The organism is Actinokineospora sp. NPDC051303, from assembly GCF_055586285.1.
Genome location: NZ_JBVJIN010000018.1, coordinates 57,590 through 114,229, shown reverse-complemented (window position 1 = coordinate 114,229; position 56,640 = coordinate 57,590). Strand labels below are relative to the sequence as shown.

At 70.0% G+C, this 56,640-nt stretch carries 49 protein-coding genes, 1 tRNA gene and 3 pseudogenes (1 of these 53 running past the window's edge); 32 read left to right on the top strand and 21 right to left on the bottom strand.

Annotated features, from left to right (window positions below):
- Positions 1 to 218, top strand: the 3' portion of a protein-coding gene (gene mihF / locus ACZ6SD_RS16425) for an integration host factor, actinobacterial type (RefSeq protein WP_175482930.1). 94 nt of this gene lie to the left of the window's left edge; only the last 218 of its 312 coding nucleotides appear in the window; its start codon lies off the left edge, out of view; it ends in the stop codon at positions 216 to 218.
- A 144-nt stretch (positions 219 to 362) separates the two neighbouring features.
- Complete coding sequence (locus ACZ6SD_RS16420; protein WP_465317763.1) at positions 363 to 1,508, top strand: isochorismate synthase; 1,146 nt, start codon at positions 363 to 365, stop codon at positions 1,506 to 1,508.
- On the opposite strand, the gene ACZ6SD_RS16415 is transcribed toward ACZ6SD_RS16420, so the two are convergent.
- Entirely contained in the window at positions 1,505 to 2,191 is a 687-nt protein-coding gene (locus ACZ6SD_RS16415) for a 4'-phosphopantetheinyl transferase family protein (RefSeq protein WP_465317762.1), read from the bottom strand. The genes ACZ6SD_RS16420 and ACZ6SD_RS16415 overlap by 4 nt on opposite strands.
- Before the next feature lie 55 nt (positions 2,192 to 2,246).
- Between ACZ6SD_RS16415 and ACZ6SD_RS16410 the strand changes: the two genes are divergently transcribed.
- Positions 2,247 to 3,377 carry a PucR family transcriptional regulator gene (locus ACZ6SD_RS16410; RefSeq protein WP_465317761.1) on the top strand — a complete coding sequence of 377 codons (1,131 nt, stop codon included), beginning with the start codon at positions 2,247 to 2,249 and terminating at the stop codon, positions 3,375 to 3,377.
- Positions 3,378 to 3,474: 97 nt separating this feature from the next.
- Here ACZ6SD_RS16410 and ACZ6SD_RS16405 read toward each other — a convergent pair whose 3' ends face one another.
- From ACZ6SD_RS16405 to ACZ6SD_RS16370, 8 genes and pseudogenes are all read right to left on the bottom strand, one after another.
- Entirely contained in the window at positions 3,475 to 5,274 is a 1,800-nt protein-coding gene (locus ACZ6SD_RS16405; RefSeq protein WP_465317760.1) for an AMP-dependent synthetase/ligase, read from the bottom strand.
- Positions 5,275 to 5,485: 211 nt separating this feature from the next.
- Positions 5,486 to 5,761 (bottom strand): proprotein convertase P-domain-containing protein, encoded by a 276-nt coding sequence (locus ACZ6SD_RS16400; protein ID WP_465317791.1) that lies wholly within the window; start codon positions 5,759 to 5,761, stop codon positions 5,486 to 5,488.
- Positions 5,762 to 5,851: 90 nt separating this feature from the next.
- A pseudogene (locus ACZ6SD_RS16395) lies at positions 5,852 to 6,655 on the bottom strand (S1 family peptidase); the annotation flags it as partial.
- 110 nt (positions 6,656 to 6,765) lie between these two features.
- Positions 6,766 to 7,032, bottom strand: a complete 267-nt coding sequence (locus ACZ6SD_RS16390) for a proprotein convertase P-domain-containing protein (protein ID WP_465317790.1) — start codon at positions 7,030 to 7,032, stop codon at positions 6,766 to 6,768.
- 135 nt (positions 7,033 to 7,167) lie between these two features.
- Positions 7,168 to 8,361, bottom strand: a pseudogene (locus tag ACZ6SD_RS16385) (M14 family metallopeptidase); the annotation flags it as partial.
- A 279-nt stretch (positions 8,362 to 8,640) separates the two neighbouring features.
- A complete protein-coding gene (locus ACZ6SD_RS16380) occupies positions 8,641 to 9,714 on the bottom strand; it encodes a phosphotransferase family protein (RefSeq protein ID WP_465317759.1) in 1,074 nt (357 codons plus the stop codon).
- Complete coding sequence (locus ACZ6SD_RS16375) at positions 9,711 to 10,508, bottom strand: SDR family oxidoreductase (protein WP_465317758.1); 798 nt, start codon at positions 10,506 to 10,508, stop codon at positions 9,711 to 9,713. Before ACZ6SD_RS16375 ends, ACZ6SD_RS16380 begins: the two co-directional genes overlap by 4 nt.
- 61 nt (positions 10,509 to 10,569) lie before the next feature.
- A complete protein-coding gene (locus ACZ6SD_RS16370; protein ID WP_465317757.1) occupies positions 10,570 to 11,781 on the bottom strand; it encodes an acyl-CoA dehydrogenase family protein in 1,212 nt (403 codons plus the stop codon).
- A 77-nt stretch (positions 11,782 to 11,858) separates the two neighbouring features.
- On the opposite strand from ACZ6SD_RS16370, the gene ACZ6SD_RS16365 reads away from it, so the two are divergent.
- From ACZ6SD_RS16365 to ACZ6SD_RS16355, 3 genes are all read left to right on the top strand, one after another.
- Positions 11,859 to 12,470: a TetR/AcrR family transcriptional regulator gene (locus ACZ6SD_RS16365; RefSeq protein ID WP_465317756.1), complete on the top strand. Its 612-nt coding sequence runs from the start codon at positions 11,859 to 11,861 to the stop codon at positions 12,468 to 12,470.
- A gap of 13 nt (positions 12,471 to 12,483) precedes the next feature.
- Entirely contained in the window at positions 12,484 to 12,900 is a 417-nt protein-coding gene (locus ACZ6SD_RS16360) for a very short patch repair endonuclease (protein WP_465317755.1), read from the top strand.
- Positions 12,901 to 13,307: 407 nt separating this feature from the next.
- Entirely contained in the window at positions 13,308 to 14,423 is a 1,116-nt protein-coding gene (locus ACZ6SD_RS16355) for a DNA cytosine methyltransferase (RefSeq protein WP_465317754.1), read from the top strand.
- A 700-nt stretch (positions 14,424 to 15,123) separates the two neighbouring features.
- On the opposite strand, the gene ACZ6SD_RS16350 is transcribed toward ACZ6SD_RS16355, so the two are convergent.
- Positions 15,124 to 15,753: a maleylpyruvate isomerase family mycothiol-dependent enzyme gene (locus ACZ6SD_RS16350; RefSeq protein ID WP_465317753.1), complete on the bottom strand. Its 630-nt coding sequence runs from the start codon at positions 15,751 to 15,753 to the stop codon at positions 15,124 to 15,126.
- Between the two features lie 64 nt (positions 15,754 to 15,817).
- On the opposite strand from ACZ6SD_RS16350, the gene ACZ6SD_RS16345 reads away from it, so the two are divergent.
- The 3 genes from ACZ6SD_RS16345 to ACZ6SD_RS16335 are packed head-to-tail and all read left to right on the top strand — an operon-like array spanning position 15,818 to position 18,891.
- Positions 15,818 to 16,273, top strand: a complete 456-nt coding sequence (locus tag ACZ6SD_RS16345; protein WP_465317752.1) for a MarR family winged helix-turn-helix transcriptional regulator — start codon at positions 15,818 to 15,820, stop codon at positions 16,271 to 16,273.
- Positions 16,274 to 16,324: 51 nt separating this feature from the next.
- The gene (locus tag ACZ6SD_RS16340; RefSeq protein WP_465317751.1) at positions 16,325 to 16,873 is read left to right on the top strand and encodes a PadR family transcriptional regulator; all 549 of its coding nucleotides are present in this window, start codon (positions 16,325 to 16,327) and stop codon (positions 16,871 to 16,873) included.
- Complete coding sequence (locus tag ACZ6SD_RS16335; protein ID WP_465317750.1) at positions 16,870 to 18,891, top strand: FAD-dependent oxidoreductase; 2,022 nt, start codon at positions 16,870 to 16,872, stop codon at positions 18,889 to 18,891. The genes ACZ6SD_RS16340 and ACZ6SD_RS16335 overlap by 4 nt, the downstream gene beginning before the upstream one ends.
- 1 nt (position 18,892) lies before the next feature.
- On the opposite strand, the gene ACZ6SD_RS16330 is transcribed toward ACZ6SD_RS16335, so the two are convergent.
- Positions 18,893 to 19,627 (bottom strand): alpha/beta fold hydrolase, encoded by a 735-nt coding sequence (locus ACZ6SD_RS16330; RefSeq protein WP_465317749.1) that lies wholly within the window; start codon positions 19,625 to 19,627, stop codon positions 18,893 to 18,895.
- Between the two features lie 74 nt (positions 19,628 to 19,701).
- Between ACZ6SD_RS16330 and ACZ6SD_RS16325 the strand changes: the two genes are divergently transcribed.
- From ACZ6SD_RS16325 to ACZ6SD_RS16285, 9 genes are all read left to right on the top strand, one after another.
- Positions 19,702 to 21,024, top strand: a complete 1,323-nt coding sequence (locus tag ACZ6SD_RS16325; RefSeq protein ID WP_465317748.1) for an aminotransferase-like domain-containing protein — start codon at positions 19,702 to 19,704, stop codon at positions 21,022 to 21,024.
- Positions 21,025 to 21,170: 146 nt separating this feature from the next.
- Positions 21,171 to 24,731 carry an urea carboxylase gene (gene uca, locus ACZ6SD_RS16320; protein WP_465317747.1) on the top strand — a complete coding sequence of 1,187 codons (3,561 nt, stop codon included), beginning with the start codon at positions 21,171 to 21,173 and terminating at the stop codon, positions 24,729 to 24,731.
- Positions 24,728 to 26,419, top strand: coding sequence for an allophanate hydrolase (atzF, locus tag ACZ6SD_RS16315; protein WP_465317746.1), 1,692 nt, complete (start codon positions 24,728 to 24,730; stop codon positions 26,417 to 26,419). Before uca ends, atzF begins: the two co-directional genes overlap by 4 nt.
- A gap of 34 nt (positions 26,420 to 26,453) precedes the next feature.
- Positions 26,454 to 27,707, top strand: a complete 1,254-nt coding sequence (gene urtA, locus ACZ6SD_RS16310) for an urea ABC transporter substrate-binding protein (protein WP_465317745.1) — start codon at positions 26,454 to 26,456, stop codon at positions 27,705 to 27,707.
- A gap of 66 nt (positions 27,708 to 27,773) precedes the next feature.
- The gene (gene urtB / locus ACZ6SD_RS16305; RefSeq protein ID WP_465317744.1) at positions 27,774 to 28,658 is read left to right on the top strand and encodes an urea ABC transporter permease subunit UrtB; all 885 of its coding nucleotides are present in this window, start codon (positions 27,774 to 27,776) and stop codon (positions 28,656 to 28,658) included.
- The gene (gene urtC, locus ACZ6SD_RS16300) at positions 28,655 to 29,689 is read left to right on the top strand and encodes an urea ABC transporter permease subunit UrtC (RefSeq protein WP_465317743.1); all 1,035 of its coding nucleotides are present in this window, start codon (positions 28,655 to 28,657) and stop codon (positions 29,687 to 29,689) included. The genes urtB and urtC overlap by 4 nt, the downstream gene beginning before the upstream one ends.
- Complete coding sequence (urtD, locus tag ACZ6SD_RS16295) at positions 29,686 to 30,420, top strand: urea ABC transporter ATP-binding protein UrtD (protein ID WP_465317742.1); 735 nt, start codon at positions 29,686 to 29,688, stop codon at positions 30,418 to 30,420. The genes urtC and urtD overlap by 4 nt, the downstream gene beginning before the upstream one ends.
- Complete coding sequence (gene urtE, locus ACZ6SD_RS16290; protein ID WP_465317789.1) at positions 30,420 to 31,112, top strand: urea ABC transporter ATP-binding subunit UrtE; 693 nt, start codon at positions 30,420 to 30,422, stop codon at positions 31,110 to 31,112. Before urtD ends, urtE begins: the two co-directional genes overlap by 1 nt.
- Before the next feature lie 10 nt (positions 31,113 to 31,122).
- Positions 31,123 to 31,800 (top strand): GntR family transcriptional regulator, encoded by a 678-nt coding sequence (locus tag ACZ6SD_RS16285; RefSeq protein ID WP_465317741.1) that lies wholly within the window; start codon positions 31,123 to 31,125, stop codon positions 31,798 to 31,800.
- On the opposite strand, the gene ACZ6SD_RS16280 is transcribed toward ACZ6SD_RS16285, so the two are convergent.
- Entirely contained in the window at positions 31,788 to 32,561 is a 774-nt protein-coding gene (locus ACZ6SD_RS16280; protein ID WP_465317740.1) for a type VII secretion system-associated protein, read from the bottom strand. The genes ACZ6SD_RS16285 and ACZ6SD_RS16280 overlap by 13 nt on opposite strands.
- Before the next feature lie 516 nt (positions 32,562 to 33,077).
- Between ACZ6SD_RS16280 and ACZ6SD_RS16275 the strand changes: the two genes are divergently transcribed.
- From ACZ6SD_RS16275 to ACZ6SD_RS16265, 3 genes are all read left to right on the top strand, one after another.
- Positions 33,078 to 33,440: a hypothetical protein gene (locus ACZ6SD_RS16275; protein WP_465317739.1), complete on the top strand. Its 363-nt coding sequence runs from the start codon at positions 33,078 to 33,080 to the stop codon at positions 33,438 to 33,440.
- Between the two features lie 9 nt (positions 33,441 to 33,449).
- A complete protein-coding gene (locus ACZ6SD_RS16270; protein ID WP_465317738.1) occupies positions 33,450 to 33,584 on the top strand; it encodes a hypothetical protein in 135 nt (44 codons plus the stop codon).
- Between the two features lie 289 nt (positions 33,585 to 33,873).
- Positions 33,874 to 34,377 (top strand): helix-turn-helix domain-containing protein, encoded by a 504-nt coding sequence (locus tag ACZ6SD_RS16265; RefSeq protein ID WP_465317737.1) that lies wholly within the window; start codon positions 33,874 to 33,876, stop codon positions 34,375 to 34,377.
- 325 nt (positions 34,378 to 34,702) lie between these two features.
- Here the strand turns inward: ACZ6SD_RS16265 and ACZ6SD_RS16260 are convergent, their stop codons facing one another.
- Entirely contained in the window at positions 34,703 to 34,954 is a 252-nt protein-coding gene (locus tag ACZ6SD_RS16260) for a hypothetical protein (RefSeq protein WP_465317736.1), read from the bottom strand.
- 624 nt (positions 34,955 to 35,578) lie between these two features.
- Between ACZ6SD_RS16260 and ACZ6SD_RS16255 the strand changes: the two genes are divergently transcribed.
- Positions 35,579 to 36,064, top strand: coding sequence for a helix-turn-helix domain-containing protein (locus tag ACZ6SD_RS16255; protein WP_465317735.1), 486 nt, complete (start codon positions 35,579 to 35,581; stop codon positions 36,062 to 36,064).
- A 456-nt stretch (positions 36,065 to 36,520) separates the two neighbouring features.
- Here ACZ6SD_RS16255 and ACZ6SD_RS16250 read toward each other — a convergent pair whose 3' ends face one another.
- Complete coding sequence (locus ACZ6SD_RS16250) at positions 36,521 to 39,511, bottom strand: AfsR/SARP family transcriptional regulator (protein WP_465317734.1); 2,991 nt, start codon at positions 39,509 to 39,511, stop codon at positions 36,521 to 36,523.
- A gap of 328 nt (positions 39,512 to 39,839) precedes the next feature.
- Between ACZ6SD_RS16250 and ACZ6SD_RS16245 the strand changes: the two genes are divergently transcribed.
- Both ACZ6SD_RS16245 and ACZ6SD_RS16240 read left to right on the top strand, forming a co-directional pair.
- Entirely contained in the window at positions 39,840 to 41,048 is a 1,209-nt protein-coding gene (locus ACZ6SD_RS16245; protein ID WP_465317733.1) for a hypothetical protein, read from the top strand.
- An 11-nt stretch (positions 41,049 to 41,059) separates the two neighbouring features.
- A complete protein-coding gene (locus tag ACZ6SD_RS16240) occupies positions 41,060 to 41,326 on the top strand; it encodes a hypothetical protein (RefSeq protein ID WP_465317732.1) in 267 nt (88 codons plus the stop codon).
- Here the strand turns inward: ACZ6SD_RS16240 and ACZ6SD_RS16235 are convergent.
- From ACZ6SD_RS16235 to ACZ6SD_RS16215, 5 genes are all read right to left on the bottom strand, one after another.
- A complete protein-coding gene (locus tag ACZ6SD_RS16235; RefSeq protein WP_465317731.1) occupies positions 41,309 to 43,405 on the bottom strand; it encodes a tetratricopeptide repeat protein in 2,097 nt (698 codons plus the stop codon). The two genes, ACZ6SD_RS16240 and ACZ6SD_RS16235, sit on opposite strands and share 18 nt — an antisense overlap.
- Positions 43,406 to 43,633: 228 nt before the next feature.
- Entirely contained in the window at positions 43,634 to 44,872 is a 1,239-nt protein-coding gene (locus ACZ6SD_RS16230; RefSeq protein ID WP_465317730.1) for an MFS transporter, read from the bottom strand.
- Between the two features lie 48 nt (positions 44,873 to 44,920).
- Positions 44,921 to 45,997 carry a hypothetical protein gene (locus ACZ6SD_RS16225; RefSeq protein ID WP_465317729.1) on the bottom strand — a complete coding sequence of 359 codons (1,077 nt, stop codon included), beginning with the start codon at positions 45,995 to 45,997 and terminating at the stop codon, positions 44,921 to 44,923.
- Positions 45,994 to 47,982 (bottom strand): hypothetical protein, encoded by a 1,989-nt coding sequence (locus tag ACZ6SD_RS16220; RefSeq protein WP_465317728.1) that lies wholly within the window; start codon positions 47,980 to 47,982, stop codon positions 45,994 to 45,996. Before ACZ6SD_RS16220 ends, ACZ6SD_RS16225 begins: the two co-directional genes overlap by 4 nt.
- Positions 47,983 to 48,262: 280 nt before the next feature.
- Positions 48,263 to 48,338 (bottom strand) — tRNA-Arg (locus ACZ6SD_RS16215).
- 153 nt (positions 48,339 to 48,491) lie between these two features.
- Between ACZ6SD_RS16215 and ACZ6SD_RS16210 the strand changes: the two genes are divergently transcribed.
- Positions 48,492 to 49,403 carry an ABC transporter ATP-binding protein gene (locus tag ACZ6SD_RS16210; protein ID WP_465317727.1) on the top strand — a complete coding sequence of 304 codons (912 nt, stop codon included), beginning with the start codon at positions 48,492 to 48,494 and terminating at the stop codon, positions 49,401 to 49,403.
- A 20-nt stretch (positions 49,404 to 49,423) separates the two neighbouring features.
- The gene (locus ACZ6SD_RS16205) at positions 49,424 to 50,608 is read left to right on the top strand and encodes an ABC transporter permease (protein ID WP_465317788.1); all 1,185 of its coding nucleotides are present in this window, start codon (positions 49,424 to 49,426) and stop codon (positions 50,606 to 50,608) included.
- Positions 50,609 to 50,615: 7 nt separating this feature from the next.
- Here the strand turns inward: ACZ6SD_RS16205 and ACZ6SD_RS16200 are convergent, their stop codons facing one another.
- Positions 50,616 to 53,786, bottom strand: a complete 3,171-nt coding sequence (locus ACZ6SD_RS16200; RefSeq protein ID WP_465317726.1) for a penicillin acylase family protein — start codon at positions 53,784 to 53,786, stop codon at positions 50,616 to 50,618.
- 283 nt (positions 53,787 to 54,069) lie between these two features.
- Between ACZ6SD_RS16200 and ACZ6SD_RS16195 the strand changes: the two genes are divergently transcribed.
- Complete coding sequence (locus ACZ6SD_RS16195) at positions 54,070 to 54,717, top strand: response regulator (RefSeq protein ID WP_465317725.1); 648 nt, start codon at positions 54,070 to 54,072, stop codon at positions 54,715 to 54,717.
- Positions 54,718 to 54,763: 46 nt separating this feature from the next.
- Here ACZ6SD_RS16195 and ACZ6SD_RS16190 read toward each other — a convergent pair whose 3' ends face one another.
- Complete coding sequence (locus ACZ6SD_RS16190) at positions 54,764 to 55,078, bottom strand: hypothetical protein (protein WP_465317724.1); 315 nt, start codon at positions 55,076 to 55,078, stop codon at positions 54,764 to 54,766.
- 127 nt (positions 55,079 to 55,205) lie between these two features.
- Between ACZ6SD_RS16190 and ACZ6SD_RS16185 the strand changes: the two are divergent.
- From ACZ6SD_RS16185 to ACZ6SD_RS16165, 5 genes and pseudogenes are all read left to right on the top strand, one after another.
- Positions 55,206 to 55,760: pseudogene (locus ACZ6SD_RS16185) on the top strand (Scr1 family TA system antitoxin-like transcriptional regulator); the annotation flags it as partial.
- A gap of 44 nt (positions 55,761 to 55,804) precedes the next feature.
- On the top strand, positions 55,805 to 55,972 hold the full coding sequence (locus ACZ6SD_RS16180; protein WP_465317723.1) for a Scr1 family TA system antitoxin-like transcriptional regulator: 168 nt from the start codon (positions 55,805 to 55,807) through the stop codon (positions 55,970 to 55,972).
- Positions 55,966 to 56,136, top strand: a complete 171-nt coding sequence (locus tag ACZ6SD_RS16175; RefSeq protein WP_465317722.1) for a DUF397 domain-containing protein — start codon at positions 55,966 to 55,968, stop codon at positions 56,134 to 56,136. Before ACZ6SD_RS16180 ends, ACZ6SD_RS16175 begins: the two co-directional genes overlap by 7 nt.
- A 168-nt stretch (positions 56,137 to 56,304) precedes the next feature.
- A complete protein-coding gene (locus tag ACZ6SD_RS16170; protein WP_465317721.1) occupies positions 56,305 to 56,466 on the top strand; it encodes a DUF397 domain-containing protein in 162 nt (53 codons plus the stop codon).
- A 14-nt stretch (positions 56,467 to 56,480) separates the two neighbouring features.
- On the top strand, positions 56,481 to 56,640 hold a 160-nt coding region (locus tag ACZ6SD_RS16165; RefSeq protein ID WP_465317786.1), incomplete at its 3' end, for a DUF397 domain-containing protein.

Here is a 56,640-nt window from a genome sequence, read left to right as displayed (position 1 = left end):
TTAAGTCCGGTGAGCGGACCATCGCGTCGGTGCTCGATAAGGCCAAGGACGACAAGACCATCGGAAAGACGAAGGTCGCCGCCCTGCTCAAGGCCGTCCCCGGCCTGGGCGCGGTGAAGGTGGCCGCCCTGCTTGAGCAGGCGGGGATCGACCCGGACCGGCGCGCGGCCGGTCTCGGCGAGCGCCAGCGCGCCGCGCTGCTCGACGCGCTGAACTAATCGGAAAACCTCGGGTGGGCGTCGGTGTCGACGCCCACCCGAGGCGTTTCCGGCGTGGGCAAGGCAGGCGTGGGCAAGGCCGGGGTGGGCAAAGCCATAGCCCGCCCGTGCCCACGCGGGCGACGCGGTAGGCATGATGGGGCGATGGCAGCAGACGGAGCGCATCGCGCGGCGGCCGACCTGGTCGAGGACTACCGGCCCGGGTCGTTCCTGCTCGCGGGCCCGGAGAGCACGCTGCTGGCCACCGGTTCCCAGGCCGTCGTCAGCGAGACCGACCCCGACGAGCTCGCAGCCCGGGTGACGAAACTGCTGGTCGACACCCAGGCCCCGGTCGCGGTGGGCGCGCTCCCGTTCGATTCAGCCGCCCCCGGGCACCTGGTCATCCCCGAGTCCGTGCGCCGCGCGGGCAGCGTCCACCCCTATCTGCCCGCCGGTGAGCCGTGGTCGCCGCCCGCGCCCGAGGTCGTCGCGGTCCCCGAGCCCGCCGACTACGAACGGGCCGTCGCCGACGCGGTGACCACCCTGTGCGCCGACACCGAGCTGCGCAAAGTCGTGCTGGCCAGGGCGCTGCGGCTGACCTTCGCCGAGCGCGTCGAGGTCGTCCGGCTGCTGCCCGGCCTGGCCGCGGCCAACCCGCTGGGCTACACCTACGCCGCTGACCTGCCCGGCGGTCGCACCCTGCTCGGCGCCAGCCCCGAGCTGCTGCTCGCCCGCGCCGGAACCCAGGTCGTGTCCAACCCGATGGCCGGGTCGCTGCCCAGGGGAACCGACCCGGACAGCGACCGGGCCAACGCGGCGGCGCTGCTGGCGTCCACGAAGGACCAGGCCGAGCACCGGCTGGTCGTGGAGGCCGTGGTGGACGCCCTCGCCCCGTTCTGCCGCGGGCTGTACGTGCCCGGCGGGCCGTCGCTGGTCAGCACGCCGACCATGTGGCACCTGTCGACCCGGATTACCGGCGAGCTGACCGACCCGGACGTCTCGTCGCTGCGGCTGGCGGCCGCCCTGCACCCCACACCGGCGGTCTGCGGCACGCCCGCGGCGGCGGCCCGGTCCGCGATCGCCGACCTGGAGCCCTTCGACCGCGGCTTCTACAGCGGCGTCGTCGGCTGGTGCGCCGCCGACGGCGACGGCGAGTGGGTCGTGGCGATCCGCTGCGCGGAAGTGTCCGGGGCGGGGATGCGGCTGTTCGCCGGGGCCGGGATTATGCCTGCCTCCCGGCCTGCCGCGGAGCTGGCGGAGACCTCGGCGAAGTTCCGGACGCTGCTGCTCGCGCTGGGCTTGGACCTCTAGCCGAGCTGTTTTACCAGGTCGTCGGCCGGGAGCACGCGCACGCGCGGCAAGGTGTCGCCCAGGACGGCGACGCACGCGCGGTAGCCGGGGCCCGCGTCGATGTCGACCAGGTGCGTCGTGGCGGGCAGCAGGCCCGCTTCGGCGCCGTCGAGCAGGGCCGGGGGCTCGTCGGGGGCGCTGACCGCGATGGCGCGCATCGGGATCGTCAGGCCCCGGCCGGTGGCCTTGAGGACGGCCTCCTTGCGGGACCAGTACGTGAAGAACCCCGGGACCGGCGTGTCCAGCGCCGCTTGCTCCCGCTCGGTCAGCGACAGGCGGACCAGCTCGGCCATCAGCTCCCGCTCGACCACCCGCTCCACGTCTACGCCGACCGGGGCGGCGGCCAGCGCGACTGCCACCCGGTCGCCCGAGTGGGAGATGGACAGCTCGGGGCCGCCGTCGACCCGGGGCTTGCCGTGCGGGCGGTCGCAGTCCGGGCAGGTGCTGTCGAAGCGGACCGCCCCCGGCGGGACGCCCAACTCGCGGCCCACCAGCGCCTTCGCCATCACCCGGCCGGTGAGAAACCGGGCCTGGTCGATAGCGCGGGCATAGGACTCCCGGCGGGCCCGCTCGACGGGGTCGAGCAGGGCGAGCAGGGCCGGGGTCGGTGCCGCCGGACGGGCTAGGTGGACCTCGCAGCGCATCCCCCGGTCGTACCAGCCGGTACAAAATGGTCTGGTGGCGGGTTACAGTCGTGCGATGGGCGCTCCGACGATCACGTCGCCGTTGCCTCCCGAGCTGCTGGACCTGGCCAAGACGCAGCTCGCGAGGCTGCCGCGCTTCGCGGCCGAACTGGCCGATCGCCTCAGCGAGACCGACGAGTTCTACCGCAGGGTGAACCCCGCCGCGCTGCGCGAAGCGTGCGCGGCGAACCTCGGCAGCGCCTTCCAGGCTGTCATCGACGGCGCCGAAGTCGACGTCGACGTGGCCCGCGACACCGGGCGAGGCCAAGCGGCGCGAGGCATTCCGCTGTCCGCCGTGCTGCGCGCGTACCGCATCGCGGGCGCGTTCACCTACGAGACGCTCACCGCGCGCGCGGTTCCCGCCCTCACCCCGGCGCAACTGCCGCAGATCGGCGACACGGTGTGGCGAATCGTCAACCGGTACTGCGACGCGATCACCGCCGCTTACCGGGAGGCGGGCGACCCGTCCGCCCGGCCGAGGGAAATGGTGCCGGTTCTTGAGGCAGTGCTGGGCGGGCACACCATCGACTTCGACGCCGCGGCGGCGGAACTGGAATTGCCGCCCGCCGGGCCTTTCGTGGTGCTGTATTGCGATCGTGTCGTCCCCGAGGTGAACCAGTGGACGGCTGTCTGGCACACGCTCGGGGAGGCCGAGGTCGCCATCGTCGTGGTTTCCCGGGCCGCGGACCTGCGCGCGCTGCGGGCGGTGTTGGCCGGTGTGCTGGTCGCGGTCGGCGTCAGTCCGCCGGTCTCATCGTTGCAGCGGGTCGCGGCGGCACTGCGCCGGGCGAAAATCGCCCGCCGGTGCCTGCCGCCCGGGAGAACCGGCGCGGCGGGCTTCACCGACCGTCCACTCACGACACTCGTGGCCGGGGCGCCCAAGCTGGCTCTGGAGCTTTCCCATGACGTCTTGGCCGGGATGCGGGCCGTGTCGCCCATCGAGCAGTCCACTTTGCTCACCACGCTGCTCATGTGGGCCGATGAGCGCGGTTCGCTCAAGGACACCGCTGACCGACTCTTCACCCACCCCAACACCATCCGCTACCGGCTCCGGCGAATCCACGAACTGACCGGGCGCGATCCGATGGAACCCCGCGCCGGGGCCGAGCTGCTGATGGCCGCGGAAGTGGTCCGGCTCAACGGCTGACGCGCTCGGGATCGGCACCGCGGGTGTGCTTTTTCTGACCGGGCACGGGTTTGCCGCGCCCGCACCCGGCAGGATCGGGTGCGGGCGGGCGGCTGGGTCAGGAGTAGAGGCTGTCCACCTCGGAGCCGAAGTCCTTCATGATGACCCGCCGCTTGAGCTTGAGGGACGGGGTGAGGTGGCCGGTTTCCGGGGTGAACTCCGTTGCCAGGACGCGGAACTTGCGGACGGACTCCGCCTTGGAGACCGCCGCGTTGCCCTCGTCCACCGCCTTCTGGATCTCGGCCAGGAGGACCGGGTCGTCCGCCAGGTCCGCGACGGTGGCGTCGGCGGGCTTGTCGACGGTCGTCTTCCAGTAGGTGAAGTACTCCTTGTCGATGGTGATGAGGGCGGCGATGTACTTCTGGCCGTCGCCGACGACCATGGCCTGCGCTACCAAGGGATGCGAGGCGATGCGGTCCTCGATGACCGCGGGGGCGACGTTCTTGCCGCCGCTGGTGACCAGGATTTCCTTCTTGCGGCCGGTGATGGTGAGGAAGCCGTCGTCGTCCAGGGCGCCAAGATCGCCGGTGCGGAACCAGCCTTCGGCGTCGAGGACTTCGGCGGTGGCCGCGTCGTTGTTCCAGTATCCCTTGAAGACCTGGCCGCCCTTGAGGAGGATTTCGCCGTCCTCATCGATGCGGACCGCGCTGCCGGGGAGGGGACGGCCCACGGTGCCCGCCTTGAAGTCGCTCGGGGTGTTGGTCGTGGCGGCGGCCGTGGTCTCGGTGAGGCCGTAGCCCTCCAGCACCATCAGGCCCACGCCGCGGAAGAAGTGCGTGAGGCGCAGGCCCAGGGCCGCGCCGCCGGAGATGGCGTACTTGGCTTTGCCGCCCATGGCCGCGCGGAGCTTGCTGTAGACCAGCTTGTCGAAGATCGCGTGCTTGAGTTTGAGGCCGAAGCCCGCCTTGCCCTCGGCCTTGCTGTAGGCGATCGCGGTGTCGGCGGCGGCGTCGAAGATCTTGCCCTTGCCCGCGGCGTGCGCCTTCTGGCGGGCGCCGTTGTAGACCTTCTCCAGCACGTAGGGCACGGACAGGATGAACGTGGGCTGGAAGGTGGCCAGGTCGTCCAGCAGGTTCTTCACGTCGGGGCCGTGGCCCATGGTCGTGCGCGACAGCGCGCAGCCGATCTGCACCATGCGGCCGAAGACGTGCGCGACGGGCAGGAACAGCAGGGTGGACGGCTTCTCGGTGCTGCCAACGCCGCGGAAGAGTTCGGGGAGGTTGTGGTCGCCGTAGCCGCATTCGGCGAAGAAGTTGTCGTGGGTGAGCACGCAGCCCTTGGGGTTTCCGGTGGTGCCGGAGGTGTAGATGATCGTGGCGGTGTCCGCGCCGGTCACGGCGGTGCGGCGGGCGTCGACTTCGGCCGCGTCGGTGTCCTTGCCCAGTTCGACGATCTTGTCGATGGCGCCGTCGTCGATCTGCCACACGTGCTTGAGGTCGGGCAGGTTGTCCTTGACGGCGTCGACCCGGGCCAGGTGCTCGGTGGTCTCCACGATGACCGCGACCGCGCCGGAGTCGGACAGGATCCACTGGATCTGCTCGGCGGAGGACGTCACGTAGATGGGCACCGAGACGCCGCCCGCGGCCCAGATGGCGAAGTCGAGCAGGGTCCACTCGTAGCGGGTGGCGGCGAGGATCGCGACCCGGTCGCCCGCGCCGATGCCCGCGCCGATGAGGCCCCTGGCCACCTCGGTGACCTCCGCGACGAACGCGGTCGTGGTCACGTCGACCCACGCCCCACCCTGGCGGCGCCGGTACGCGATGTGGTCGGGAGCTTCCTTGGCGTTGGTGAACACCAAGTCGGCAAGCCCGCCTGCCTCTTCTCGCTTCGCGACTGCGGGGACGGCGATCTCGCGCATCTCTTGCTCCTGTCGAACGGCACACGGTGGGCGCTCGGCGGGGGCCGCCACTGGGACCCGTACCGGCTACCTAGCGGTAACTTTGGCCCGTATCTTGCCTGCTGAGCTGCCCGTGGGCCAGAGGGCGAGCCCAACTGATACCACCGCCCGTGACAAAAACACCCGCCCCGGCCTTGGCTGGGGTGCCAGGACCGGGGCGGGTGGCTCTGAGTCAGAAGGTGAGCCGGAACGCGTCGATGAAGCCGGTGTCGGCGGTGTAGACGTCCTGCACGCGCAGCCGCCACGTGCCATTGGCCACCTCGGACGAGGCGTTCACCGTGTAAGTGGTGATCACGTTGTCCGCGGAGTCGCTGGAACTGGAGTTCTTCACCCGGTAAGCGCTGCCGTCCGGGGCGACCAGGTCGATGACCAGGTCGCCCCGGTAGGTGTGCTTGATGTCGACCCCGACTGCCAGGTTCGACGGCGCGTTGCCCGTGACCCCAGTCACCGCGACGCTGCTGGTCACCGCGGCGCCCGCGTCCGGGATGCTCACGTTGGTCAGGTTCTCGAAGACCTTGCCCGACGGCGGCGGCCCGCTCAGGCTCGCCGCGGCCGAGGCTATCGCCGAGGACAGGGCGCTGACCTGGGCGTACACCCCGGGGAAGTTCGGGCGGGCGCAGCCCTGGCCGTAGGAGACGATGCCGACCTGGATCCAGTTGTTGGCCGAGTCGCGGCGGACCATCGGGCCGCCGGAGTCGCCCTGGCAGGTGTCCACGCCGCCCTGCGGGTAGCCCGCGCAGATCTCCACGGCGGTCTTCATGCTCGGGTACGCCTGCTGGCAGGTCGAGTCCGGCACGAACGGCACCTCCGCCTTGAGCAGGTAGCGCTGCTGCGCGCCGCCCTCGGTCGCCGAGCCCCAGCCCATGACGGTGAACGTGCCGTTGTCGTAGGCGGTGCTGGTCGCCAGCGGAAGCTTCGCCGCGCCGGTGATCGGGCTCGACAGTCGGATCAGCGCCCAGTCACCGCCAGCGGACGTGCTGTAGCCGGGGTTGCGGTAGACGTAGTTCGAGGTCCGCGTGACCCGGTTCGGGTCTTGCAGGTCGACAGTGCCGTAGGTGGCGGTGATGCTGGAGTTGTTGCCGGTGCTGTTGACGCAGTGCGCCGCGGTGAGCACCAGGGTGTCGGTGTACATGGAGCCGCCGCAGCCCATGGACAGCCGCACCATCCACGGGAACTCGCCCTGGGGGGGCCGGGTGCCGCCCACGACCTGCGGGGTCATCGGCCCGTCGCTCGGCGGGGGAGCGGCGGCGGCGTGCGTGGCCGTGCCCGCCACGAGCGCCGCCGCGCCCACGGCCACCAGCACGGTCTCACGGAGTCGTCTTGACCAGTTGCCCTTGCTCACAGGTGCTCTGTCCTTTCACGCGCCCACGGGGTGCAGGGGATGCGGGGAGTGGTGCCAACCGCCGGGGGTCGCGACGGTCGAGGGTGGAGACGCTCCGGGGGAGCGCCTGGTCAGAACGTGAGCCGCCACAGGTCGATGAACCCTGTGTCGGCGCTGTAGACGTCCTGCGCGCGCAGCTTCCACGTGCCGTTGGCGACCTCGGTCGACGCGTTCACCGTATAGGTGGTGATCACGTTGTCCGCCGAGTCGCTGGAACTGGAGTTCTTGAGCCGGTAGGCGCTGCCGTCCGGCGCGACGAGGTCGATGACCAGGTCGCCCCGGTAGGTGTGCTTGATGTCGACGGCGACCTGGAGCGCGGCGGGGGCGTTGCCGGTCACGCCGGTCACCGCGATATCGCTGGTCACCGCCGCGCCCGCGTCCGGGATGCTCACGTTGGCCGCGTTCTCGAACACCTTGCCCGCGGGCGGTTGCGTGCCGTCGCAGGTGAGGCCGATCGCGCGGCGCGGGCAGTCCGCGTAGTCCAGCAGGTGCAGCACGGGCGCCCGGTTGCGCGCGGTCTCCCGGCCGATCACCTCGTCGGGCGGGTAGAAGCCGGACAGGCCGCCCGCGCTGGCCGGGTACATCTCGAAGGTGTAGGCGTAGATCTTGTGGACGCCCCACAGGTAGTCGTCGATCGACCCGTCGGTGATGTAGAGGTCGGAGGCCTGTTCGGGGGTGTAGCCGTTGAGCTGCGCCATCGCGCGGCCCAGGGTGGAGAAGACGCGCTGGTCGTCGGCGGTGAGGTCGGGGGCGGTGTCGGCGGTGGTGTAGCCGTAGGGCCACAGCACGAGTTCGCTGTAGGTGTGGAAGTCGATGGCCGCGGTGATCTGCTGCTTGCCGCCGACTGCCCGGCTGGTCACGAAGTTCTGCAGCGCCCGCACTTCCGGGCTGGACGCGGGGGAGGGGCCGCGGTAGGTCTCGCTGCCGGTGCTGCCGGAGGAACCGCCGCAGCAGCCCCATTTGAAGTCCCAGTTGCGGTTCAGGTCGGTGCCCACGTTGGTGGAGCCGCTGTTGGGCTGCCGGTTCTTGCGCCAGCCCTGGTAGGAGCCGGTGCTGATGTCGAACTCGCCGCCGTCGGGGTTGACGTCCGGGATGATCCAGATCTCGCGGGAGTCGACCAGGGCCTTGACCCGGCTGTCCGTGGCGTAGGTGTCGGTGAGCGTGTTCACCAGATACAGCGCCATTTCCACGGTCAGGTGCTCCCGGGCGTGTTGGTGCGCGGTGAACAGCACCTCCGGCTCGGTCTCGTCGGTCGCGGCGTTGTCGGAGACCTTGATCGCCACGATGTCGCGGTTCTGGTAGCTCTTTCCGATGACCTGCTTGGTGATCAGGCCCGGGTGGTCGGTCACCGCCTTGTTCAGCTCAGCGGTCATCTCTGCGAAGTTGTGGTAATTCGAGTCGGCGCTGGGGAAATCGGCTGGCGCGACGGCGCCTCGGTCGCCGAGAGCGGCTGCCTCGGACTCCACGGTGAAGCCCATCGCCCGGATGCGGGCGACCTCGGCGGGAGTCGCGGTGATCAGCATCCGGCTGTCCTCAACCCCGTTGACCGCGGCGCCGGTTCCGGCGACGGCGGTGCGCTGCTGCGCGGTCTTGACGCCGATGACGTGGTACTCGGCGGAAGCGCGGACGGCGGCCGGGGCCTGCTGGCCCGCCGCCGTGGTGTTCATCGACAGGATCAGGGCAAGGGCGGCTAACGCCCCGACCACAGTGGACAGACGTGTGCGTGTCACGCGGGCCTCCCGCAGGGAGCGCCCCGAGCCCGGGGCGCTGGAGGTGGGTATTCAGTTGTGCGAGCGGCCCCGGGCGAACCCGAAGGCGCCCTCTCGGCCGGGGCCGCTCGGTTCCTCGAATGGTGACGGGTCGATCCCGCGTGTCACAAGGCTACGGAGGTAGGGCTTCGTTACCGTTTATTTCCCACTTTCGTCATATAAACCGCCTTTGCGCCGTCACCGGCCGCTCTGCTTGATCACCTGCCGGGCCCGGTGGTGCAGCCAGTGGCTCGCGACCCAGTAGAAGCGGAACCGGGGGTTGCGGGTCTGCCGGTGGTGGTAGCGGTAGTAGATCTGCTGCACGATCACCGCCAGCCGGAACAGCCCGAACACCTGGTAGAACGGCCAGTTCTCGGTGGGCAGGCCCATGCGGTCGCAGTAGTACTCGACAACCTCTTGGCGCGTCAGCATTCCCGGCAGGTGCGTCGGCTGCATCCGCAGCGCGTTGGCGAGCGGCCCCTCGCCTGCCTCGATCCAGTACGCGAGCGCGCCGCCGAGGTCCATCAGCGGGTCGCCGACCGTGGCCATCTCCCAGTCCAGAATGCCTTGGATCGCCCCGGGTTCGTGCCACGGCCGGTCCGGGTCGAGCACCACGTTGTCGAACCGGTAGTCGTTGTGGATCACACACGAGCGCACGTCGGCGGGCTGGTTCGCCGCCAGCCAGGCCATCACGCGCTCGTAGCCGGGCACGTTGCGGGTGCGGGCCTGCCGGAACCGGTCAGACCAGCCCGCGACCTGCCTGCCGACATACCCGTCGCCCTTGCCGATCTCGGCCAGCCCGGCGGCGACCGGGTCAACGGAATGCAGGTCCGCCAACCGGTCCAGCACGTTGCGGCACAGGCCCGCCGCCTGCTCGCGGCTGACCGCGACCCCGGACGGCAGGTCGCGGCGCAGGATCACCCCGGGCAGCCGCCGCATCACGTAGAACTCCGAGCCGATCACCGACTCGTCCGAGCACAGCGCCACCATGTCTGGCACATAAGGGAAAACCGGCTTCAGCCGGGACTGGATCAGGTGCTCCCGGCCCATGTCGTGCGCCGACTTCGCCTTCGTCCCCGCGGGCGGGCGGCGCAGGATCAGATCCTGGTCGGGGTAGCTCAGCAGGTACGTCAGGTTGGACGCGCCGCCGGAAAACTGGCGCACCCTCGGGATTTCGGTCTGTCCGCCGAGGTGCGGCGCGAGCCAGTCGCGCACCGCCTCGACGTCGAACGTGTCCTCGTCGCGGACGCGCTTGGGCTCGTCCAGGGTCATCGGGTCTCCTCGATTCGGGCGCGCAGCCGACGGGCGGCCCGGGAAATCTCCCGGCGGAACACCGGCGGCGCGAACCGCTTGGCCCACCAGGCGATCCGGCCCTCGCGGTGGGTCAGCAGCAGGAACTTGTCGCGCGCCACCGCTTGGCGCACCTGCTCGGCGACGTCGTCCGCGGTGAGCTTGCCGTTGCGGATCAGCTTCGCGCTGATCTCGGCCAGCGCCGGGTCCGGTGAGCGGAAACTGTTCGCCAGGTTGGTGTTCACGAACGCCGGGCACACCACGGTCACGCCAATTCCCCACGGTTCAAGCTCGTGCCGCAGCGACTCCGACAGCGCGACCACGCCCGCCTTGGTGACGTTGTAGGAACTCATGAACGGCGGCGACAGCAGGCCGGCCATCGAGGCGATGTTGACGATGTGCCCCGAGTTCTGGCCCTTGAACAGCGGGACGAACGTGCGGCAGCCGCGCACCGCGGACAGCAGGTTGATCTCGGTGATCCACGCCCAGTCCTCGGCCGAGACGGCCTCGATTCGGCCAGCCGCCGCCACTCCGGCGTTGTTGACCAGGACGTCGAGCCCGCCCCACTCCCGTTCCACCCACTCGCGCGCCCGCTGCCAGGCGGCCTCGTCCCGCACGTCCAACGGCAGGAACGCCGCGTTCACCGCCGCCGCGGCGGCCTTTCCGGCTTCGGTGTCCACGTCGGTCAGCAGAACCCGGGCGCCGGTGGCGGCGAACCGCGCCGCCATCGCCCGCCCCAGCCCGGAAGCCGCACCGGTGACCAGCACCCGGCTCATCGGCCAACCTCACTCATTCGCAGGCCTGCGCACTGTGTCAATGATTCGCTCGCAAGCTCGCTCATCGGGTCATCCCGTACTTGCCGAGCTCCAGCCGGGCCACCACGCCGCGGTGCACCTCGTCCGGGCCGTCGGCCAGCCGCAGCGCGCGGGCGACGGTCCACGCGCCCGCCAGCGGGAAGTCGTCGGACAGGCCCGCGCCGCCGTGCAGCTGCATCGCCATGTCGATGACGTTCTGCGCCATGGTCGGCACGACCGCCTTGATCTGGGAGACCGGGGAGAGCGCGCCCAGGATGCCCTGGGTGTCGAGCAGCCACGCGGCGTGCAGCACCAGCAGCCGCGCCTGGTCGATCGCCATCCGCGCCTCGGCGATGCGTTCCCGGTTGCCGCCCAGGTTCACCAGCGGCTTGCCGAACGCGACCCGCTCCACACCCCGCCGACAGGCGGCCTCCAGTGCCGCCTCAGCGAGCCCGATCAACCGCATGCAGTGGTGGATTCGCCCTGGCCCCAACCGGTTCTGCCCGATCTCGAAACCCCGGCCGGGCCCGGCGACGAACGCGCTGACCGGCAGCCGCACGTTGTCGAAGCGCACCTGCCCGTGCCCGTACGGCTCGTCGTGGCGGCCCATCACCGACAGCATCCGCTCGACGGTCACCCCCGGCGCGTGCCTGGGCACGGCGACGATCGAGTGCCGCCGGTAGCGCTCGCCGTCCGGGTAGGTCAGGCCCATGAACAGGATCACCTCGCAGCGCGGGTGGCCGACGCCGGTGCTGAACCACTTGCTGCCGTTGACCACCACCTCGTCCCCGTCGACCACCGCGGTGGCGGCCATGGTAGTGGCGTCCGAGGAGGCGACGTCGGGCTCGGTCATGCAGAACGCCGACCGGATCTCCCCGGCCAGCAGCGGCCGCAGGTAGCGCTGTTTCTGCTCGTCGGAGCCGTACTGGTGCAGGACCTCCATGTTCCCGGTGTCCGGGGCGTTGCAGTTGAACACCTCCGGCGCGATGAACGACCGCCCCGTCAGCTCCGCGACCGGCGCGTAGTCCACATTGGACAATCCGGAGTGGTCGGGCAGGAACAGGTTCCACAGCCCCGCCGCCCGCGCCTTCGCCTTGAGCTCATCGATCACCGGCAGCACCCGCCACCGGTCCTCGGCCGGGAGCGCGAGCAGTTCGCGCAGGTAGTCCCCCTCGACCGGGGCGATCTCCCGCTCGATGAACGAGCCGACCCGGTCCACGTGCTCCCGAGCCTTGTCGGAGGGGCTGAAGTCCACGGCAAACTCCTCGCAGTTGAGCAATGCTTAACGGCGAGCCTAGCGCGCAGTTGAGTGTTGCTCAATAAGATGGGCGCGTGACCCAGTCAGCACGGCTCAGCGGGGCCGACCGCCGCAAGCAGCTCATCGGCATCGGCCTGCGGATGCTGACCAAGCGCCCCATCCACGAACTCCCGCTGGACCAGGTGGCGGCGGAGGCGGGCATCTCCCGCGGCCTGCTGTTCCACTACTTCCCCACCAAAACCGACTACTACCGGGCCGTGGTCGGCGCCGCCGCCCGCCGCCTCATCCGCGCCACCACCCCCGACCCCGACGCGCCCCCTGCGGACCAACTCCGCCAAACCCTCGACACCTTCGTGGCGTTCCTGGAGCGCCGCCGAGACCTCTACCTGGCCCTTTTCCGCGGCTCGGCGGGCGGCGCCGACTACCTCATCGAGATCTACGAGCAAACCCGCGACGTCTTCGCCGACCGCACCGTGGCGGCCCTGGGGCCGATCGAGGTCACCCCAGCCCTGCGCCTGGTCATCCGCGGCTGGTTCAGTTTCGTGGAGGACACCACCCTGACCTGGGGCCGCGACAAGCCCATCCCCCGGGAGGAACTCCTCACCCTGCTGGCAGCCGCGCTCCCCGCCCTGATCACAGCGGCCGAACCAACCCTGGAGCCCCAGGTCCACACCCTGTTCCCTTGACCCCCGGGAGAAAATGCCCCCCGTGGACACGACCGAGGCGACCCGCTTGCGCATGAGCAGGCAGCGCAGCAGGGACACCGGCACCGAACTGGCCCTACGCCGCGCCCTGCACGCCCGAGGCCTGCGCTACCGCCTGCACCGCCGCCCCCTCCCCACCATCCGCAGAGAAGCGGACGTGGTCTTCCCCTCCGCCCAAGTAGCCATCTTCATCGACGGCTGCTTCTGGCACGGCTGCCCCACCCACGCCACCTGGCCCAAACGCAACGCCGACTTCTGGCGCGCCAAAATCGAAAAAAACCGCACCCGCGACCGAGACACCGACGCAAAACTAACCGCAGCAGGCTGGACAGTAATCCGAGTCTGGGAACACGAAGACCCCACCACCGCCGCGACGCGCATCCATCACCTGGTCACCCAACGCCGCCCCTAACCGCCCCACCCCCAGTCAGTAGAAACCCGCCCAGCCACGCACTCAACGGGAGCAGCGAGGAAACCTGCCCCCTGTCAGCAGAAACGCGCCCTGCCAGATGCTCAATGGGAGCTGCGAGGAAACCCACGCTCCTGCCAGGCAGCACCAACGCTGCCAGGTGCTCGATGGGGTGGAGTGGTTTCTTCGGGGGAGAAGGAAGATCGCTAAGCTGGCTGCGCGCGTGTGAGGCCGGAGGCATCCCACCCGTCTTTCACACGGCGATCTTCCTTCGTAGGGGCCCCGAAGAAACCACTCCACCCCATCGAGCGAACCCACGAAACCCGGGAACCCCCAGCAGCCGACAACACAGCCAGCCACACCCAGCGCAAATGCGAGAACCCCCCAACCAAGCCGGCTAGCCTGACCCCGTGGCCCTCTCCATGATCGACCTCTTCGCAGGCTGCGGCGGCATGACCGCGGGCTTCGTCGCCGCTGGCGACTACCACCCCATCCTCGCCGTCGAATGGGACCTGCACGCCGCGGCCACCTATGCGGCCAATTTCGGCGCCGACCACGTCCGCTGGGCCGACATCACCACCGTCACCGACATCCCGCCCGCCGACCTGATCATCGGCGGCCCCCCGTGCCAGGGTTTCTCCAATCTCGGCTCCCGCGACGTCGACGACCCGAGGAACCAGCTGTGGAAGCAGTACCTCCGCTTCGTCCGCGGCGCCCGCCCCAAGGTGTTCGTCATCGAGAACGTCGACCGGTTCCTGTCGTCGCCCGAGTTCGCCCTGCTGGGCGCCGAAGCCCGCCCCGGCGGGCTGCTCGACGGGTACCACCTGACCCCCGGCCTGCTCGTCGCCGCCGACTTCGGCGTTCCGCAGCGGCGCAAGCGCGCGTTCGTCATCGGCTCCCGCGTCGGCCCGATTCCCCTGCCCGCGCCGACCCATACCCGGGACCGCTGGCATGGCGTCCGCACGGTCCTCGCGGGCCTGCCCGAGCACCCGGCGCACAAGACCCTGCCGGATTCCACTGTGGAAATCCTCGGCCAGCGGGTCCCCGGCCGCTTCAAGAGCGCCGACCTGCACCTGGCCCGCACCCCGACCGCTCTGTCCCTCCAGCGCTACCAGGCCATTCCCCCAGGCGGCGGCCGGTTCGACCTCCCCGACCACCTCCTGCCCCGCTGCTGGCGCGAGAAGAAATCCGGCACCACCGACGTCATGGGCCGCATGCGCTGGGACGAGCCGTCCCTGACCATCCGGACCGAGTTCTACAAGCCGGAAAAGGGCCAATACCTCCACCCGCAGTGGGAACCCGGCCCCCACGGCCACCGCGTCGACCGCCCAATCACCCACCTCGAAGCCGCCCGCCTGCAAACCTTCCCCGACACCTTTGAATGGTGCGGCACCAAAATCCAGGTGGCGAAGCAAATCGGCAACGCCGTGCCCCCCATGCTGGCCGAGGCCATCGCTCACCACCTCAAGCCCTACCTGTCCACCACATCCACCCCGCCCCCCGCCCCCTGCCGCCTTTGCGAATAACCGCGCCCACGAGTTATCCACAGCCCCACGAGTTATCCACAGGCAAGATCGTTCTCGCCCCGATTGTCGGCCCACCCCGATAGACTGGAGCGGGGTCAGCCCCCAGGGTGGGTGGGGCTTTGTTGTGGGGGCTGCGGGGCGGCGAAAAGGGTTGTTCTCGGGCTGGCGTGATGATCGCGGGTCGGAGTACGGCGGCGGTGGTGCTGCGAACCCTGGGCGTGCTGCGCTGATCAGCTGGTCGCATGGGCTGGCCGAGGCGGGTGATACCGGCTGGGCGGTGGCCGCGCCCGTGATCGGCTGAGCTGCGGGGCCGCTTTCCGGGCGACAGACTGGATTTGGGTCGGTGCGGGACGGGCCGGGTCTGTGCCGGTGCGGGGACGAATCGGATTGGGCAAGCGCGGCGACCGGCCGGATTTGCGCTGGTGTGGGGACGGGTTGGATTTGTGCCGGTGTGGGACGGGCTATGCCGGTGCGGGACGGGCCGGTTCTGCGCGGTATGGGGGCGGGTTGGATTTGTGTGGGGGCGGGCTGGGGTTCGCGCTGGTGTGGGGAGCGGCCGAACTTGCGCCGGTGTGGCGAGGGGCCGGATTTGGGCCGGTGTGGCGGCGGGTCGGAATTGGGCCGGTGTGGGTGGAGGTTGGGTGTCGGCCCCAGACAAGGGGTGGCGGAATCGGGCTCCCTCGCCAGGAGCACCGCGCGCTTAGAGGCGGGACTTGAGCACCGTGACGCCATCTCCGGTGAGGCGGTCGAGTGCGGCCTGCCTGCCGGTCACCAGGAGGAGCAGGGCGGTCGTCGGGCCTGTCACCTCCTTGCCCGCGCCCACGGTCCAGGGCGAGTCCGTCGCTGTCAGGTGTAGGCCGCGGAAGCGTTTGCGGCCGCCGAAGATGAAGGCCAGCGACCAAGCCTTGGCCAGCGCGGCGTGGGCGGCTTCGGTCGGGATGGGGACCGTGCGGTCCAGCGGCACCATGATGTCGTGGGTGTGGGTGAGCACGTCCATCAACGTGGTCAGCGGGCCGCTGCCGGGGGCGAAGCGGCGGGAGTCGGCGAACGCGCGGATCTGGGCGACGATCTCGGCGGTGGGCAGTTCCGCCTGTCGTCGGGCGGTCACGTCGACCACTTTGTCGAAGTCGCCTCGCGCTCGGGCCATCTCGACCAGGATGGTGCGCAAGGTCGTTTGCGGGGACAGGGTCAGGTGCGCGGCCACGTCCCGCACCCGCCAGCCCGCGCACAGCGACGGCCGCTCCCAGTCCTCGGCGGACAGGTCGTCCAGCAGGTCAGCCAGGCGGAGGCGCGCGGCGGCGACCTCTCGCCACACCTGGTCGCGGTTCATGAAGGTCTCCGAAAGGTCAGGTTGCCTGAATATAATGCTGCCTGAAGAGTACGAGGGAGGCGGCATGGCTGGCAATGGTCGACCGGGCGGGCCGCCGCCGCGTGGGCCGGAGCGCAACACCGGGGCGCTGCTCTTGCAGGCGTATCAACGCCTCGCGGACCACATCAACGACGCCACCCGGCGGGTGGACGACCGGGTCCGGCCCGCGCACGCGGCCGTGTTCGTCAACATGGAGCACGAGGGCATCCGGCTGACCCGGCTCGCCGAGAAGGCCGTGATGACCCCGCAGGCCATGGGCGAACTGGTGGACGACCTCGAACGCTGGGGCTTCCTGCGCCGCGTGCCCGACCCGGCCGACCGCCGGGCCAAGCTGATCGTGTTCACCGAGCGCGGCCACGACGCCCTGGCCACCGCGTTCACCGTGATCAACGGGGTCGAGCGCAGGCTGCGCGCCCTCATCGGCGCCGCCGAGCTGGCTCGGGTGCAGGCCGCGCTCATCCGCATCGCCGAGGAGTTCTAGAGACGCGCGTCTCGTTGCACTGCAACTAGGTGCATATCTAGAGTGCTCGGTATGGCACTGGAGCACGCGATCCTCGTCTCGCTCGGCGAGCGCGCGGGGACCGGCTACGAGCTCACCCGGCGGTTCGACAAGTCCATCGGGTTCTTCTGGCGGGCCACCCACCAGCAGATTTACCGCGTCCTCAAGCGCATGCACGACGCGGGCTGGGTGACCGTCGAGCACGTGCCGCAAGACGGCAAGCCGGACAAGAAGGTCTACACGGTCGGCGCCCCCGGCCGCGCCGAACTGGCCCGCTGGCTCGCCGAGCCGGACGCGGCTGCCACCGTGCGCGACCTCTCCCTCAAGATCCGCGGCGCCGCGTTCGGCGACGAGGACGCCGTCCTGGCCGAGGTCGTCCGCCACCGCGATCGGCACGCCGAGCGGCTGGACCTGTACCGGGCCATCGAAAAACGCGACTTCCCCCACCCCGACGTGCTCAGCGGCACGCGGCTGCACCAGCACCTCGTCCTGCGCGGCGGCATCACCGCGCAGGAAAGCCTCGTGTCCTGGTGCGACGAGGTGATCTCGGCCCTGCGCGCGGAGAAAGGCGACCAGCGATGAGCGACTACCCGACCCTGCTGTCCCCTGTGGACCTTGGCTTCACCACGCTGCGCAACCGCGTGGTGATGGGGTCGATGCACACCGGCCTGGAGGACCGCGCCCGCGACATTCCGCGCCTGGCCGAGTACTTCGCCGAACGCGCTCGCGGCGGCGTCGGCCTGATCATCACCGGCGGCTACGCCCCGAACCGCTCGGGCTGGCTGTTTCCCTTCGCCTCCAAGCTGACCACGGCCGCGGAAGCGCGCAGGCACCGGGTCGTCACCGGCGCGGTGCACGACGCGGGCGGCAAGATCGCCCTGCAGATCCTGCACGCGGGCCGGTACGCCTACCACCCGCTGAGCGTGTCCGCGTCCGCGATCAAGGCGCCGATCAACCCGTTCCGGCCGCGCGCGCTGTCCGACCGCGGTGTCCGCGCGCAGATTGACGATTTCGTCCAATGCGCTGTCCTGGCCCGGGAAGCGGGCTACGACGGCGTCGAGATCATGGGCTCCGAGGGCTACTTCATCAACCAGTTCCTCGCCCCGCGCACCAACAAGCGCACCGACCGCTGGGGCGGCACCCCGGAGAACCGGCGCAGGCTCCCGGTGGAGATCGTCCGGCGCACCCGTGAAGCGGTCGGCGAGGACTTCATCATCGTCTACCGGCTCTCGATGGCCGAGTTTGTCGAAAATGGACAGACCTGGGACGACATCGTGGCCCTGGGCAAGGAGATCGAGGCGGCGGGCGCGACGATCATCAACACCGGCATCGGCTGGCACGAGGCGCGCGTCCCCACGATCGCCACGTCGGTGCCGCGCGCGGCGTTCGCCTCGGTCACCGCGAAGTTCAAGCCGCACGTGTCCATTCCGGTGATCGCCACGAACCGGATCAACATGCCGCAGGTCGCCGAGGAGATCCTGGCCAGGGGCGAGGCCGACCTGGTGTCGATGGCCCGCCCGATGCTCGCCGACCCGGACTGGGTGCGCAAGGCCGAGCGGGGCCGCCCCGACGAAATCAACACCTGCATCGCCTGCAACCAGGCGTGTCTGGACCACATCTTCAGCAACCGCAAGGCGTCGTGCATGGTCAACCCGCGCGCCGCCCGGGAGACCGAGCTGGTGCTGCTGCCGACCCGGCGGGCGAAGAAGATCGCCGTCGTCGGCGCGGGGCCTGCGGGCCTGTCCGCCGCGGTCACTCTCGCTCAGCGCGGCCACAGCGTCGACCTGTTCGAGGCCGAGGCGGAAATTGGCGGCCAGTTCGGCATCGCGCGCCGCATCCCGGGCAAGGAAGAGTTCGCCGAGACGATCCGCTACTACGCCCGGCAGGTCGAGCTGGCCGGGGTGCGGCTGCACCTGGGCACCCGGGTCGCGGCGGCTGACCTGACCGGCTTCGATGAGGTCGTGCTCGCCACCGGGGTCACCCCGCGCGTGCCGGACATCCCGGGCATCGGCCACCCGTCTGTGCTGTCCTATGTGGACGTTGTGCGGCACGGCAAGCCGGTGGGTGAGCGGGTCGCGGTGATCGGCGCGGGCGGCATCGGCGTCGATGTCAGCGAGTTTCTGACCCACACCGACTCGCCCGCCCTCGACCTCGCCGCCTGGCGGCACGAGTGGGGGGTCACCGAGCCGGACGCCGCGGCGGGCGCCCTTGCCGAGCCGACCCCCGCGGCTTCCCCGCGACAGGTGTACCTGTTGCAGCGCAAGGCGGGCCGCATCGGCGCGAGCCTGGGCAAGACCACCGGCTGGGTGCACCGCGCCGCCCTCAAGGCCAAGCGGGTCGAGCAGATCGCGGGCGTCAACTACGAGCGCATCGACGACAGCGGCCTGCACATCACCTTCGGCGCCAAGCGCGAACGCCCCCGCGTTCTCGCCGTGGACACGGTCGTCATCTGCGCGGGCCAGGAGTCGGTCCGCGACTTGGCCGACGATCTGCGCGCCGCGAACATTCCCGTCCACCTCATCGGCGGCGCCGACGTCGCGGCCGAACTCGACGCCAAGCGTGCCATCGACCAGGGCACCCGGTTGGCCGCGAAGGTGTGAGTCACCGGGCGTCGAGGAACGCGGCCACGGCGTGGTTGAACTCGTCGGGGCGTTCGAGGTTGGGGAGGTGGGCCGCGCCGGGGATGACCACCCGGGCGGTCGCCGGGATCAGTTCGGCCTCGGCGACGGGGGTGTACTCGTCTTCGGAGCCGACGATGGTCAGGATTCTCGCGCCTGCCAGGCTTTCGCGGTAGTCCGGGCGGGTGGCGCGGGCGCGTTGGGCGGCCGCGGCGCCGTTGGGTGGGGCGGAGAGCATCATGCGGTGGACGTGGGCGGCGGCCTCGGTGTTGCCGGGGGCGACCATTTTCCAGAGGACTTCGCCGGCGTAGGGCTCCATCCCCTCGCGTTCCAGGCGGTCGGCCATGGCCAGGCGGGCTTGGCGGCCCTCAGGGGTTTCCGCGCGGGCCGTGGTGTCGGCCAGGATGAGGGCGCGGACTCGGGTGGGGAACCGGCGGTGGAACTCCATGGCGATCTGTCCGCCCATGGAAAGTCCACAGAGGACAGCGTCGTTGATGTTCAGGGAATCCAGTAGGGCAGCCAGGTCTTCGGCGAAGGTGGTGAAGGACGTGGCCGGTGGTAGCCCGGTTTCGCCGTAGCCGCGCAGGTCTGGGGCCAGCACGCGGAAGCAGGGGGCGAAGTGGGCGAGCTGGGGGCGCCACATCGTTCGGTCGAAGGGGTGGCCGTGCACCAGGAGCAGGGCGGGGCCGGAGCCCTCGTCCGCGTAGGCGATGCGCATGGTCGTCCTCTCTTGTCAGGACGACGGTAACGAGGGCAGGATCTCGGTGCAATAAAAACAATGCCCTCGGAGCAATGATGGACTACCGCGACATGGCCGACGCGCTCGCCGCCGAGATCGGGCAGGGGAGGCTGCGGCCGGGGCAGCGGCTGCCGACGCAGCGCCGCTTCGCGCGGGCGAACGGCATCGCGGTGTCCACGGCGTCGCGGGTGTACGCGGAGCTGGTGCGGCGCGGGCTGGTGGTGGGCGAGGTCGGCCGGGGGACGTTCGTCCGGTCGGGGCAGCCGCCGCCCGACGTCGCGCTGGCCGAGCCCCGGCAGGCGCGGGTCGATCTGGAGTTGAACTTCCCCGTGCTTCCCGAGCATCCCGGGCTGCTGGCGGAAAGCCTGCGGGCGACGCTGCGGCCGGACGCTATGGCCGAGGCCGTCCGTCCAGTTGGGACTGAGGGGACGGCGCGGGCGCGGGAGGTCTCGGCCGGTCTGCTCGCCCGTGGGGGATGGGCGCCGCGGCCGGACGACGTGCTGTTCGCGGGCACTGGGCGGCAGGCCATCGCGGGCGTGCTCGCCGCGCTGGTGCCGCCGGGGGAGCGGCTGGGAGTCGAGGCGCTGACCTATCCGGTGGTCAAGGGCATCGCGGCCCGGCTGTCGATCCAGTTGGTTCCGCTGGCCATGGACGATCAGGGAGTCGTGCCGGACGCGGTGACCGGGGCGCTGCGGGCGGTCTACCTGCAACCGGCGCTGCACAATCCGCTCGGTGTCTCGATGAGCGCCGAACGGCGGGCGGCGATCGCGGATGTGCTGCGGGAGCGGGAGATTCCGCTCATCGAGGACGGCATCTACGGGTTTCTGCACGATGATCCGCCGGTCTCGGCGCACGTGCCTGAGTTCGGTGTCTTGGTCGACAGCCTGTCCAAGCGGCTCGCACCGGGGCTGACCCTCGGATTCGCCGTGGTCCCACCGGAGTCGCGCGCACGGGTGGCGGCCGCGATTCGGTCCGGCGGGTGGGCGGCGCAGCGGTTCGCCTTGGAAGCGGCCAGCGGATGGATCGCCGATGGCACGGCGGCCCGGCTCCAAGCGGACAAACGCGCCGACGCCCAGGCCCGGCAGGCGGTGCTCGCCGAGCGCCTCGCCGGGTTCGACGTGCGCGCCGATCCGCGGGCCTACCACTGCTGGTGGGTGCTGCCCGCGCACTGGCGGGCCGAGACGTTCGTGGCCGCGGCGGCACGGCACGGGATCGCGGTCACCCCCGCCGCCGCGTTCGCCGTGGGCGCCGCGCGGGCGCCGCACGCGGTGCGGCTGGCCTTGGCCGCGCCGCCGCTGCCGGTTCTCGCCGCGGCGTTGGGCCGTTTGGCCGACATCGCCCGCGGGCCGGACGAGTCCGGCGGCGACTCGTGTTAAGCGAATCCCGCTGACCTCGTAACCGGGGGACATGTGATCGACATGTTCTGACGGGGAGCCGGAAACACCCCCTTCCTAAGTTGCCGCTTGTGAATACGGCCGCGTCGACAGGGCTGTATACAACTTCGTGGCCGTGGAGGTAGGGCGTGTTCGACACCGTGCTCGTCGCCAACCGGGGTGAGATCGCCTGCCGGATCATTCGGTCAGCCAAGGCCATGGGGCTGCGGACGGTCGCGGTCTACTCCGACGCCGACGCGGGAACCCCGCACACGGCCCTCGCCGATGAGGCCGTCCACATTGGACCGACAGCGCCCGCGGAGAGCTACCTCGACATCGCGAAGATCCTCGCGGCGGCCAAGTCGTCCGGGACGGGGGCGATCCACCCCGGCTACGGCTTCCTCTCCGAGAGCGCCGAGTTCGCCCGCGCGGTCGCCGCCGCCGGGCTGGTCTTCGTCGGACCCACCCCTGAGCAGCTGGAACTGTTCGGCGACAAGCACACCGCCCGCGCGGCGGCGCATTCCGCCGGGGTGCCGATGCTGGCGGGCAGCGGACTGCTCGACACCGACGACGACGCCGCGCGCGCCGCGGCCGAGATCGGGTACCCGGTCATGCTCAAGGCCACCTCGGGCGGCGGCGGCATCGGTTTGCAGCCGTGCGCGGACGAAGCCGCGCTGCGGGCCGCGTATGAGCGGGTGCGCAGGCTGGCCGCGGCGAACTTCGGGTCGGCCGGGGTGTTCGTGGAGCGGTTCGTGCCGAGGGCTCGACACGTGGAGGTCCAAGTGTTCGGCGACGGCGCGGGCGCGGTCGTCAGCCTGGGCGACCGGGACTGCACGGTGCAGCGCCGCAACCAGAAGGTGCTGGAGGAAGCGCCCGCGTTCGGGCTGCCGGACCCGATTCGCCAACTGGTGCACAGAACCGCGCGGGAGTTGTGCCGGTCCGTCGACTATCGCGGCGCGGGCACGGTCGAGTTCGTCTACGACGTCGACCGCGACGAGGTCTCGTTTCTCGAAGTCAACACGCGGTTGCAGGTCGAGCACCCGGTCACCGAGGAGATCGCCGGGGTCGACCTGGTGGCCTGGATGCTGCGCCTCGCCCGCGGTGAGGACGTGCTCGCGGGCGTCGACCTCGACGGCCCACTGCTGGTCGGGCACGCGATCGAGGCGCGGATCTACGCCGAGGACCCCGTGCGCGACTTCCAGCCCAGCGCGGGCCTGGTGACCCGCGCCGAGTTCCCCGACGACGTGCGGGTCGACGGCTGGGTGGAGACCGGCCAGACCGTGTCCACCGCCTACGATCCCCTGCTGGCCAAGGTGATCGCCTACGGCATCGACCGCGCCGACGCGATCACCCGGCTCGGCCGGGCGCTCGCCGCGACCCGGATCGACGGCGTGCAGACGAATCTGGGGCTGCTGCGGGAAATCTGCCGCTCCGAGCGCTTCCTCAAGGCCGCTCACGTCACCGCGGACGCCTACGCCGACACCGAACCCCGGGTGGACGTGCTGCGCGGCGGCACCTCGACCACCGTGCAGGACTGGCCGGGCCGGGTCGGGTACTGGCAGGTGGGCGTCCCGCCGAGCGGCCCGATGGATGACCGGTCGTTTCGCGCGGGCAACGCGGCTCTGGGCAATCCGGAAGGTGCCCCCGGCTTAGAGTCCACTTTGGAGGGTCCGGCGCTGCGGTTCAGTGCCCGCGCCGTGATCTGCGTGACCGGTGCGCCCGCCGCGGTCACGGTGAACGGCGCGCCGGTGCCGCAGTGGGAGCCGGTGGCGGTGCCCGCGGGCGGGGTGGTGGACATCGCCGCGCCGCCGGGACCGGGAATGCGCACCTACCTGCTGGTGCGGGGCGGTTTCGACGTGCCGCGCTACCTCGGCAGCGCGGCCACGTTCACCGCGGGCGGGTTCGGCGGCCACGGCGGCCGGGCGCTGCGCGCGGGCGACGTCCTGCGCCCCGGCCCCGACCGGGCCGAATGCGAGCCGCGCCGGATCGCCGAGCGCCCGGAGTTCCACACCTCCTGGGAGATCGAGGTCTCCGAGGGCCCGCACGCCGCGCCCGACTTCCTCACCCGCGAGGGCCTGGCCCGGTTCTACGACACCGAGTGGACCGTGCACACCCAGTCCGCCCGCAACGGCGTGCGACTCAATGGCCCTAAGCAGCTCTGGGCCCGCCCGGACGGCGGCGACGCGGGCCTGCACCCGTCGAACGTGCACGACACGGCCTACTCCATCGGCGCGGTCAACGTTTCCGGCGACACCCCGGTCCTGCTCGGCCCGGACGGCCCGAGCCTGGGCGGCTTCGTCTGCCCGGTCACCGTCGTCTCGGGCGCGCGCTGGAAGATCGGGCAGCTTCGCCCCGGCGACACCGTGCGGTTCCGGCCCGTCCCGGAGGCCACGGCCGCCGCGCTGCACCGCTTTCCGGCTCCCGCCCGCCCGCTGGCGATCGGCGCGGACGGCGACGACGGCGTGCTCGCCCGCCGCGACGGCGACCCGCCGGTGACGTATCGGCGCGGCGGACACGACAACATCCTGGTCGAGTACGGCCCGATGGTCCTCGATCTCGGCCTTCGCCTGCGGGTGCACGCGCTGATGACCGCCGTCGAAGAGTTGGCGCCGCGCGGGATCGTGGACATCACCCCGGGTGTGCGCTCGCTGCACCTGCACACCGACCCGGACGTGCTGCCGCTGCGCACCCTGCTCGCGCTCCTGCTGGAGGCGGAGGAATCGCTGCCCGCGACCGCGCGGCTGTCCGTGCCCAGCCGGACTGTCCACCTGCCGCTGTCGTTCGACGACCCGTCGATCCACGAGGCGATCAGCCGGTACGCCACCGGAGTGCGCGGCGACGCGCCGTGGAACCCCGACAACATCGAGTTCATCCGCCGGATCAATGGTTTGTCCACTGTGGACGAGGTGCGCGACATCGTGTTCGCCGCGTCGTACCTCGTGCTCGGCTTGGGCGATGTCTACCTCGGCGCGCCCGCGGCGACCCCGCTCGACCCGCGCCACCGGCTGGTCACCACCAAGTACAACCCGGCCCGCACCTGGACCCCGGAGGGCGGCGTCGGCATCGGCGGGGCGTACCTGTGCGTCTACGGCATGGAAAGCCCCGGCGGCTACCAGCTCATCGGCCGCACCGTGCCGATCTGGTCCGGCCTGCGCCAGTACGGCCCGTTCGAGCAGGGCGTGCCGTGGCTGCTGCGGTTCTTCGACCGGATCAGCTTCTATCCCGTCGGCGCGGACGACCTGCTCGACGTGCGAGCCGACCTCAAGGCCGGACGCACCAGCTTGTCCATTGAAGACGGTGAGTTCACCCTGGCCGACCACGAGCGGTTCCTCGCCGAGCACGCCGGGGAGATCGCCGCGTTCAAAGCCACGCAGAGCGCCGCGTTCGAGGCGGAGCGCCAGGCGTGGCAGGCGGCGGGGGAGTTCGACCCGCGGCCGGAGCCCGAACCCCTGCCCGCCACCGAGATCAGCGTCCCGCCGGGCGGCAGCCTGGTCGAGGCGCCGCTGAGCGCGAGCGTGTGGCGGATCGACGCGCGCCCGGGTGACGCGGTCGTCGCGGGCCAGGCCCTGATGCGGCTGGAGGCCATGAAACTCGAAGTCGTGGTGCGCGCCCCGGTCGACGGGGTGGTCGCCGACATCCTTGTCGCGCCCGGGCAGCACCTCACCGCCGGACACGCCCTCGTCGTCATCGCAGAGCGGAAGGCGGCATGAACCCCGTCGCCGCCCGCGTCCGCGCGGCCTACGCCCGGATCGCCGAGGTCGACCGGCCCGAGGTGTGGATCACCCTGCGCGCCGAGGAAGACCTGCTCACCGAGGCCAAGGCGCTCGACCTGCGCCTGCGGGCGGGCGAGCCGCTTCCGTTGGCTGGCTTGCTGGTCGCGGTGAAGGACAACGTCGACGTGGCCGGACTTCCCACCACGGCGGGGTGTCCGGCGTTCGCCTACCACCCGGACACGACCGCGCCCGCCGTCGCCCGGCTGGTCGAGGCGGGCGCCTTGGTGCTGGGCAAGACGAATCTCGACCAGTTCGCCACCGGCCTGGTCGGCACTCGCAGCCCGTACGGCGCGGTCCGCAACGCCCACGACCCGCTGAAGGTCTCCGGCGGGTCGAGTTCCGGCTCGGCGGTCGCCGTGGCGCTGGGCATCGCGGACCTGGGCGTGGGCACCGACACCGCGGGCTCGGGCCGGGTTCCCGCCGCGTTCAACGGAATCGTCGGCGTGAAGGCGACACTCGGCCTGATCCCCACCACCGGGGTCGTGCCCGCCTGCCGTTCCTATGACGCTGTCACGGTTTTCGCCGCCACCCTGCCTCTCGCGCGGACCGCGACCGCCGTCATGACCGGCCCCGACCCGGCCGATCCGCGCGGCCGCGGCTGGCCCGCCGACGTGCGGCTCTCGGCCGGACCGGCCCCGGTCGTCGCCGTCCCGCGCACGCGGGACCTCGCGGCCCTGTCCGCTGACGCCCGCCGCGCCTTCGCCGAAACCGTGGCCCGGCTCACGGCCGCTGGCGTGATCACCAGGACGGCGGACGTCAGCGACCTGCTCGACGCGGCGACCCTGCTCTACGACGGCACTCTCGTCGCCGAGCGGCACGCCGCGGTCGGCGCGTTCGTGGACGCGCACCCCGACGACGTCGACCCGGTCGTCGGCGCGATCATCAGCGCCGCCGCCGCCCCGTCCGCCCGCGACCACGTGGCCGACCTCGAACGCCTCGACCACCACCGGGCCACCGCCGCGCGCACGCTCGACGGGGCCGCCGCGCTGCTGCTGCCCACCGCCCCGCGGCACCCGACGCTCGCCGAGGTCGCCGCCGACCCGGTCGGGGTGAACCGGAGCCTGGGCGCCTACACCAACTTCGTCAACCTGCTCGACTTCGCCGCCATCGCCGTCCCTGGCGGCGTCGCGGACGGCGGGCCGTTCGGGGTCAGCGTCATCACCCGCGCGTTCGACGACCAGATCGCCTTCGACATCGCCGCGCTGCTCACCGGAGAACACCTCGAAACCCCTTACCCCGACACGGGAATCGACGTCGTGGTCTTCGGTGCGCACCTGCGCGGCCAGCCGCTCAACCCGCAGCTCACCGCGCTCGGCGCGCGGTTCCTGGGCGAGGTCAGCACCGCGCCCGAATACCGGATGGTCCTCATCCCCGGCCCTCCGGCCAAGCCCGGCATCGTCCACACCGGACCAGACGACGGCGCCGCGCTCCCCGGCGAACGCTGGGCGCTGTCCCCCGCGGCGCTCGGCCGGTTCCTCGCCGCCCTCCCGGCGCCGATGAGCCTCGGCCGGACCACCCTGTCCGACGGCGGCGCCGCCATCGGATTCCACTGCGACCTGGCCACCGCGCGCTCGTGCGCGGACATCACCGACTACGGCGGCTGGCTCGCCTACCTCGCCCGCTGAAAACCCCCGACCCCCCCCCGTGAAAGGCACCACCGTGAACCACCATCGCATCACCCGCAGACGCCTCGCCGTCGTCCTCTCCGTCGCGGCCCTGGCCGTCTCCGCCTGCGGCAGCCGCACCTCCGACCCGGGCGGCGGTTCCACCGCAGCGTCCTGTGTAGACACTTCCGGCGCGTCGGTCAAGGTCGGCCTGCTCAACTCGTTATCCGGCACCATGGCGATCTCGGAGAAGACCGTCAACGACTCGCTGAACCTCGCCGTCGAGCAGATCAACGCCTCCGGCGGCGTGCTGGGCAAGAAACTCCAGGTCGTCACCGAGGACGGCGCGTCGGAGCCGACCGTGTTCGCCGAGAAGGCGGGCAAGCTGATCAGCTCCGACTGCGTCGCCGCCGTCTTCGGCGGGTGGACCTCGTCCTCGCGCAAGGCGATGCTGCCGGTCTTCGAGGGCGCGAACGCCCTGCTGTTCTACCCGGTCCAGTACGAGGGCCTGGAGTCATCGCCGAACATCTTCTACACCGGGGCGACCACCAACCAGCAGATCGTGCCCGCGCTGGACTACCTCAAGGAGAAGGGCGTCAAGTCCCTGTTCCTGGTCGGCTCGGACTACGTCTTCCCGCGCACCGCGAACAAGATCATCCAGGCGTACGCGAAGGCCAACGGCATCGAGGTCAAGGGCGAGGAGTACGCCCCGCTGGGCCACACTGACTTCTCCACGATCGTCAACAAGCTCAAGGGCTCCGGCGCGAGCGCGGTGTTCAACACCCTCAACGGCGACTCGAACGTGGCGTTCTTCAAGGAGTACCGGAACGCGGGCATGACCGCGGCGACCACCCCGGTCGTGTCGGTGTCCATCGCCGAGGAAGAGGTCAGCGGCGTCGGCGTCGACAACCTGGTCGGGCAGCTGACCGCGTGGAACTACTACCAGACCATCGAAAGCCCGGCCAATAAGGAGTTCGTGGCCGCGTTCAAGGCCAAGTACGGCGCCAACCGGGTCACCTCGGACCCGATGGAAGCCGCCTACACCTCGGTGTTCCTGTGGAAGGCCATGGTCGAGAAAGGACAGTCGTTCGCGCCGAACGACGTCAAGAAGGCCGCTGGCGGAGTCACCTACGCCGCGCCGGAAGGGCCGGTCACCGTCAACGGCGACAACCACCACATCGCCAAGACCGCGCTGATCGGCAAGGTCGGCCCGGACGGGCTGATCCACACGGAGTGGAGCTCGGGGAAGCCGATCGAGCCGGACCCGTTCCTCAAGGGCTACGACTGGGCCAAGGGCCTGTCCAGCTGATGCCAGCGGGCCGTGCCCGGAGCCTCCGGGCACGGCCCGCACCCCACTCGGCGGAAGGAATCCGGCATGGAAGCGTTGTTCGGCCAGCTTTTCGCTGGCCTGTCCCTGGGGTCGGTGCTGCTGCTCGCCGCGCTCGGCCTCGCCCTGACCTTCGGGCAGATGGGCGTCATCAACATGGCGCACGGCGAGTTCATGATGGCGGGCGCCTACACCGCCTTCGTCGTGCAGGGCGTGATCGCCGACGCCGGGATCGCGCTGGTCGTCGCCGTGCCCCTCGGCTTCCTGGTGGGCGGCATCCTCGGCCTCATCCTGGAAATGGCGCTCATCCACCGGATGTACCACCGTCCACTTGACACGCTGCTGGTCACCTGGGGCGTCGCCCTGATCCTGCAACAGGTCGCGCGGGACGTCTTCGGCGCGCCCAACGTCGACGTGCGGGCGCCTGCCTGGCTCTCGGGCAGCGTCGACCTCGGCGTGGCGCAGGTGCCCGCAGCCCGGCTGTTCATCCTCGCGCTGTCGGTCGTCGCGGTCGGCGGCCTGGCCCTAGTGCTCACCAAAACCGCGCTGGGCAGGCGAATCCGCGGCGTCGTGCAGAACCGCGACCTCGCTGAGACCGCGGGCATCTCCACCCGCGACACCGACAAGCTCACCTTCTTCATCGGCTCCGGCCTCGCCGGGATCGCGGGCGTCGCGCTGACCCTGCTCGGCTCCACCGGCCCCACCCTGGGCACCAACTACATCGTCGACGCGTTCCTGGTCGTCGTCGCGGGCGGCATCGGGCAGATCAAGGGCACCGTCATCGCCGCGTTCGGGCTGGGCCTGCTGCAATCGGCGTTCGAGTACTCCACCACCGCCAGCATCGCCAAAGTCGCGGTGTTCGCGGTGATCGTCGTGTTCCTGCAGATCCGCCCGCAGGGCATCTTCAGCATCCGCACCAGGAGCCTCGCATGAGCCTGCTCAAAGGAGAGCGCGCGACGGCCATCGGCTTCGTCGCCATCGCGCTCGCACTGCTCGTGCTCGCGCCCGCGGTGCTCTCGGACTTCCGGCTCTCGCTGCTCGGCCGGTTCGTCTGCTACGCCATCGTCGCCGTCGGCATCGGCCTCGCCTGGGGGCGCGGCGGGATGCTCACCCTGGGGCAAGGCGTGTTCTTCGGCCTCGGCGCGTACGTGATGGCCATGCACCTCAAGCTGGCCGACGCGGGCCAAGACGGGGTGCCGGACTTCATGAAGCTCTACGGCTCCGGAGAAGTGCCGGGCTGGTGGGAGCCGTTCCGCTCGCCGGTGGTCACCCTGGTCGCGATCGTCGCGATCCCCGCGCTGGTCGCGTTCGGCCTCGGCGCGGCGATCTTCCGGCGGCGGGTGCGCGGGGCGTACTTCGCCATCCTGTCGCAGGCGATGGCCGCGGCGTTCGCGGTCCTGCTGATCGGGCAGCAGGCCGCCATCGGCGGCACCAACGGGCTCAACGGGTTCCGCTCCTTCTTCGGCTTCAACCTGTTCGATCCGGTCAACAAGCGGATGCTGTTCTACATCGCGGCAAGCACGCTGCTGGTGATGCTCCTGATCGTCTGGCAGCTCTACCGCTCCCGCTACGGCGAACTCCTGATCGCTGTGCGGGACCAGGAAGAACGCGTGCGCTTCCTCGGCTACGACCCGGCCACCGTCAAGATCGTCGCCTACGTGACCGCGGCGGCCATGGCGGGCATCGCGGGCGCCCTGTTCGTGCCCATTGTCGGCATCATCTCGCCCGCCAGCGTCGGTGTGGTGCCCTCCATTGCGTTCCTCATCGGTGTCGCGATCGGCGGACGGTCCACGTTGTTCGGTCCGGTGCTCGGCGCGATCACCGTGGCCTGGGCGCAAACCACGCTGTCGGAGACCTTCCCGTCGTTCTGGAGCTACTTCCAGGGCGCGCTGTTCGTGCTCGTCGTGGCGTTCCTGCCGCGCGGGCTGTCGACCCTCTTCAGCAGGCGCAGGGAGTCCGCGTGAGCCTCGAACTCAGCGATGTCCGAGTCACCTTCGACGGGTTCGTCGCCGTGGACGGCGTCTCGATGACCGTGCCGCAGGGCGACCTGCGGTTTCTCATCGGCCCCAACGGCGCGGGCAAGACCACCCTGGTCGACGCGATCACCGGCCTGGTCCCGGCCACCGGCTCGGCGACCTTCGCGGGCACCGAGCTGGTGAACCGCAAGGTGCACAAGATCGCCCGGCTCGGGGTCGGCCGCACCTTCCAGACGGCCAGCGTGTTCGAGGAGCTGACCGTGCTGCAGAACCTCGACATAGCGGCAGGGGCACGCCGCGGCCCGCTGACTCTGCTGCGCCGCAGGACTTCCGTGCCGCCCGAGGTCGAAGACGCGCTGGACGTCGTGGGTCTGGGCGAGCTGCGCCACCAGCAGGCGGGCGTGCTCGCGCACGGGCAGAAGCAGTGGCTGGAAATCGGGATGCTGCTCGTGCAGAACGCGCGCGTACTGCTGTTGGACGAACCCGTCGCGGGCATGAGCGCCCAGGAACGCGCCGACACCGGCGAGCTGCTGCGCCGCGTCGGAGCCGACCGCACGGTGGTGGTCGTGGAGCACGACATGGACTTCCTGCGGTCGTTCGCCACCTCGGTTACCGTGCTGCACGCCGGAAAAGTGCTCAGCGAGGGCACTGTGGCCCAGGTGCAGGCGGACCCGAAAGTCCAAGAGGTCTACCTGGGCCGCGCGGAGGTGACGGCGTGATGCTCGAACTCAGCGACATCCACGTCGGCTACGGCAGAACCACCGTTGTGCACGGCGCCACCGTCACGGTCCCCTCGGACGGCGTGGTGGCGATCATGGGCCACAACGGCGCTGGCAAAACCACGCTGCTGCGCGCCGCGGCCGGTCTGCTGCGGCCCACCGCGGGCGCCATCCGCATCGACGGCGAGGACGTGACCCGGCTGCGCCCGCACGAGCGCGTCCGCCGCGGCCTCGCCTACGTTCCCCAGGGCCAGCAGTGCTTTCCGCAGCTCACCGCGGAAGACAACCTGCGCCTGGTCGCCGACACCCGCCGCGACGGGCGGCGGCTTATCGCCGACGCGCTGGACCTGTTCCCCGCCCTGGTCCCGATGCTCGGCCGCCGCGCCGGTCTGCTCTCCGGCGGCCAGCGCCAGCAACTGGCCATCGCCCGCGCCCTGATCACCGAGCCGCGGCTGCTGATCCTCGACGAGCCGACCGAGGGCATCCAGCCCTCCGTCGTCGCCGAGATCGAGGCCACCATCCGCGCGCTCGCGTCAACCGGCGGCCTGTCGGTGCTGTTGGTCGAGCAGCACATAGGCTTCGCGTTGGCCGCGGCCGACCGGTACTACGTGCTGGAAGCAGGCCGTGTCACCGCCGACGGACCGGGCGGAGCCGACGCCATGGACAGCGTCCGCGCCGCGATGGCCATCTGAAGGAACCAGCGTGCCCGAATCCCTGCGCGACCAGGTCTACCTCCGCCTCCGCGACGAGGTCCTGAGCGGCCGGTGGTCGGCGACCGAGCGGTTCACCGAACCCAAACTCGCCCGCCAGCTCGGCGTCTCCCGCACCCCCGTCCGCGAAGCCCTCACCCGGCTCATGGCCGACGGACTCGTCCAGCGCGAGGACTACGGCTACTCGATCGTCGTCCCGGACCTGCCCAAGATCCGCGACCTGTACGAGGTGCGCATCGCCGTTGAGCTGCGCGGCATCGCCCGCGCCATCGAGAACCCGTCCGTGCGGCACTCGGCCGCGGCGCTGGAAACCGAACTGGAGCACTGGTACGCCCTGCGCGCGCGACCGCCCGCCCCCGGCCCGGAGTTCGTGCTGGAAGACGAGCGCTTCCACGCGACACTCCTGGCCGCGTCGGGGAACCCGGAGCTGGTGGAGGCCCTGGTCGCGGTGAACCGCCGCATCCGCTACGTGCGGATGTACGACTTCATCATCGAGGGCCGCATCGAGACCTCCATCGCCGAGCACATCGAGATCATGGAACGCGTCCACACCGGCGAGCTGGACAAGGCTCTGCGCCTGCTGCACGAGCACATCGGCGCGTCCCTGGAGATCGTGGTGGAACGCGCCGCCCGCGCCCTCGCCGCCCGGCACAGCACTCAGCTGGGCTGAGCCGCCGCCCGCAGCGCGTCCGCCGGGAGCTGGATGTGCAGGTCAGGGGCGCCGTGCAGGAGCAGGTCGACCGGCTCGCCGAGCTGCTCGGCCAGCGCGGCCACCTCGGCCCCGGTCAACCGCTGCCAGTGCGGCGGCCAGTCCCGCGGCGTCGCGCTCTCCGCGACGAACGCGTCCACGATCCGGCGGTCCGCGCCATCCCTGGGCGCCAGGTGCTCGCGCTCCGGGCGGGCCGGGTCGGCGGGCAGCACCAGCTCGGCGGCGAGCGCGGCCAGCCGGACCTCGTCCAGGTCCGCCTGCCCGAGCTGCGCGCGCTGCATGACCGCCTCCAGTTCCGACCGAGGCGCGGGCCAGCCCAGCGCCAACGGCGACGGGCGGTAGTCCGGGTTCGCCTCGAACAGCTCCACAATGGACCCCGTCGAGTCGACCGGGTAGCGGCCGACGACCCCGCTGGGCGGCACGTCCGGCCCGGCGTGCGCCGGGTCGACCACCTCGACCCAGCCGCCCGCCCGCGACCGCGCCAGCTCCCGCAACTCATCCGACACCGACGGCGGAGGCAGGGCCAAGTAGCGCGGGTTCGGCACGTACTCGTCGGTGATCTCCCCGTAGATGTCCACTCGGTAGCGGCCCATGACCTCGTTGGACTGGAGAGTCCCGTCCTGATCCAGGTCGAAGGCGACGGGCAGCCAGCTGTTGGGCATCATCCTGGCCTGCTCACGCATGGCCTCGGTCACGGGCGGCTTCTGAAACGGGGCGGTCATCGGCGTCCCACACTCCTCGGACTGATCTTCGTGAGTACCTGGCAGGGTACGAGAGCAAGTCGGCGCGGATGCACCGGCGGGTCGGTGGGGCCGTCGTCGGTCCCTGCTCACCGCGGACTGGCCAGGTCAGCTCATGGGATGATCGCCCGCATTTCGCGCCGTTCGTGGCGGTTTTCCACTTCTGGGGATGGGAATCCGTACGGGGGATGCGGAAGCTTGCCTGGGTGGCTGGACAGGAAACAGGATTCCGCCTACCGGGGACTTGCTGAGAACCCGCCTGGACGCTAACGAGTGAATTCGCTAACCGGCTGTAGTCGCTTCCTTCGGCCTGATGGCCAGGTGCCGTTTACCGCTGATCTTCGCCGTTCGTCGTGTACCCGCCCGTAGGGAGAAAGCCGCGGGGAAGGGTTCAGCATGATGTGTGCCAAGGCGGCAAGGTTTGTGCGGCTCCCCGTGGCGTCGGGGAGCCGCACTGGCGCCTGTGGATTCCGTTTCCTGAGAGGAGCACAAGCTCAGATGAAGGTACAAGCATCCGCTGGTGAGAATCCAGAGGATGGGGAGACCAATCGGGTGATTCCGGACGCCCCGGACAATGACACTCCGGACGACACTCTGGACAACGACGCCCTGGACAACGTTGTCTCGTTGGAGGACCTGCTGACCCGCGAGGTGGATGCCAAGCCGGACACGGAGTGGCTGGCCTGGGTCCGCGAGGTCGTCCGCGGGGGATGGGGGCCGACGCTGCGCGCGCTGGTCCTGTTCGCCGCGTTCGTGACCGTGGTCTTCGTCAGCGGCGCCCTTCCGGCGGTGTGCACGACTGTTGCGCTCGTGTTCGGCGACGTCATCGTCCGGCGCGTCCGGATCCCGGTTTCCCCGTAACACCCCCGCTTGAGCGGGCACGAGGGCGGCGGGCTGCTGGAATCTCCAGCGGCCCGCCGCCCTCGGCGTGTGTCCGTGCCCCGGCTCGCCGACCTGTCCGTCCAGGACGCCGACCGGCCCACTGGCCCGTCGTGCCCGGCTTGAGCGCGGCGGCCATCCACTTCGCCGACGACGTCGGCCCGCGCCGGTGCGCATTCCCGGCGCCAAGCGCCTCCGTGTCGTAGTCCACCGGAGCGCGTTCCTTCACATCCCAGATTCGCCGATCGCTGTGCGGGCGTGCGTGGGCGACCGCGCCGCCGCGGGGCGGTGCGGCAGCGGATTCCGGTCACCCAGGGCACGCTCACACCGCCTACATTACGACAACAATCAGCAACAAACAAGCAAGCGCGTTTCGGCGTCGTCATGCGGCCTGACGTGCGAGATCATTCGTCGCATGACGGGGCGGAAAGGTGATTCCGAGACAGAGTGGCCGCTGGGCCCGTGGCTCAGGGACGCGCGCAAGGCGCTGCGGCTGTCGCAGAAGCAGGCCGCTGCCAAGGCCAGGTTCTCCCGGACGTCGTGGCAGCACCTGGAAAACGGTGGCCGCTCCGACGGCAGGCCGGTGCGTCCCAAGTCGACGACGGTGATCAGCGCGGCCCTCGCGGTCAGCGCGAACCCGCACGTCGCCCTGGAGCTGGCGGGCCTGGACCCCTCGGCCTACGAGCCCGCCCGCGCGGGCCGCCCAGCCGGTTCGGTGGACGAGGCCCGCGACCTGCTGCTCCTGCTCAACGAGCCCCAACTCGTCGCGGTCACCGAAATGCTCCGCGCCTTCATCGACCCACGCCCCCTCCCCACCTCGTCCCCCACCATCGCCGAGCGCTACCGCCGAGGCGCCACCCTGAGCGAGCCGGAGCAACAGGAGCCCGACAGCTCGGACACCGACACCGACTCGGAGTAGGCACACCGGCGGCCACCAGCGGGCCGCGACGATGGCGGAATCCGTTACGGTGGACAGACAAGCCGAGTCGGCCACCGCGGCTTGGCGGCGGTGAGCGACAGTCGTTCGAGCGTGCTGCCATCGCGGCCCGGATGTGGCTGGGCAGGTGGGCGCGCTCAGGCAAGCCGTGTGGACGCGCTCCCGCCCGACTCGGCGTGCCACGGGAGTGTCGACTCGGTGAACAGGAACGGGCCGTCGAGCCTGCCGTCGCCACTGTCCAGGTGAGTCGGAGCAGGTCCGTCCTCACCGGCGCGGCCACGAAGGCATGCGCATGCCCGCGGTGGCGCTACCCCCGTTCCTTCCGGGCGTCGTGCAGCGCGTCATCGAGCATTCCCCGCTCCATCGTCGGATCCAGCTCGCCCAGCGGGTAGCACCGGCCGCGCCGGGTCGAAGTCCGCCCGTCAGAGCCGACTTCAAGAGTCCGGAAAACGATTACCGCATGGGTGACAACCCGCCCAGCGGGCAAATGCCCCTCCGCCGCGAGGAACGCGGTCAACGCGCCTCCGATGTCCACAAAGGCACGGTCTGTGTTCGCCACCAGGACTCCCTCCCTGAATAAGTCCTGTTCAGTGGACCACGGTCGTCCATAGTGGCGCACCCGTACGCGCTTGGGGCTGTGGATAACTCCACGCCCCGCTCTCGGCCGGTAGCTTGGACAGGTGGCCTGCCCCCCGCGCGACGGCGCGCGGTACCCCGTTCGGGTGCCGCTGCCATGGGACCGGGGTTGATCGGCATCCGGGGGACGCGTCCTGGCGTCGACCACGACCCTGAGTGGGTGGGCGCCGATCCGGCGCATTACCCGGCCCGCTCAAAGTAGTGAATATTGTGAAGATATCCTACTTACCGAAGTGAGTATTATTTTTAAGTCGCGACGATCCTGGTGGCAAAAGTCACCCTAGGTGACCTGGGTTCTTCGTTCTTTGCCACTGATGGCTCTCGCTGCCGCAGGCCCGGACATGATGAAATTGATTGTCCGATGAGTAGGCGAGGAGCAGGTATGGCCCTTCTCGCGACGCCGTGGCACGTGGCTGCCCTGCGGTGCTCTCGGCTACGCGTGACCGGACGGACGCATCTGGACTTTGTGAAACAGAGGCCTGTTTCCCGTGCGCACACTGTGGTGCAGGCTCACTGGCTTCCCATAGTTGTCAAAGGAGTTGCCTCGATGGACGGCGAAGGCGACATGTCGATGAACGCGCATCTCGCCCGCACGCTCGGCGAAGAACTTCGTCGAGCCCGCGCGTCGGCGGGCTGGACCCGCGCGGAACTTGTCGCGGTCCTGGAGGACGCGATCCAGGCGCAGACGCTGGCCACGTATGAGCTGGGACAGCGAAACTGCACGGTGGTGCGCTTTGCCGAGATTTGCCGGGCATTGCGCGTCTCGGCTCCAGAGTTGCTCACGCGGGCGCTGCAGCGCGCGGCCATAGACTTGGAGACGCTGGTGTTGCAAGTCGACTTGCGAAGTGTCATCGAGGACCGGCAGGCGGACTTGCGCCCCTTGCGCCGATGGGCGCGCTATCGACTGGAGAACGACGCGACTGGGACGGGAATCGCCCTCCTTGACCCATCCGTCATCAAGGAGATGTCCGCGTTCTGTGCCTTGCCGCAAGCGGACATGGCGCGGCGCTTGGCGGCGTTCGCGCCGGACTGAGGGTGTCCCGGGGTCGGTGAGTTCTCTTGTCGTCACACAGGTGTGTTGTGGATGGTCCACCATTCCGGTCCGTACGTCACGGCCCCCGAGTCCAAGATGGCTCCAGACGAGTCGGCTCCGGTGACGGCCAGATTCTTCGGTGTGGAGGAGGTGGGTTCGACTGCGAGTGCGAGCGCAGGTGTCGTCGTCGCCAGCATGGCGACGAGAACGGCCTTGACGAACAAGCGAATTCCCTTCGTGTAGCTCTTTCGGGTGCGGCCTACTCTGGGTAGGGCGAACCGTGGGAGCGGATGCTGTTTGCAAGGTGTGGCGCGTGCGACTGGGAACTACTGTCGAAGCAAATCTAGCCTGATCTCTGTATGAAGGTGTAGCCGGGGGTGGCCCCGGGCAGGGCGACCGGCGCGCGCGGCGTGGCGCTTTACCCCGATCGGAGACGTAAACCCGCTGTTGGGGGACTCAAGACGTGATGCTGTCACCCTGCGGAGGCTGGTCGGCGAGGTTTGCTTTCGTGCGGGCCGTCTGCAGCGGGATACGGGTGGCTGGTTCGTCCAATTTGGCCTGCACGAGCGTTGCCTGGGCCGCGTCGTTCATCTGCAGGTAGATCTGCTGTGCCCGTCGCCAGGCCGCCGTCGCCTCGGCCGGTTCGTCCTGTGCGAGGAGCACCCCGGCGAGGACGTCAAGAGCGCGGGCGAGAAGGGGGATGTAGTGGATGCGTGTGCACATCTCGACCGCCTTGCGCGCGTGCTCCTTGGCCATGTCGCGGGCGCCTGCCGCGTGAATGGCGGCTGACTCGACGCTGATCTCGGCGACCAGCGGAAGGTCGGGAATGGCTTGGGCGATCGCGAGAGCTTGGGTCGCGTAGCCAGCGGCTACCACGGTGTCCGCGCGATCACGATGGATCAAGGCGATGCCGATCAGGGTGCCCGCGAGGGCCGACTTGTCGTTGTTGCGTTCGGCGATGTAGAGGGCTTGGTGCAGGTGCATGGTCGCCTCATCGAGGCGGCCGACCGCCTGGAAGGCGGCTCCGATGTTGCGGTGCGCCCAGCACAGCGCCTCGTAGTCGTCGTTCTTGCGAGCGATGGCCAGGCACTGCTGGAACAACTGGATGGCCGCGTGCGGGTTGCCGCGGAGCGATTCCAACCGGCCCAGTTGGTTGAGCACGGCGGTCATCGCCTGATCGTTCTGCTCCTCTTCGGCGTACCGCCTGCCCGCGTCAAGATATGGCTGCGCTTCGGTGAGTTCGCCGTGTGCGAGTAAAGCCCTTCCCACGTCGAACAACGAGGTGGCCTCCGCTTCGCGCTGACCGTCGAGCCGAGCCGCCTCCGCGGCGATCTTGCGGGCGGCCATGCCGTCACGATGATGCCCGTGGCGGTCGTAGTAGGTCTGCACTGTGTGCGCGAGGCGCCACGCGTAGCCGTGCTGACCGGTTCGCGCGGCCATTTCCAGCGCCGCGTTGAGGTTGGCCCGCTCTCGGGCGAGCCACGCCTGCGCGGTGTCCGGATCGGTGAAGGTCACCGGGGTCACGATGGGTGGGGTGGGCAGTGGCGGAGGTTTCCTGGCTCCGGGGTACAGGAGTCCATCGGCGTTCACCGCGCTGCGCAGGTAGTAGTCCAGGATGCGCCGTTCGAGGTCGTGTGTTTCCGCGGGCGACTCGTCGACCTCGGCCTGCTTCGCGGCGAGTTCTCGCAGCAGGTCGTGAAACCGGTATCGGCCCGAGGTCTCGGCCGGGTGCAGCAGATGGGCTCCGACCAGATGGGCGATGGCGACGCGGGTTTCCTCAGCGGTGCGCGCCGTGCAGGCGGTGGCGGCCTCGATCCCGAAATCCGCGCCGGGATGCAGGCCCAGCCGCCGGAACACCAGGCGCGTCGGCTCGTCCAACACCAGGTACGACCAGGTGAGAACCGTCCGTGGGGAGTTCGCGCCGTCGCCGTCCTCGCCGATGTCCAGCAGCATTCGCCGCCGGTCCTGGGCGGTCGCAGCCGGGGGCCAGTCGTCGCCATGGGTCGCCAGGTACTCGGCCGCCACGTTGATCACCAGGGGCAGACCGTCGCACGCGTCGACAAGCCAGTCCGCGTTGACCTCGCGACGGCGAGAACCCAGCCGGAGGGCCACGAGCGCGTCCGCGTCGGGGCGTGACATCGGGCCGACGCGCACCCGCCGTGCGCCGCTCCACGCGCTCAGGCTGGTGAGGCGGCGCCTGCTGGTCACGATCACCAGGCAGTCGGACAGCAGCGGGACGAGGTGTTTGATGTGGGCGGAATCCCGGACGTTGTCGAGAATCACCAGGGTGTGGCGGTCGGCGAGGGCTTGGCGGAGAAGGACTTCTCGGGACCGGGGTGACATCGTCTCGTCCGGCTGTTTGCCGAGGGCGATGAGGAAGTCCTCCACGACCGCGTCATGGCCCACCATCGAGTCGGCGGAGAAGCCGTGCAGGTTGGCGAACAACTCGCCGCCGGAGAAGCGGTTGCGGACCCGGTGTCCCCAGTGGACGGCGAGGGCGGTTTTGCCGACGCCGCCCATGCCGTCGAGGATGACGACGCCGCGCAGGGGTTCGCCGTCTGCTGTGGTGGTGGCGGCGTCCAGCTCCTGTAAGAGGTCGCGGCGGCCGCAGAAGTCGATGATGTCGTGCGGCAGCTCGCGGGGGCGCATCCGCACTTCGGCCGGGGTGGCGGGCGGCGGGGCGGGGCGGCGGGTCGCTTCGGCCAGCAGCCGCTCGTGGTGGCCGCGGAGGTGGTCCGCGGCTTGTTCGTCGCCGTCGTCGCGGAGCGCCTTCCAGGTCGTCAGGTAGTAGGAGGTGGCTTCGTTGTCCCGGGCGAGCTTGCGCAGCGTCGACAGGCGCAGCTTCGCCAACGTGAGGTCGCGCGGGTAGTCGACCTGCACGTTGTGCAGGTTCGCCAGCACCTCGTCGTAGTCGCCGAGGTCGAACCGCGCTTCGAGGAAGGTCGCGTGCGCTGGCGCGAGTTCGTCGTCGGCGACCCGCGCTCGCCAGGTGCCTGCGGGCTCGCTGCGCAGGTCTTCCAGGAACGGGCCGCGCCACAGGTCCAACGCCCGCGCCGCGACGGCGGAAGCCTGCTCGGGGTCGCCGTCTCGGACGTGGCGTCGGGCCGCGGCCATCAGGTCGCGGAAGCGGTGGTAGTCGATCAACTGCCGGTCGATCTCGAACCGGTACCTGCCGTTTTTTCCGTGGAGGTCGTCGGGCAGTTCCAGCCGCTCCAACGTCTGTCGGATCTTCGTCGTGTAGGAGTCCAGGGTTGTTCGAGGGTGGCGGGGCAGCGGCGCGTCCTGCGGCCAGGCCCAGTCGAGCACCTGGGTGATGGACATGAACTGTCCCGCGTGCAGCAGCAGGGCGCCGAGGATCGCTCGCTGGCGAGGTGCTCCCCAGTCGTCGCGCGGTTCTCCGTCGATCCGCAGCGAGGTCGTCCCCAAGATCCCGAACAGTGTGTCCACCAGCTTCACCCCTAAAGCTGGGCCCCGACGGAGTCCCCGGCGAATACGGTTAGTCACATCGGTGCGACGTTCTGTGTTCATGGAGTGTAACCGCAGGAAGGCGGCAAGCGCACTGAAAGAAGATCGAAAGTCATTCGGTCGGCGCAACGTCATGCGGACAGATAATGGACAACGACTGCCCAGGAGCCTTTGTTCGTTTCCGGAGTTCAAAGTTTGCGGACCGATCCAAGGAAAGCGTTCTGGTGTGCGACGGCGCGCACTCTGTCCCTAGTCCGCTCGTAAGGGGAAGGCCCCCAGGCGCTGGCACAGGGCGGACGGGGGAGGGGAGATGCAGGCGACCGCATGGACACGCGGGCCGGTGGGAATCGACATGATCGGGCGGGTCACGCGAAACGGGTGCAAGACCGTGCTTGTCTTGGTGCCCACCATGACCGCGGGCACCCGGCTGCTGGACCTGCTGCCGGTGCTCGACGGCGACCACCGCGTTCAGGTCGTGTTCACCACGCCCTGGTCGGAGGACGTGTGGCACGGCCTCGACGGTTTTGTCCGCGATCTCGGCGCGCTCGTCCTGCCCTGGGACCAAGCGCGGCGGCACAATTGGGATCTGGTGCTCAGCGCCAGCCACGACGGCATAGAACACGTCCACGGAAATCTGTTGTTGCTTCCGCACGGCGCGGGCGCGGGAAAGAGCCGCAAGCGCACTCGCACGGTCACCGGCGGGGTGCTGCCGACAACTGGACTGGACCGGCAACTGCTCACCCGGCGCGGACAGGTGATTCCCTCGACGATCGCGCTCCCCACCGAAGCCGACCAGGCGCTCCTGCGGCGAACCTGCCCGGAGGCCGTGCCGAGGTCGCTGGTGGTCGGCGACATCTGCCTCGACCGGATCACGGCCAGTGTCGCGCACCGCTCCCGCTACCGGGACGCGCTGGGGGTGGGCGAGCGCGACGAACTCATCACGATCAGCTCCACCTGGTCGCCGGAATCGGTTTTCGGCAAGCACATCGAACTCTACGAACGGCTCGTCGGCGAAGTCGCGCACGCGCGCACGAAGGTCGCCGCGGTGCTCCACCCGAACATCTGGGCGGTGCACGGCGTCTGGCAGGTGCGGTCGTGGCTCGCCCGCGCGACAGATCGAGGGCTGCTGGTCATTCCGCCGGAACGCGGTTGGCAGGCGACAGTCGTCGCCAGCGACATCGTCATCGGCGACCACGGCTCGACCAGTGCCTACGCGGGCGCGCTCGGCGGCAGAATGTGCCTCGCGGCCTTCCCGGACCACAACATCCGGGCGGGCAGCGTGGGGCACGCGCTGGGGCGTGTCGCCGCTCGGCTCGATCCGGGCGCCCCGCTTCGCCCGCAATTGGACCGCGTTCGGGCCCGTCCCGGTTCCGCGCGCCTGCGCGAAGCCATCTCCTCGCGTCCGGGGATGTCCCACCGCTTGCTGCGAACCGCTATGTACCGATTGCTTGACATCCCCGAACCTCCGTGGCCTGTACTTGTCACCTCTGCCCCTATCCCCATTCCGCTCGACTGGTGAGAGGATTGGCCATGCCGACCATGTCGATGACGATCAGTGTGCGGACGGTGGGTGTGTACTTCGTGTCGTGGCGCGGTGTGGACGAGGGTGTTCCGCCTGGTGACGTGGTCGTCGCGGACATCGGCCGCGCGGAAAAACACTGGCTCGACAACGCTGACGTTTTTGTCTCGTCGGCGGACGAACAAGACATGACCGAGGCGATCGTCCGCGCGGTTGTGTCCTATATGGCGCGACTGTATCGGCCGATGTCCCGCTTTGTGTCAGCCGCGGACGCGTGACCGCATGAGTTCGGCTTTGGGGTCTTCGACAAGGTCGTAGAGCGTGGCGGCCCGGGTCCACCACCGGGCGGCCGACTCCCGCTCGCCTGCCAGGTCCGAGACGTCGCCGATGGCGGCGGCGATCTCGGCCTGGTAATAGGCGGAACCGAACTCCCGCATCGCGTCGAAGGCGTCCCGCAGCACGCGTTCGGCCTGCGGCAGGCGCCCGGCCCGCGAATGCGCCGCGCCCAGCATCGTCACGGCGCGCGCGTGCTGGGTGGGGTCGCCGAGCGCGGCCATCGTCTCGGCGACCGCCGAGAACTCCGTCACCGCGTCGTCGTAGCGGCCGAGAGCCAGGAGCACCTCCCCGATCCGCCGCCCGCACAGGGCGACCCCGCGAGCCCGGCCGAGCCGCTGGTGCAGGTCTTTGGCTTCCCTGAAGAAATCCAGCGCCTTGGCCGGGTCGTCGTCGGCGACGGCGAGTCCCAACTGCTCCAGGGCCGTGGCCTCCGCCCGCGCGTCCCGCGCGGTCCTGGCCAGTTCACGGGCAATCGTGATGTGTTTGACGGCGTCGGCTCGGCTGCCGATCTTGGTCAGGGCGTATCCCAACTGCACACGGATCAGCGCTTCGGCTTTCTGGTCGCCGCGGCGGCGGGCGCTGGTGACCCCCGCCTGCTGCATCTCGATCCATTCGCCGTAGCGGCGGGTGTGCAGGAAGTGTCCCCAGAGGGTTTCGCAGAACTGCCACACGACGTCGTCCCAGCCCTGTGCCGCCGCGCTTTCCAGAGCCGCCCGCAGGTTCGCCCGTTCCCGGGTGAACCAGGCGAGCGCCGCCGCGGTGTCGGGGAACGCCGAGCCGTCCGCGGTCTGGTACACCGGCGCCAGCCTCGGCCGGTGCGGGTGGATCACAGTGTCCGCGGCGGCGGCGCGATCGAGGTACCAGCCGATCATGCTGCGCTGCGCGGCCTGGCCGTTGGCCGAGTCGAGGTGGCGGGCGTGCAGCCGCACGAGGTCGTGCAGGGCGTACCGGTCCTCTCCGGTCTCGGTCAGCAGACTCGCCTCGACTAGGCCGTCCACGGCCTTGATCACCCGTCCCATCGGCCACGCCAGGGCGGCGGCCAGCACCTCTCCGCCGAACTCCCGCCCCGGATGCCACGCGCACAGGCGGTAAACCGCCTCCTCGTCGTCCAGCAGCGTGGCCAGCGACATGTCCAACACCACTTCCACGGACGTCTCCGTGTCCAGCGTCAGCCCAGCCAGGCGGTCGCCCTCGCCGCTGAGATCGCCCGCTTCCCGCGCGAACGTGCGCCGCGCCCGGCTGGCCAGCCGGGCCGCCACCACCGACAGCGCCAGCGGCAGTCCACCGCAGAAACCGGCCACGCGGACCGCGTCCTCCGACTCCGCCCCCACCCGGTCGTTGCCCACCAGCGCGCGCAACAGGCGAAGGGAATCGCTGTGGTCCAACGGATCGACATCCAGCCAGCGCGCGCCGTCGAGCGCCAGCCCGGAAAGCCGCGACCGGCTGGTCACCACGACCACGCTGCCCTGCCCCGCGGGCAGCAGCGGCCGCACCTGCGACGCGGACACCGCGTTGTCCAGCAGCACCAGAATCTGCCGGTGGGCGGTCACCGACCGGTACAACGCGTACCGCCGCTGCGTTTCCAGCGGAATACGCTCGGCGGCGACCCCGAGCGAGAGCAGGAACCACTCCAAAACCTCGGCCGCGGTCACCGGTTCGCCCGTGCCCGGATCGCTCAGATTCACGAACAGCTGGCCGTCGTCGAAACGGGGGGCGAGTTCATGCATCCAGCGCAGCGCCAAAGATGTCTTCCCGACCCCCGGAACCCCGCAGATCACGATGGGCGCGACGCCCCGGGTTCTCGGTTCGCTGAGATCATCGAGCAGCGCCAGTTCCCGCTCGCGGGCGACGAACGCGGTGGGCGCGGGCGGAAGCTGCGACGGCGTCACGTCCTGGGTGGCCGGGGCGCTGTGAAAGTGGACCGCGCCCACACTGGCGGTCTGCACAACCTGGCCGGAAACTCCGCCGTGAATGGCGTTGCGGAACGACGCCTCCCCGTCCTCGGTCCGCGGCCAGGCCATGACGCTCATCCTCCTAAGAGTCGGCGTACGTCCTCTGTCTAATCGCTCTACATCACATTTGTGTGACAGGCGCGATTAGCCACTCGACCGGAGTACGCATTTCGAACAGGCCCCATCCTGCTCACGCCGGGTGACCGGCGCTTCTTCGACATCCCGGGCACATTGTGACCGAGCGGCGGGCGGCTTTGTGGCCAACGTGTCGAGAACCTCGCAGAAGACAAGGACCGTTCATGCGCCGCGGGCCGCTGGGCCGCTGGCCAGCAGCCGCATGGCGACCGCGCCCGCGAGCGGTCCCGGGGCGAGCAGCAGGAACGCGTGCCGCCAGCCGATGGCGTCGGCGAGCAGGGGGACCAGTTGGATGCTGACGACGGTGAGGGCGAAGCCGATCGCGGTCTGGGCGGTCAGGGCGGTGCCGACGAAGCGGGGGTCGGCGACTTCGCTGAGGGTGGTGCTGAACACGCAGGAATCCGCGATCACCGCCGCGCCCCACAGCACGCAGAAGGCGACCAGGACGCCCGGGTCCGCCGCGAACGCCAGCGGTGAGAGCAGGCAGCAGACGCCGCTGACGGCCATCGCGGCCACCGCGGCGGGGGAGCGGCCGAACCGGTCGGCGCCCCAGCCGCCGAGGGCGCACCCGACGGCCCCGGCGACGCCGACGGCCACGAAGACCACGACGCCGACCGAGGCGGGCAGGTCGCCTGCGGCAAGCAGGAATGTCGGGAGCCACGTCCACAGGGCGTAGAGCTCCCACATGTGGCCGAAGTAGCCGAGGTTGGCCAACCGGGGACCGCGCTCGGTGAACATGGTCAGCGCGTACCGCGGGTTGCGCGGCGGGGCGCCCGCAGCCAACTGCGGTCCGGGCCGGACGACGGCCGCGGCCACCACCGCCCCCAGCCCACCCAAGCAGGCCGCGGCCACGAGCACGCCCCGCCACGGCAGCGGACCGACCCCACTGATCAGGTGCGGTAGCGCCGAGCCCAACGTGAGCGCCCCCACGAGCAGCCCCAGCGCCCGCCCCCGCACGGCCCGCTCCGACCAGGACGCCATCAACTTCATCCCGACCGGGTAGACCCCCGCGAGGCACACTCCGGTGACGAACCGCAGCGGCACCGCCCCCGCCATCCCGTTGACGGTCACGGCGAGCAGCAGCGTGCACACCGCCCCCGCGCCCGCGCTCACCGCCAGCAGGTGATGCGGCCGCACCCGGTCAGCGAGGTTGAGAGCAGCCGACCCCACCGCCCCCACCACAAACCCAACCTGCACGGCCCCGGTCAGCCACACCGCCGCCCCCGCGCCGATCCCCCACTCCTGCCGCAAACTCGGCACCACCGCCGACACGGAGAACCACACCGCCAGCCCCAACACCTGCACCACCGCGACGGCCCGCTGCCCCCGCGCGGTTGCCATGAGCGCGCTCGCTCGCCGCGTCGGAACCCCGGTGCCGGACGTGACCTCGCCGTTTGCCACGTCCGCCACCCTAGGGCCAGCCACCGGCCGAACTGGACACTCGGCTCGTCAGGAGGCGGGCGTCTCCGGTTCTTCGCCCGCGTCGGGCGCCGCGGCGGACTGGTGACTGCCACACAGTTGGTCGGCGATGTCTGGCCTGTCGTGTTTGCGGATCAGCTCGGCGAGCTGGTCCCGGAACAGGTCCCGCTGGCCGGACTCGGTGTTCGGGAACATGTCCTCCACCAGCGCCAAGGCTGGGGGTTCCGGCGGGCTGGGAACCGACCACAGGCCGGGGCTGTCCACGACCGTGACCGGGGACCGCTCCAGCATCGGCATCCGCGACGGGTCGGGCACGGTGTCGTCATTGGCCGCCGCGGTCAGCCGCGAGATGGTGTCGATCAGGTCCACGGTCTCGACCACCTTGTGGTGGTCCTGCGCGAGGCGCCAGACCACCGCGCTTCCGGTGGACTTGAGCACATCCTTGCCGAGGTAGTCGCGCTTGCTGATCTCGAAGCGCCGCTCGTGGTCCCAGACGCGTTCTTCCTTGCGCAGCGCGGACAATCGCGCCAGCCGCTCGGCGTCGTCGTTGTCGAGAGTGAGGGTGACCTGTTCCGCCCAGCCGGTCAGCGCGCCGCTCACGTCCATCCTGGGCACGCTCACCTCGGCGGCGATCTCGTGCTGGAGCAACAGCGGGTTGATCGGTTGCCTGCCCGCGGTGATGGCGCAGATCCGCTCCAGCACCATGCGCTTGACCACGGCCGCGGGGTCGCCCGCCAACTGCCTGCCGTTGTAGGTGTACGCCCAGCGCACGGTGGCCGACACGATGAACGGGTAGTCGGGTTCCGCGCTCGGCACGGGCACCCCGGTGATCTTGTCTTCCAGCCGGACTTCTTGCGGGACCGGCTGCGGTTCGGGGTGCGGCGCGGGCATCTGGACCATCGGGGCTTGGTGGGCAGGCAATTCGTGGTCCTGGGCCTCCAAGGCTCGGTGCACCTTGACCGCCGCGGCGAACAGCGCCGCGGCGCCGAGCACCATGGTCGTGACGACGACCCAGGTGGCAGGCTCGAACAGCACCAGGATCAGCAGCGGCGCCAGCACCGCGGCCGTGGCCAGTGCCCCGATGCGGAGCTTGTCTTTGTTCTTCATCGTCCGGTGTCCTCCGGTCGGGCGTTTGGGATGAGGAAAGACAGGTCAAGGGCGCGGTCCATCGCGGCTCTGAGATCGCTGACCACGAGGTCGCGTTCCGCGCCTTCGGCAGGCTCCGCCGCCTGCCAGCGGCGGCCGATGCCGTAGAGGTATCCCAGCAGCGCGGGGTCCGGTGCGGCCGCGTTGACCAGAATCCGGCGCAGCGCGGGGTTTTTGGCCGCGAGCCACTGTCGGATCAGGTCGGGTGTCCAGTCGAGCGGGTCGGCTAGGACCAGCCGCCAGCACGCCGTGAGCTGCCTGCGAACCTGGGAATGGTTGAGGACGGCGGGCACGCTCAGCAAAAGTTCCGGCGCGACCAAGCCAGCGAAGAGCGCGCGGTCCGACGCGGAAAAGTGGCCGCCGTCCTCGGTGGGGCATAGGCGATACAAGATCCTGCGCCAGAAGTGGGCCGCGCCCGCGAGCCGCAGCAGCGCGTTCCTCGCCTCCGACTGGACTTTTTCGTCGCCGTGTCTGCCGAGGTGGCGCAGGCGGACCACGGCTTGGTCGGCGAAGGTCGGCGCGAGGACGCTCTCGCACAGCGTCACCATGAGGCAGGCCAGCGGGGCGGCCGTCGACGGGTTCACCGCCCAGTCGTAGAACTGGCGGCGGAACTCCTGCCCCCGCCGCTCGTGCGTGAGTCCTAAGTAGAGCACCGTCTCCGCGAGAGCGAGGTAGTTGTCGCGGTTCTTGGCGCGCAGGTCCGCCCGAGTCCACTTGTGGACCAGCGTGACGATGTGCTCCTTCTCGCCGACGGCGAGCGCCTGCTCGGCGAACCGCTCGACCACCTGGCGCTTGCGCGCGCCCGGCACCGCGGGCGAAGCCACGACGCTGGCGACCCAGTTGCGGAACGCGGTCCGCAGGCCAGGCATCGATGTCCAGAAGTAGGCCCTGAGCGCGGCGTCCAAGCCGGGCTCGGCGACTCGCACGCGGTGCTCTTCCACGCTGAGCTTCAGGTCGTTGAGCCGCTGCGTGAAATCCTTGTCGTCCAGCGTGTGCGTGCCGGAATTGGGGTATTTCACCACGGCCAGCAGCCGCGCTTCGCCGTCGAAGACCTCGTCCACCGACGCGCCGTCCAGCATCGCCGCGGTGAACAGCAGAGCTTTACTACGACCGTCGCTCTGGGCCGCCACCCGGTCGCGCGCGGCGCCCCGCTGGTCGGCGAGCGCGCTCAGCGCGTCGGCCAGCCACGTGTCCGGCTCGGCGCCCTCCGCGCGATCGCTGGCCGCGCGCACTTGGTCGGCGAGGTCGGCGAGATCGCGCATGTGCCCGGCCCGTAGGTAGTGCGCCAGTTCGGGGGCGAGCCACGCCCTGTCCGGCAGGACGATGCCGTCGACTTCGAGGTGACGGCGCAGGACCGCCCGCCGGTCGGGGCACCCGATCGCCAGCACCCGCCCGAAGTCGGTCCCCCAGGTCCTCTGGTGGTCGGCGGAAACCACGACGACGAGGTAGGCCCGTTGCTCGACCTCGGCGCGGAACCCCTCGACCGCGTCCTTGACGGCGCCCAGCTCGCTTCGCCCGTAGCCGGTGAGATCCAGCAGCAGGCGTTCTTGTTCCTGAATCGTGCTCGCGTCGGGGTCGATCTGCCCCTTCTCGGTGACCGTCAGCTCTTGGAAGGACCTGATGCCGCCCTGCCCCGAGCGGTGCAGGAGCATGAGCCCCGCGGCGTGCCGCCCGCTTCCCGGCTGGCCCGAGATCACCACGGTTCCCGGCGTTCTCAGCCGCTCCTGCGCTTCGGCGAAGCCGGGGCCGGACGGCGGCACGAACCGCTTGTCGAGCAGGTCCAGCCGGTTCGCGCTCACCGGCCTGCGCCGAGGCACCCGGTCGGCGAGCCGATCGATCAGCTCCGGGTCGATGCGACTGTGCCCGTTGATCGTGACGTTGTAGTCGCCATGGATATTCCCGGGTCCTCCCCACTGGAGGGGTCCGTTGATGGTTTCTGCCTGCACCGCATTTCCGTGCACATCGCGTATCGCGTTCACTTATCTGCCGTCCGCGGGTTCCATGGTGGTGTCGGCGCTCGGCCAACCGCATGACTTGATCATCTTGACCAGGGTCGCCGAGACATACGACAAAAACTGTCCGAAGCGGGACAGTCCTGGGCATGACCCCGGTCACTTCACGGGTCGGATCCCGAAGCCGCGAGTTCGGCCAGGCACGCTGTGTCCTACAGCGTGCCTCCGGAAGCGGGCTTCGATCATGGTCCGACCAGTTTCCGCTGGTCAGACGTGGTGCCCCCGGCAGGATTCGAACCTGCGACACACGGTTTAGGAAACCGATGCTCTATCCCCTGAGCTACGAGGGCGGGCGACGGACAGCTTACCGGGTGGTCCCGTGGGCTGATGTGGGGCCATGGGGGTGGGTGCTCCACTAGGGGTGATTCCGGATGACGGTCCCGGCTGCGGTCGGCAGCATTGGCTCCGCCGTGGACCCGGCACGTGGTGAGGGGAGAGCGACGGTGGCGCAGGGGCGGTTGGAGATCGATGGGGTCTCCAAGCGGTATGGGGACGTGGTGGCGTTGCGGGAGATGACCTTCGACGTGGGGGCGGGGGAGTTGTTCGGGTTCGTGGGGTCCAATGGGGCGGGGAAGACCACGACGATGCGGATCGCGTTGGGGGTGTTGGGGGCTGATCGGGGGGAGGTTCGGTGGGCGGGGGAGCCGATCACGTTGGCTACGCGGCGGCTTATTGGGTATATGCCGGAGGAGCGGGGGCTTTATCCGAAGATGAAGGTGGGCGAGCAGCTGGTCTACCTGGCGCGGCTGCATGGGCTGGGGGCGGGGGCGGCGAAGCGGTCGGTGGGTGAGTGGACCGAGCGGCTGGGGGTTTCGGGGCGGTTGGGGGACGAGGTGCAGAAGCTGAGCTTGGGCAACCAGCAGCGGGTGCAGCTTGCCGCCGCGTTGGTGCACAATCCGGCGATTCTGGTGTTGGACGAGCCGTTTTCCGGGTTGGACCCGGTGGCGGTGGATGTGATGAGCGAAGTGTTGCTGGACAAGGCCAAGGAGGGGGTGCCGGTCGTGTTTTCCAGTCACCAGTTGGATTTGGTGGAGCGGCTGTGCCACCGGGTCGGGATTGTCCGGAGTGGACAGATGGTGGCCTGTGACACCGTCGACGCGTTGCGCGCGGGGGGAACGGTCCATCTGGTGGTGGAGGCGCCGCTGGCTCCGAAGGACTGGGCGGCGGGCATTCCAGGAGTCACGGTGACCGAGCAGGTGGGGGCGCGGACCGTTCTCGAACTCGGGGACGGGGCCGATGACCAGGCCGTGCTGCGGGCGGCGCTCGACACCGGGCCGGTGACGGAGTTCTCCCGGCGGCGGCAGTCGCTGACCGAGCTGTTCCGCAACGTGGTGTCACAGGAGGTGGCGGCGTGAGCGCATCGCCGGACGTTCGGATGGGGAACTGGGAAGCCGTGGGGTTGGTCGCGGGGCGGGAGGTCGCCACGCGGCTCAAGTCGAAGGCGTTTCTGATCACCACGGCGGCGACGTTGGTGCTGCTCATCGGGTTCACGCTGTTCATGCAGACCTTGAACTCCGGGGCCGACGCCACCGTGGGGGTCACGCCCGGCGCCGCGGCGTTGCAGGCGCCGCTCAAGGGTACGGGATCGGCCATCGGGCAGGAGATCGACATCCGGGCGGTGACCGACGAGGCCGCGGGCCGCGCCCAGGTGGCGGACGGGACGCTCGACGCGCTGCTCGTGGGGAACGGGTCGAGCATTGTCGTGGTGGTCAAAAAGGACATTGATGACTCGCTGCGCGACGTGCTCAACGTGGTGGCCGGGCAGTTGGCGCTCAACCAGCAGATCGTGGGGCTCGGCGGCGACCCGGCGACGGTGGGGCAGGCGGTGTCCGGCGCGAAGGCCGAGGTGCGGCCGCTGGAACCGCCGTTCGACTACAACGGCCAGCAACTGGTCATCGGCATGATCGCGGGTGTGCTGATCTACATGTCCCTGCTGATCAACGGCCAGTCCGTTGCCCAGGGCGTGGTGGAGGAGAAGTCCAGCCGGGTCGTGGAACTGCTGCTGGCCACGATCCGGCCGTGGCAGCTCATGGCGGGCAAGGTGCTCGGCATCGGCGTGGTCGGCCTGGTGCAGATGGTCGTGATCGGCGGCGGCGGTGTCATCGTTGGCCTCGCCACCGGGGTGCTGACGATCTCGGTGTCGGCCGCCGTGGGCACTGTGGTGTGGCTGGTCGTGTGGTTCCTGCTCGGTTTCTTCGCGTACTCGCTGGTGTTCGCCGCGCTCGGCGCGCTGGTGTCGCGGCAGGAGGACGTGGGCGGGGTGATCACGCCGCCGCTGATGTTCGTGATCCTCGGCTATGTCGTGGGCATCTCCGTGCTGCCCAACGACCCGGGCAACCAGCTGGTCGAGGTGCTGTCGATCGTGCCGCTGTTCGCGCCGACGCTCATGCCGATGCGGCTGGCCATGGGTGGTGTCCCGGCATGGGAGGCGGGCCTGGCGGTGGTGCTCATGGTGGCGCTGATTCCGGCGCTGGTCTGGCTTTCCGGCCGGATCTACCGCAACGCGGTCATGCGCAGCGGCGGCCGGGTGAAGTTGACCGACGCCCTGCGCGCGGCGTGACCGCGGCTCACTTCGCGTAGACCTCGAACTCGTACAGCGAGTAGCCGTACGGGGTCGCCCGCGAAACGCCTTGCATGCGCACGTATCGGGCGTCGGTCGGGGCGAACACGGCGATGTCCCGGCCGCCGTCGCCGGTGGCCGTCGACCACACGTCCCGCCAGGACGCGCCGCCGGTCGAGACCTGGATGCGGTACCCGGTGGCGTAGGCCGATTCCCAGCTCAACACGGCCCGCGCCACCGGCCGCACCGAGCCCAGATCCGTGGTGAGCCACTGGTTGTCGCTCCAGTCGCTGGCCCAGCGGGTCTTCTGGTCGCGGTCGACGGCGTTGCGGGGCGGCGCGGGGAACAGGCCGCGCTCGTGGCTCGACGCCGTGGCGGTTCCGCTGAGGTTCGCCACGGTGTCGCCACGGCGGGCCGGGAACTCCACCACCTGCTGGAACGTCGGCCGGTTCTGGAAGCTGATGGGGTTCTGCGTTACGCCGCCGAGGGGGTTGTGGATGAGCGCGTCGGCGCACCACTGGTCGCCCGCGGCGCAGTTTCCGTCGCCGGGGTAGACCTGCTCCTTCGGGGTGGCGACGGCCTGTTCGAGAGTGTCGAGCAGGATCTCCTTGCACCGGCCCAGATCGCCGTCGCCGCAGAACCGCTTGCCCAGCGGGGCTTGGACTTCGTCGCCGAGGACGGCGCGCAGGTCTTTGTGCACGTAGCCCCACCAGCCGCTCTGGAACGACGAGCCCTGGTGGGCGTTGCCGTTCGACGGCGTCTCATCGATCTTGAGCTTGCGCGTCATCTCGGTGTAGGCCGCCGCGCCGAGGCCGGGCTCGAACTCGGCGCGCACCAGCAGCGGCCACCACGCGTCCATGGTCTTGATCGCGTTGGCGTGCGCGTAGTTCTTGCTGCCCCGCGCGGTCTCGGTGCGTAGCCCGCCCGCGGCCAGCCACCGCTTCAACTCGCCCACGGCGCCGGTGTCGTCGTCGTCGATGATCCGGAACACCAGCGGCAGCACCCGTTCCGCGCGCAGGTCGACTAGGGCGGCCTCGGCCATGGCCTGGGTGAGGTTCGCCCGGTCGACCTTGACCCCGCGCTGGATCAGCGACTTCACCCGCGCGTCGAGCAGGTCGCCCCGGTGCACCGACTGCCGGTCCAGCCCGGCGGCGGCCGTTCCGGGGGCCTGGTTGTTGTTCCACGAGATCAGGTAGTCCTGGTTGACGACGTTCGGGTGCTGCTCGTACGGGGTGTAGGCGGCCCGGTTGGCGTTCGGGTCCCAGTCCACCCAGTCGAAGCCCGCGTTCGCCAGCACCGGCATTCCTGGGTCCACTGTGGACTGGCGGACCGGGTTCGCGCCGGAGTTGTAGTAGGCGATGTCCTTGGCGTCGGCGTAGAACCAGTTGAACGTGTAGGTCACGTGCGACGCTGCGCGCTGGAAGTCGGCGGCCGAGCGGATCGCGTCCGGGTCGTTGAACTCCTGGAACCCGATGACGGAGTCCAGTTCGTGCTGGTAGGTCGAGCGCAGCCGGGTGTAGGCGACCGGCTTGCCGCCGATGGTGGCGCGGTGGGTGACCGGGCCGTACTTCGTCCGGTACGACCGCAAGGTGTACGAGCCTGGCGGCACCGTGCTGCCGATCGAGGACACCCAGGAGTTCTTGCGCTCCACCACGTCCATCGGCACGCACTGTCCACGCAGGACGTAGTGGTCGCTGTCCTTGGTCGCCGGTCCGCCGCCTGGCGCGCACAGGTCGACCGCGTAGGTGTCGATGATGTCCTGGCCCGAGCTGGTGGCGCTCCACGCGTAGTCCTGGCCGCGGCCGAGCAGCACGTAGAAGCTGATGCCCGCGAACGACGCGCCGCGCGCGCTGATGCCCGGACCCTGGAGTTCTTGCAGCATCAGCAGTTGCGGGGCGAAGTAGCCGGTCTGCGGCCCGAAGACCGCGACCGGGTTGCCGCTGGCGGTGTGCGCGCCGGAGACCAGCAGGGCGTTGGACATGCCGTGCCGGTTCTCCAGCAGGTCGCCCGGGAGCACGCCGTCGTTCAGGATGCCCTTGGCCGCGTCAAGATCGGAGGCTCGGCTGGCGGGCGCCGCCGAGTCCGCGCGGTCGAACACCAGCGGCTGCGCGGTCACCGAACCCTTGTCCGGCAGCGCTTCGCCCTGCGGATTCGCCGGACGCTTGGCATACGGGAAAGTCTGTCCATTGTGGATGGTGTGGATGTGCTCCGGGTCGTCCTCGCCGCGCATGCTCTGCCAGACCCGCTCGCCTTCCACGACCCCGTAGCGCTCCTGCACCGCCAGCTTGGCGATCGCGGCCTGCACCTCGCCGCCGCCCCCGCCGCCGAACTGCGACCCGATGAGCGAGGCGATGACCGCGAGGTCGGTGAGCTTGAACGGCTCGATGCGGCCCGCGTTGGTCACCGCGTCGACGTGCCCGAGCAGCACGTACTCGCCCGGGAAGAAGCGGCCCCGGTGCGCCTCGGCGATGTAGGCGTTGATGCCGTCGAGATAGGAGCGCGCGTCGGCGATGGCGACCTGCCCGCGCGGGCTGGCCGCGGCGGCCTCGTCCACCTGGCGCTGCAACTCCGCCTCGGTGTACGGGGCCTCGGCGAAGAAGCCCTGTTCCAGTCGCTGGTTGGCCGCCGCGCCCCCGGCGAACGGGGTGAGCTGGCCGCGGCCGACCCGGCGCAGCACGTCCATCAGGAACAGCCGGTCCTGCGCGGCGGCGTACCCCGCGCCGAAGGTCGTGCCCGCGCGGGTCGTCCCGTAGACGTGCGGGGTGCCGGTTGCCTTGTCGCGGATGATCGTCACGTCCGCGCGCGGCTTCTTCGTGCTCTCCACCTGCTCGGGCGGCACGCCGAAGGACGCGTCAGTGAAGTAGGCGTTGATCTTGTCGGTGGTCAGCCCGCCGTAGCCGCTGGCCAGCGCGTCGTATTTGCCGAGCTGGTCGTCAAAGTGCTTCGGCCGGGTCCCCAGGGTCCGGTGGGCGAGGATCTCGGCCAGGGTCGCGCTGCCGTTCTGGCCGGGCGGCAGGACGTCGGCGCACTGCCCCAGGCAGTAGTCGCCCTCGGCGAACCCGGCCCCGCGCGGCGGGAGAGGGGCGCCCGCCGCGGGCCCGTGGCTCGCGGTGACGAGCCCCGCGACCACGGCCAGGGCCGCCATCGCGCCGATCAGGTGCCGAGCGCGTCCTGCCATGCCGGGGCTCCTCTCGCCTGTGAGACTCGCGACACGTTACCGGTGCGTCATACTGTTGCGAAAGAGCTTCGGGTTTGCTGCCACCCGGTTAGCCGAAGGTGGCAAAGCAGTGTCGAAAAACCGGTGGGTTCTCACAAAAAGCCGAGGTCAGGCGGCGTCGGTGGGTAGAATTAACGGCATACAGCCGGTAAACGTGATGGCTTGACCCCGGCCCTCGACGGGTGAGAGAAAGGGCCGTCGGGTCACCGCCATCCGGGACCGCGGACGCCAGTCGGGAGGCGTTGTGATCAAAGTGATGCTCGCGGACGACGAAGACCTCGTCCGGTCGGGCCTGCGCACCATTCTGTCCAGCGCCGGAGACATCGAGGTCGTCGCCGAGTGCGACGACGGCCTGCACGTGGCCGAGACGGCCCGCAGGCACCGTCCGCACGTCGTCCTCCTGGACATCCGGATGGGCTCGGTCGACGGCATCTTCGCTCTGCGCGGGCTCATGGCCCTGCCCGAGCCGCCCGCTGTGTCCATGCTCACCACCTTCGACGTCGATGAGTACGTGCAAGAGGCGCTGCGCGTCGGAGCCAACGGCTTCCTGCTCAAGGACACCGACCCCGCCCAGCTGGTCAAGGCCGTCCACGACCTCGCCCGCGGCGGCGCCGTCCTCGACCCCATGGTCGCCGCCCGCCTCGTGACCGCCGTCGCCGATGGCGCCCGCGCCGCCGAACCCGCCCGCAGGCTGCTGTCGTCGCTGTCCGGGCGGGAGCTGGAAGTGGTGGCGTTGGTCGGGCAGGGCTTGTCGAACGCCGAGATCGGCCAGGCGCTGCACCTTTCCGAAGCGACGGTAAAGGGCTATGTCTCCGCTGTCTTGGGCAAGATAGGCGCCGCTAACCGCGTTCAAGCCGCTCTAGTGGCTTACCGCGGCGGTCTAATCGCGTGAGAATCTCGGTGACGACGGCCTTGGGCGGCCAAGGCCGTCCGCCCGTTCACCGCTGTGACTCGGCCTCGGCAATCGACCGGATTCCCGAAAATGCCGAGTCGTCGGCATAAAGGTCGTCCAGTTCGTCGTCTTCGTCGAAGTCGTCCATGTAGACCGGCTCCAAGGTCACCCGGCTCATCCGGGAGTACGTTTTCCGCGCGACCTCAACGGATTCATGCACCCCATGCGTGGTGCGCCGGGTGACCGGATCGCGCCGGAAGATCACCGCGTCGCACTGGTCCTGATCGGTGATCTCCATTCCCCACGCGAAGATCCGGTCGTAGTCCTGCGCGTCGACCAAAGTGAACAGTCGCCCCTGCACACTGCCTCCTAATGCCGTGCTGCATACTCACCGAAGTCATTTGACCTTGGATCGCATCTCCTGATCGGAGAAGCTACGCTCACTTGTAGAAGGCCGCTCGGTCTTCCGTAGGTGGGAAGGGGGCGGAATGTCGGAACAGAAACCCAAGCCGCGCGACAGAATGCGCGGAGCGCGGCTTCGCGCGCTACGCACCATTCGTTGCAAGCTTGCCCTGGAAACCGCGGCGGAGATGGCGGAGTGGCATGGCTCGAAACTGAGCCGGACCGAACGCGGGCTGCGGCAGGTCACCATCGAGGACTTCGCCACCCTGATGATGGCGTGGGGCCTGCCGATCAACGAGCGCGAACAGATCCTGGAGGAACTGACCGCTGGAGCTTCCGGCTGGTGGGAGAGTCCCATCCCCGGCGTGCCGGAAGACGTGGGCACGCTGGCCAGCTTCGAGGCAGAAGCGATCGAGCTGGTGGTGGTCGCCACGGCTGCCGTTCCAGGCTTGCTGCAGACCTACGAGACCGCCATAGCGAGCATGATCGCTGATGGTGGCCCAAGCGAAGAAGTAGAGAGCCATTGGATGGTGCGCCTGCGGCGTCAACAGATCCTAGGCAAGATCGACTATTCGGTCTTCATCACGGAGACAGCCTTGGCGACTCCCTGGGGTGGCCGAGACGTGCACCGGGCACAGTTGGCGCACCTGCTTCTGAGGTGCTGCTGTTGCACAGCTGGCATTGGATGCGGTTCCGGCATACTCCGCCCGTCGTGCATGTGGAGATGGCGACTGGCGCTACCTACATCTACGAGGCGGAGCGGTTCACCGCGATGCTCAAGGACCTGGATCGGATCGCCCTTCCGAAGGATGGAAGTCGTAAGCTGATCAGGGAAATGATGGAGGGATGTTGACCATGTGGCGTAAGTCGTCAAAGTCGGACACGGGCGTCAACTGCGTGGAGGTCCGTCAGGACCTTGCAGCCGTCCGCGACAGCAAGAGCCCCCACGGCCCCGCCCTGACCGTGGATCTGCCCCAGCTCCTGACCGCTCTGCGGTCCGGCAAGCTGCACCGCTGATCGAATCGATCCCCGCTCGGCTCCCGCGCGTCACCGCGCCGGGAGCCGAGCGTGTATTCGGACTAGGCCACCTCGGCGACGCGAGCCCAAACCGGTTGAGCCCGCCAGCCCCCTGCCAGCAAGCTGAACCAGCCCGCACGCTGACCAGCAAAAGCCGGAGGCACCTCGATGACCTGGCGTAAGTCGACAAAGTCGGACACGGGCGCCTGCGTGGAGGTCCGCCGGGACTTGGCCGCCGTCCGCGACAGCAAGAGTCCCCACGGCCCCATGCTGACCGTGAACCTGCCGCAACTCTTGACCGCTGTGCGGTCGGGCAAGTTGCACCGTTGATCGGAGGCGCGTCGATGAAGTGGCGTAAGTCGTCAAAGTCCGAAGCAGGCGGCACCTGTGTGGAGGTTCGCCGGGACCTGGCCGCCGTCCGCGACAGCAAGAGTCCCCACGGCCCCATGCTGACCGTGAACCTGCCGCAACTCTTGACCGCTGTGCGGTCGGGCAAGTTGCACC

What these genes read in the sequence shown, in the direction of transcription:
- atzF (WP_465317746.1), top strand. Translation starts at nt 24,728, where the DNA reads ATGAACCCCGTCGCCGCCCGCGTCCGCGCGGCCTACGCCCGGATCGCC.
- ACZ6SD_RS16255 (WP_465317735.1), top strand. Translation starts at nt 35,579, where the DNA reads ATGGACGGCGAAGGCGACATGTCGATGAACGCGCATCTCGCCCGCACG.
- ACZ6SD_RS16330 (WP_465317749.1), bottom strand. Translation starts at nt 19,627, where the DNA reads ATGCGCATCGCCTACGCGGACGAGGGCTCCGGCCCCGCCCTGCTCCTG.
- ACZ6SD_RS16410 (WP_465317761.1), top strand. Translation starts at nt 2,247, where the DNA reads ATGGGCGCTCCGACGATCACGTCGCCGTTGCCTCCCGAGCTGCTGGAC.
- ACZ6SD_RS16235 (WP_465317731.1), bottom strand. Translation starts at nt 43,405, where the DNA reads ATGGCCTGGCCGCGGACCGAGGACGGGGAGGCGTCGTTCCGCAACGCC.
- ACZ6SD_RS16265 (WP_465317737.1), top strand. Translation starts at nt 33,874, where the DNA reads ATGACGGGGCGGAAAGGTGATTCCGAGACAGAGTGGCCGCTGGGCCCG.
- urtB (WP_465317744.1), top strand. Translation starts at nt 27,774, where the DNA reads ATGGAAGCGTTGTTCGGCCAGCTTTTCGCTGGCCTGTCCCTGGGGTCG.
- urtC (WP_465317743.1), top strand. Translation starts at nt 28,655, where the DNA reads ATGAGCCTGCTCAAAGGAGAGCGCGCGACGGCCATCGGCTTCGTCGCC.
- ACZ6SD_RS16200 (WP_465317726.1), bottom strand. Translation starts at nt 53,786, where the DNA reads ATGGCAGGACGCGCTCGGCACCTGATCGGCGCGATGGCGGCCCTGGCC.
- ACZ6SD_RS16380 (WP_465317759.1), bottom strand. Translation starts at nt 9,714, where the DNA reads ATGACCCTGGACGAGCCCAAGCGCGTCCGCGACGAGGACACGTTCGAC.
- ACZ6SD_RS16375 (WP_465317758.1), bottom strand. Translation starts at nt 10,508, where the DNA reads ATGAGCCGGGTGCTGGTCACCGGTGCGGCTTCCGGGCTGGGGCGGGCG.
- ACZ6SD_RS16345 (WP_465317752.1), top strand. Translation starts at nt 15,818, where the DNA reads ATGGCTGGCAATGGTCGACCGGGCGGGCCGCCGCCGCGTGGGCCGGAG.
- ACZ6SD_RS16280 (WP_465317740.1), bottom strand. Translation starts at nt 32,561, where the DNA reads ATGACCGCCCCGTTTCAGAAGCCGCCCGTGACCGAGGCCATGCGTGAG.
- ACZ6SD_RS16420 (WP_465317763.1), top strand. Translation starts at nt 363, where the DNA reads ATGGCAGCAGACGGAGCGCATCGCGCGGCGGCCGACCTGGTCGAGGAC.
- ACZ6SD_RS16275 (WP_465317739.1), top strand. Translation starts at nt 33,078, where the DNA reads ATGAAGGTACAAGCATCCGCTGGTGAGAATCCAGAGGATGGGGAGACC.
- ACZ6SD_RS16180 (WP_465317723.1), top strand. Translation starts at nt 55,805, where the DNA reads ATGCGGTTCCGGCATACTCCGCCCGTCGTGCATGTGGAGATGGCGACT.
- ACZ6SD_RS16405 (WP_465317760.1), bottom strand. Translation starts at nt 5,274, where the DNA reads ATGCGCGAGATCGCCGTCCCCGCAGTCGCGAAGCGAGAAGAGGCAGGC.
- urtE (WP_465317789.1), top strand. Translation starts at nt 30,420, where the DNA reads ATGCTCGAACTCAGCGACATCCACGTCGGCTACGGCAGAACCACCGTT.
- ACZ6SD_RS16175 (WP_465317722.1), top strand. Translation starts at nt 55,966, where the DNA reads ATGTTGACCATGTGGCGTAAGTCGTCAAAGTCGGACACGGGCGTCAAC.
- ACZ6SD_RS16415 (WP_465317762.1), bottom strand. Translation starts at nt 2,191, where the DNA reads ATGCGCTGCGAGGTCCACCTAGCCCGTCCGGCGGCACCGACCCCGGCC.
- ACZ6SD_RS16170 (WP_465317721.1), top strand. Translation starts at nt 56,305, where the DNA reads ATGACCTGGCGTAAGTCGACAAAGTCGGACACGGGCGCCTGCGTGGAG.
- ACZ6SD_RS16205 (WP_465317788.1), top strand. Translation starts at nt 49,424, where the DNA reads ATGGGGAACTGGGAAGCCGTGGGGTTGGTCGCGGGGCGGGAGGTCGCC.
- ACZ6SD_RS16340 (WP_465317751.1), top strand. Translation starts at nt 16,325, where the DNA reads ATGGCACTGGAGCACGCGATCCTCGTCTCGCTCGGCGAGCGCGCGGGG.
- ACZ6SD_RS16240 (WP_465317732.1), top strand. Translation starts at nt 41,060, where the DNA reads ATGCCGACCATGTCGATGACGATCAGTGTGCGGACGGTGGGTGTGTAC.
- ACZ6SD_RS16360 (WP_465317755.1), top strand. Translation starts at nt 12,484, where the DNA reads ATGCCCCCCGTGGACACGACCGAGGCGACCCGCTTGCGCATGAGCAGG.
- ACZ6SD_RS16350 (WP_465317753.1), bottom strand. Translation starts at nt 15,753, where the DNA reads ATGAACCGCGACCAGGTGTGGCGAGAGGTCGCCGCCGCGCGCCTCCGC.
- ACZ6SD_RS16335 (WP_465317750.1), top strand. Translation starts at nt 16,870, where the DNA reads ATGAGCGACTACCCGACCCTGCTGTCCCCTGTGGACCTTGGCTTCACC.
- ACZ6SD_RS16325 (WP_465317748.1), top strand. Translation starts at nt 19,702, where the DNA reads ATGATGGACTACCGCGACATGGCCGACGCGCTCGCCGCCGAGATCGGG.
- ACZ6SD_RS16225 (WP_465317729.1), bottom strand. Translation starts at nt 45,997, where the DNA reads ATGAAGAACAAAGACAAGCTCCGCATCGGGGCACTGGCCACGGCCGCG.
- ACZ6SD_RS16245 (WP_465317733.1), top strand. Translation starts at nt 39,840, where the DNA reads ATGCAGGCGACCGCATGGACACGCGGGCCGGTGGGAATCGACATGATC.